Annotated in this window: 23 protein-coding genes (1 of these 23 running past the window's edge); 5 read left to right on the top strand and 18 right to left on the bottom strand. The window is 68.4% G+C overall.

Annotation, left to right across the window (positions count from 1 at the left end; translation table 11 throughout):
- The 8 genes from rpsC to rpsJ all read right to left on the bottom strand — a co-directional run.
- Positions 1-650, bottom strand: a 650-nt coding sequence (gene rpsC, locus NA4_RS14650) for a 30S ribosomal protein S3 (protein WP_067470151.1), incomplete at its 3' end; no start/stop codon positions are given.
- Positions 651-1,052: a 50S ribosomal protein L22 gene (rplV, locus tag NA4_RS14655; protein WP_040774082.1), complete on the bottom strand. Its 402-nt coding sequence runs from the start codon at positions 1,050-1,052 to the stop codon at positions 651-653.
- Positions 1,049-1,330 (bottom strand): 30S ribosomal protein S19, encoded by a 282-nt coding sequence (rpsS, locus tag NA4_RS14660; RefSeq protein WP_043719741.1) that lies wholly within the window; start codon positions 1,328-1,330, stop codon positions 1,049-1,051. Before rpsS ends, rplV begins: the two co-directional genes overlap by 4 nt.
- 15 nt (positions 1,331-1,345) lie before the next feature.
- Positions 1,346-2,182 (bottom strand): 50S ribosomal protein L2, encoded by an 837-nt coding sequence (rplB, locus tag NA4_RS14665; RefSeq protein WP_040864840.1) that lies wholly within the window; start codon positions 2,180-2,182, stop codon positions 1,346-1,348.
- Positions 2,183-2,215: 33 nt separating this feature from the next.
- Positions 2,216-2,521, bottom strand: a complete 306-nt coding sequence (gene rplW / locus NA4_RS14670; RefSeq protein WP_011207266.1) for a 50S ribosomal protein L23 — start codon at positions 2,519-2,521, stop codon at positions 2,216-2,218.
- A complete protein-coding gene (gene rplD, locus NA4_RS14675; protein WP_067470153.1) occupies positions 2,518-3,192 on the bottom strand; it encodes a 50S ribosomal protein L4 in 675 nt (224 codons plus the stop codon). The genes rplW and rplD overlap by 4 nt, the downstream gene beginning before the upstream one ends.
- Positions 3,189-3,854, bottom strand: a complete 666-nt coding sequence (gene rplC / locus NA4_RS14680; RefSeq protein WP_067470154.1) for a 50S ribosomal protein L3 — start codon at positions 3,852-3,854, stop codon at positions 3,189-3,191. The genes rplD and rplC overlap by 4 nt, the downstream gene beginning before the upstream one ends.
- 14 nt (positions 3,855-3,868) lie before the next feature.
- Positions 3,869-4,174 (bottom strand): 30S ribosomal protein S10, encoded by a 306-nt coding sequence (gene rpsJ / locus NA4_RS14685; RefSeq protein ID WP_003938093.1) that lies wholly within the window; start codon positions 4,172-4,174, stop codon positions 3,869-3,871.
- 452 nt (positions 4,175-4,626) lie between these two features.
- Here rpsJ and NA4_RS14690 point away from each other — a divergent pair, with 452 nt between their 5' ends.
- Complete coding sequence (locus NA4_RS14690; protein WP_067470156.1) at positions 4,627-5,103, top strand: hotdog fold domain-containing protein; 477 nt, start codon at positions 4,627-4,629, stop codon at positions 5,101-5,103.
- 9 nt (positions 5,104-5,112) lie between these two features.
- Here the strand turns inward: NA4_RS14690 and NA4_RS14695 are convergent, their stop codons facing one another.
- Both NA4_RS14695 and NA4_RS14700 read right to left on the bottom strand, forming a co-directional pair.
- On the bottom strand, positions 5,113-6,048 hold the full coding sequence (locus tag NA4_RS14695) for a lipase family alpha/beta hydrolase (protein ID WP_067470158.1): 936 nt from the start codon (positions 6,046-6,048) through the stop codon (positions 5,113-5,115).
- A 16-nt stretch (positions 6,049-6,064) separates the two neighbouring features.
- Entirely contained in the window at positions 6,065-7,069 is a 1,005-nt protein-coding gene (locus NA4_RS14700) for an alpha/beta hydrolase (RefSeq protein WP_067470160.1), read from the bottom strand.
- Between the two features lie 234 nt (positions 7,070-7,303).
- Between NA4_RS14700 and NA4_RS14705 the strand changes: the two genes are divergently transcribed.
- Complete coding sequence (locus NA4_RS14705) at positions 7,304-8,494, top strand: lycopene cyclase family protein (RefSeq protein WP_067470162.1); 1,191 nt, start codon at positions 7,304-7,306, stop codon at positions 8,492-8,494.
- On the opposite strand, the gene NA4_RS14710 is transcribed toward NA4_RS14705, so the two are convergent.
- From NA4_RS14710 to NA4_RS14720, 3 genes are read right to left on the bottom strand one after another with little or no spacing between them, the layout of a single operon-like run.
- Complete coding sequence (locus NA4_RS14710) at positions 8,464-9,330, bottom strand: ABC transporter permease (protein ID WP_067470163.1); 867 nt, start codon at positions 9,328-9,330, stop codon at positions 8,464-8,466. The two genes, NA4_RS14705 and NA4_RS14710, sit on opposite strands and share 31 nt — an antisense overlap.
- Positions 9,327-10,151 carry an ABC transporter permease gene (locus NA4_RS14715; RefSeq protein WP_067470164.1) on the bottom strand — a complete coding sequence of 275 codons (825 nt, stop codon included), beginning with the start codon at positions 10,149-10,151 and terminating at the stop codon, positions 9,327-9,329. Before NA4_RS14715 ends, NA4_RS14710 begins: the two co-directional genes overlap by 4 nt.
- Positions 10,148-11,131, bottom strand: a complete 984-nt coding sequence (locus tag NA4_RS14720; protein ID WP_067470183.1) for a daunorubicin/doxorubicin resistance ABC transporter ATP-binding protein DrrA — start codon at positions 11,129-11,131, stop codon at positions 10,148-10,150. Before NA4_RS14720 ends, NA4_RS14715 begins: the two co-directional genes overlap by 4 nt.
- Positions 11,132-11,627: 496 nt before the next feature.
- Here NA4_RS14720 and NA4_RS14725 point away from each other — a divergent pair, with 496 nt between their 5' ends.
- Positions 11,628-13,151 (top strand): aldehyde dehydrogenase family protein, encoded by a 1,524-nt coding sequence (locus tag NA4_RS14725; protein WP_084497099.1) that lies wholly within the window; start codon positions 11,628-11,630, stop codon positions 13,149-13,151.
- A gap of 9 nt (positions 13,152-13,160) precedes the next feature.
- On the opposite strand, the gene NA4_RS14730 is transcribed toward NA4_RS14725, so the two are convergent.
- Entirely contained in the window at positions 13,161-14,399 is a 1,239-nt protein-coding gene (locus NA4_RS14730; protein ID WP_067470166.1) for a TetR/AcrR family transcriptional regulator, read from the bottom strand.
- Positions 14,400-14,527: 128 nt separating this feature from the next.
- On the opposite strand from NA4_RS14730, the gene NA4_RS14735 reads away from it, so the two are divergent.
- On the top strand, positions 14,528-15,349 hold the full coding sequence (locus NA4_RS14735; protein WP_084497098.1) for an enoyl-CoA hydratase-related protein: 822 nt from the start codon (positions 14,528-14,530) through the stop codon (positions 15,347-15,349).
- 48 nt (positions 15,350-15,397) lie between these two features.
- Entirely contained in the window at positions 15,398-16,423 is a 1,026-nt protein-coding gene (locus tag NA4_RS14740; protein WP_067470169.1) for an SDR family oxidoreductase, read from the top strand.
- 88 nt (positions 16,424-16,511) lie between these two features.
- Here NA4_RS14740 and NA4_RS14745 read toward each other — a convergent pair whose 3' ends face one another.
- The 4 genes from NA4_RS14745 to NA4_RS14760 all read right to left on the bottom strand — a co-directional run.
- Positions 16,512-17,501 (bottom strand): alpha/beta hydrolase, encoded by a 990-nt coding sequence (locus NA4_RS14745; protein ID WP_067470171.1) that lies wholly within the window; start codon positions 17,499-17,501, stop codon positions 16,512-16,514.
- 237 nt (positions 17,502-17,738) lie between these two features.
- Complete coding sequence (locus tag NA4_RS14750; RefSeq protein ID WP_444980036.1) at positions 17,739-34,433, bottom strand: non-ribosomal peptide synthetase; 16,695 nt, start codon at positions 34,431-34,433, stop codon at positions 17,739-17,741.
- 346 nt (positions 34,434-34,779) lie between these two features.
- The gene (locus NA4_RS14755) at positions 34,780-54,687 is read right to left on the bottom strand and encodes a non-ribosomal peptide synthetase (RefSeq protein WP_067470176.1); all 19,908 of its coding nucleotides are present in this window, start codon (positions 54,685-54,687) and stop codon (positions 34,780-34,782) included.
- 239 nt (positions 54,688-54,926) lie between these two features.
- Positions 54,927-57,671: the end of a non-ribosomal peptide synthetase gene (locus NA4_RS14760; RefSeq protein WP_067470178.1), read on the bottom strand. Its footprint extends 4,698 nt past the window's final position; only the last 2,745 of its 7,443 coding nucleotides appear in the window; its start codon lies off the right edge, out of view — the gene reads right to left on this strand; the stop codon is at positions 54,927-54,929.

The raw sequence follows: 57,671 nt of genomic DNA on the forward strand, positions 1-57,671 counted from the left end.
GCGGCGGCCAGCTCACGCTTGCCACCGACGATGTCGCCCTTGTAGATCCAGACCTTCACGCCGATGCGACCGAAGGTGGTCCTGGCCTCATACAGGCCGTAGTCGATGTCGGCGCGCAGCGTGTGCAGCGGCACCCGACCCTCGCGGTAGAACTCCGAGCGCGACATTTCCGCGCCGCCGAGGCGGCCCGAGCACTGCACACGGATGCCCTTGACGTTCGGCGAACGCATGGCCGACTGAATGGCCTTGCGCATCGCGCGACGGAACGCCACACGGTTGGACAGCTGCTCCGCGACCGCCTGGGCGACCAGCTGCGCATCGGACTCGGGGTTCTTGACCTCGAGGATGTTCAGCTGCACCTGCTTGCCGGTGAGCTTCTCCAGCTCGGCGCGGATGCGGTCGGCCTCGGCGCCGCGGCGGCCGATCACGATGCCGGGACGCGCGGTGTGGATGTCCACCCGAACGCGGTCACGAGTGCGCTCGATCTCGACCTTGGAGATGCCCGCCCGCTCCATGCCGGTGGCCAGCAGCTTGCGGATCGCGACGTCTTCCTTCACGTAGTCCGCGTACTGCTTGTCCGCGTACCAACGCGACTTCCAGTCGGTGGTGATACCGAGGCGGAAGCCGTGGGGGTTGATCTTCTGTCCCATTTACTTTGCCCCTCCCTTCCGGCGGTTACGAGTGGATCCACCGGCGGTGGGGATGCTCTCGACCTCGATGGTGATGTGGCTGGTGCGCTTGCGAATGCGGAACGCACGGCCCTGGGCACGCGGCTGGAACCGCTTCATGGTGGCGCCCTCGTCGACGTAAGCCGTCGAGATGACCAGCGTGGCCGGGTTCAGGCCGAGGTTGTTCTCGGCGTTGGCCGCAGCACTGGCGACGACCTTGGCGACCGGCTCGCTCGCGGCCTGGGGCGCGAACTTCAGCAGGGCGAGGGCGTCCTCGACACGCTTGCCGCGGACCAGGTCCACGACACGGCGTGCCTTCATCGGGGTGACGCGAACGTACTTGGCGGTCGCGCGCGCAGTCGGGTTCTGAGTCTCAGTCGTCATCGCCGCTTGCTCTTCCGGTCTTCCTTGACGTGGCTCTTGAACGTCCTGGTCGGCGCGAACTCACCGAGCTTGTGCCCGACCATGTTGTCCGAGATGAACACCGGCACATGCTTGCGACCGTCGTGGACGGCGAAGGTGTGCCCGATGAAATCGGGGATGATGGTCGAACGACGCGACCAGGTCTTGATGACCTGCTTGGTGCCCTTCTCGTTCTGCACGTCCACCTTCTTGAGGAGGTGGTCGTCGACAAACGGGCCTTTCTTGAGGCTGCGTGGCATTTCTTACCTCCTCCTTCAGCGCTTCTTGCCGGTCTTGCGACGGCGGACGATGAGCTTGTCGCTCGGACGGTTGGGCTTGCGGGTGCGGCCTTCCGGCTGACCCCACGGCGAGACCGGGTGGCGACCACCGGAGGTCTTACCTTCACCACCACCATGCGGGTGGTCGACCGGGTTCATGACGACACCACGGACCGTGGGGCGGCGACCCTTCCAGCGCATGCGGCCGGCCTTGCCCCAGTTGATGTTCGACTGCTCGGCGTTGCCGACCTCGCCGACGGTGGCGCGGCAGCGCACGTCGACGCGGCGAATCTCACCGGAGGGCATACGCAGCGTGGCGTACGGACCTTCCTTACCCAGCAGCTGGATGCTCATCCCGGCGGAACGGGCCAGCTTGGCGCCGCCGCCCGGACGCAGCTCCACCGCGTGGATGGTGGTACCGGTGGGGATGTTGCGCAGCGGCAGGTTGTTGCCCGGCTTGATGTCGGCCGTCGGGCCGGACTCGATGCGGGTGCCCTGCGTCACGCCCTTGGGGGCGATGATGTAGCGCTTCTCGCCGTCCACGAAGTGCAGCAGCGCGATGTTCGCGGTCCGGTTCGGGTCGTACTCGATGTGCGCGACCTTGGCCGGGATGCCGTCCTTGTCCAGGCGACGGAAGTCGATCAGACGGTAGGCACGCTTGTGACCGCCACCGCGGTGGCGGGTGGTGATCCGGCCGTGGGCGTTGCGGCCGCCGGACTTGCTCAGCGGGCGCAGCAGCGACTTCTCCGGGGTCGACCGGGTGATCTCGGCGAAGTCCGAGACGCTGGCGCCACGACGGCCCGGCGTTGTCGGCTTGTACTTACGGATTGCCATGAGTTCTTCTCTGCTTTCTGGACTCCCAGGCGCTTACGCGACCGGGCCTCCGAAGATCTCGATGGGCTTGCTGTCGGCCGAGATGGTCACGAGCGCGCGCTTGGTGTTCTTGCGCTTGCCGTAACCGAAGCGGGTCCGCTTGCGCTTGCCCTGACGGTTGGCGGTGTTGACGCTGGTCACCTTCACACCGAAGACCTTCTCCACGGCGATCTTGATCTGCGTCTTGTTGGAGTCCGGGTGCACCAGGAAGGTGTAGGTGCCTTCCTCGATCAGTCCGTAGGACTTCTCGGAGATGACCGGCGCCAGCAGAATGTCGCGGGGGTCGGCGATGGTGGTCACTTGCTCTCCTCCTGTGCAGCCTCGGCCGGGCCGTGCACGAACGCGTTGAGCGCCTCGACGCTGAACACCACGTCGTCGCTGTTGAGCACGTCGTAGGTGTTGAGCTGGTCCGGAGCGATCGGGTGCACGTTCTGCAGGTTCGCCACGCTCTTCCACGCGGCGAGGTCCTCGCGGCCGACCACGACCAGGAACTTCTTGCGGTCCGACAGCTCGGCCAGGAAGGTCTTGGCGGTCTTGGTGGACGGGGTCTGGCCCGCCACCAATTCGGTGATCACGTGGATGCGCTCGTTGCGGGCCCGGTCGGACAGGGCGCCACGCAATGCGGCGGCCTTCATCTTCTTGGGCAGGCGCTGGCTGTAGTCGCGCGGCTGCGGGCCGTGCACGGTGCCACCGCCGACGAACTGCGGCGCGCGGGTCGAACCCTGACGGGCGCGACCGGTGCCCTTCTGCCGGTACGGCTTCTTGCCGCCACCGCGCACCTCGCCACGGGTCTTGGTCGCGTGGGTGCCCTGGCGGGCCGCGGCCTGCTGGGCCACGACGACCTGGTGCATCAGCGCGATGTTGGCGGTCGCGTCGAAGATCTCCGCGGGGAGCTCGACGGTGCCATTGGTCTTGCCGCCGATCTCCTTGACCGGCAGCGTCAGGTTGGCCTTCTTCTCGAGGCTGGTCATGCGTGCGCACCACCCTTCACGGCGCTCTTGACGATCACGACGCCGCCCTTGCGACCCGGGATCGCTCCCTTGATCAGCAGCAGGCCGTTCTCGGCATCCACCTTGTGCACCGACAGGTTCTGCGTGGTGACCCGGTCGTTACCCATCCGGCCCGACATGCGCATGCCCTTGAACACGCGGCCGGGGGTGGCGCAGCCACCGATCGAACCCGGGCGGCGGTGCACGGCCTGCGCACCGTGCGAGGCGCCCTGACCACGGAAGCCGTGGCGCTTCATGGTGCCCGCGAAGCCCTTGCCCTTGCTGGTGCCGGTCACGTCGACGTAGCTGCCCTCTTCGAACACCTCGGCGCTGATCTCCTGGCCGACCTCGAAGGTGGAGGCGTCCGCGACCCGGATCTCGGCGACGTGGCGGCGGGGCGTGACACCGGCCTTGGCGAACTGGCCGGAGACCGGCTTGTTCACCTTGCGCGGGTCGATCGCGCCGAACGCGACCTGGACGGCGCTGTAGCCGTCGCGCTCCACGGTGCGGATCTGGGTGACGACGTTCGGCCCGGCCTTGATGACGGTCACGGGAACGACGCGGTTGTTGTCGTCGAAGACCTGGGTCATGCCGAGCTTGGTGCCCAGGATGCCGGCGGCCGGCCTGCTCTTGTTGTCAGTCATGTCTCGAGTCCCCGTCACTGAATGTTGACGTCGACGCTGGCCGGCAGGTCGATGCGCATGAGCGCGTCCACCGTCTTCGGCGTCGGGTCGAGGATGTCGATAAGGCGCTTGTGCGTCCGCATCTCGAAGTGCTCGCGCGAGTCCTTGTACTTGTGCGGCGAACGGATGACGCAGTACACGTTCTTCTCGGTCGGCAACGGCACCGGGCCGACGACGCGTGCCCCGGTGCGGGTCACCGTCTCCACGATCTTGCGCGCCGATGCGTCGATCGCCTCGTGGTCATAGGCCTTGAGCCTGATGCGGATCTTTTGTCCCGCCACGCTAAGTGTCCTTTTCTCCGCTTTCCTTCGTGGTCCGGAAGCCGGCTAGCCAGCCATCTGGACCACCCTCATTTGCACAGCCCGAACACACGAAGACGTCCCAGCCCGAGTGGGTCGAGCCTCTCGAGACCACGACCGGGCATGCCCGATCCTCGCCGCTGTTCATCTGTCATGGTTCTCCGGTCCACGCGGTCGGGCGTGTCGCCCGTCCGCTCATTCCTCGGCTCCGGATCGCAAAGCATCTCAGGCCTGGAACACTGTCCCGGACGTACCCACGCCAGAAACCCGGCGAGGTACACAATGGGGTACTGCTCGCCCCGCCCAGCCATCCGTTTCCCGAGGGGTTACGGACACGGCCCGGTGCAGGGCAACCCGAACAGTATGCCCGAAGCCCCGGCGACACTTCAAATCAGGTGCATACCGAGAACTTACTTGCGAGTAAGATACCGCCCATGACGAACGAGACCGCGACCTATCGCGGCTGGAAGAAGCTGCCGGACAACCGGCTGGGGCACGCCCTGTTCTCGCTGGGAATGGTGGCTCGGGTGCCGTACTTCGGCACCGTGCTGCCGAACGTGGTCCGACTCGAACCGGGGCTGTGCGAGGTGACCTCACCGAAATGGTTCGGCATCCACAACCATCTGGGCACGTTTCATGCCATCGCGGCGTGCAACCTGGCCGAGGTCGCGATGGGCATGCTGAGCGAGGCGACCGTGCCCGCGACACACCGGTGGATTCCGAAGGCGATGAACGTGCAGTACCTGGCCAAGGCGGAGACCGGTCTGCGCGCCGTTGCGCAGCTGGCCGAGGTACCCGACTTCGCGACCCTCACCGAAGGCCGCGAACTGGTGGTGCCGGTGTCGATCTACGACAAGCACGGCCTGGAGGTCGTGCACGCCGACATCACCACCTGGGTCACGCCCAAGTAGGGCGACCACTCAACACGGCAGGGGGCGCGTGTCGCCGGCGAGTGCCGAGAGAACGGCCGCGGCGGTGCGCGGGTCGGACAGCAATCCGCTGTGGTTGGCGGCGTTGCCGGGGCAGCCGTCCTGGAGCCAGATGTTGCGGTCGCCCTCGGCGGGGGCGGCGAGCAGGGCGGTGTCCTGCGGGGTGATCACTTCGTCGGCGCGGGAGGCGATGGCCGTGTACCGGAGACCGGGCACGGTCTCGCCTCCCGCGTTCAGCCGGTTCAGCAGCGGTGACCCGACCACCTGCTGCTGTCCCGGAGTTCCGTAGACCTGGGCGGCGATCTGCGCGTTGCCCAGGCCGAGCGAGGCCAGGTCCGGATAGGTGCCGCGCAACCCGGCCCAGGTCGAACCGCGATAGGGCGTTCCCATGGTCACCACCTGCGACACCGCGTCCGCGCCGCGGGCTCGCAGGTACTGCCGGATCACCGTGCCGCCGGTGGAGTGCCCCACCAGCGCCACTCGGCTCGCCCCGGTCGCGTTCCGTACCGCTTCCACGACATCGGCGAGCTCCCCGGCCATCCGATCGATGTCGGCCACGCCGTAGACCACACGCCCCTGCAACGCGGCGCCGATCGGCCCCATGCCGGGCGAGCTGGAACCGGTCTGGCCGCTCACCGCATCGACAACCCCCGGCGCCGCACCGAGATTCGCGGCGAACACGCAGTGCCCCTCAGCCCGCAGCGCGGGTGCGAGCAAGAGGAAACTGCGGACGGCATCGGTGCCCGACCCGTGCAACAGCACCACCGGCTCAGCTCGCGCATGCGTGGGACGGCAGGACCGATCATTGGCACCGTCCAGCAATGGCAGCTGCGGCGCGGCAACCGCATTCGGCATGTGCAGCACCACCGTGCAGGCGGCGGCGAGCAGCAGGCCGGCGATACGCGCGGCGTACGAGCGAATAGTCATCCCGAAGTCCCGAGGATCAGATTCCCAGTGGGGCGGACAGCGTTGGCCACGAGTCCTTCAGCGCGTCTTCCCAATAGCCCCAGGTATGGGTGCCTTCCGGCCGGAAGTTGTATCGCGCGGCGATTCCCAGGCTGTCCAGCCGGGATTTCATATTCTGCGAGCAGTAATTGGTCGCTGCCTCGATGACCCCGCCGAGCACGATCTGATTCGAGAAACCCCACGCGCCGGGCAGCGAGTATTTTCCGCCGTACACGTCGTAGACACCGGGAAGCCCATTGCCGCTGGAGATGTAGATCGATTTTCCGCGCAGCCCCTCCGCTTGCACGTAGGGATCGTTGGCTCGCCACTGCGGGTCGTCCGCGGGACCCCACATGTTGTCCATCTCGGCCCATCCCCACTCCTCGACGGTGAGCCGGATGAACTCACGACCCACCGGGTCGCTGGTCTGCGCGCAACCGCTGTAGGCCGCGACGCTGGAGAACAGGTCACCGGTGGTCGCGGCGAGCGCGAGCGTCGTGGTGCCCGACATCGAGAAGCCGGCCACCGCGTTGCGTCCGCTGGTCCCGAGATGCGCGTTGATCAGTGGCGGCAGTTCGCTGCTCAGGAATGTCTTCCATTTCTGGCGCCCGAGCCTCGGGTCGTCCTTCTGCCAGTCCGCGTAGTAGCTGAACATCCCGCCGATCGGCGTGACCGCGTGCACGTTCTTGTCCGAGAGGAATTGCATCGCATCGGTTTTCGTTGCCCAGGTGGAGCCATCGCTGCCGCCCCCCGCGCCGAGCAGCAGATACAGCACCGGGCGCGGCACACTGGTGTCCGCGGCGCGCTGCACCTCGACCGGGATGTCGAGATCCATGGCGGCGGAATGCACCGTCAAGGTCAGAGTGCGAGCGCTGTGCTCCTGCACAGAAACGATAGAAGACTCCGCGGGTGCCGCGTCTGCCTGCGCCGGTACGACCGCCGATGCGGCCGCGCCGACGGTGGCGGCGACCAGCACGAGCCAGCGGAGTTGTCTTCCTCTCATGATGCCCCTTATCCAGAATCCCGGAACGCCTCGCATTCCGAACTCAGGCTATGGTGCGCCGCAAGGCATTTCATGACTGAAGTTGCTGGGCCACTGATTCTGGGGGCACACACGGAATGGAATTCGCGTCGAGAAGTGATCCGTTTTGTGACGAATATCGCGAGACCCGAATTCCTTGGGCTCGCGTGATCGGAATAGTTGCGCTTTCGTCCGCCCAGCGGATTGAATGCCTCTATGGGTCTCAGCGCGGTCCGGGAAGTCGATGTGTGCGTGGTCGGACTCGGCCCGGCCGGGCGGGCCCTCGCCCACCGCGCACTGCGGGCCGGGCTGTCGGTGACCGCGATCGATCCACGTCCCGACCGCTTGTGGCCGCCGACCTACTCCTGCTGGGCGGACGAGTTGCCGGATTGGCTGCCGCCGGGCGCCATCGCGACCACGATCCCGGAGCCGACGGTCTGGACGAAAACCGAGCATCGCATCGACCGGCCGTACTGTGTGCTGTCCAAACCCGGTCTGCGCGAAGTGCTCCCGCTCGACGACGCCACCGTCATCGCGGGCCGCGCCACCCGGGTGGACGCGCATGAGGTGGAGCTCGCCGACGGTGCCGTGCACACGGCGGCAGCGGTATTCGACACCCGCGGGCTGCCTACCCTCGGACGCCGCAGGGCGGCGAGCGCGCACGGGATCTTCGTCGCCGCCGAGACAGCCGCGCCGATGGTCTCCGATGGCGAGGGTCTGCTGCTGGACTGGCGGCCGGAGAACGGCGCGGGTCCCGGCGAGCCGCCGTCGTTCCTCTACGCGGTGCCGCTCGGCGACGGCACGGTGATCTTCGAAGAGACCAGCCTCGGCCTGCGCGGCGGCATGCCGCAGCACGAACTGCGCAAGCGCACGCTCAACCGCCTCGCCACGCACGGCATCCGGCTCACCGGCACCGAATCGAGCGAGGCGGCGCACTATCCGCTCGACCAGCCGCCGCCACGCAAAGGCGAGGCGAGGGCCATTCCGTTCGGTTCGCGCGGCGGCATGATGCACCCGTGCACCGGCTACAGCGTGGCCGACTCGCTCACGCTGGCCGACACCGCGATCGCCGCGCTGCGCCAGGGCCGCGACCCGATCGCCGAACTATGGCCGCTACGGGCACGACTCGTGTACTGGATGCGGATGCGCGGCCTCTACGGCCTGGGCAGACTCACCACCGAACAGTCCATCGCCATGTTCGACGCGTTCTTCAGCGCCTCCCCACGCGGCCAGCGCGCTCTGCTATCCGCGCACGACGACTACACCGCCTTGGGCGCCGTGCTGTTCAACACGGTCGCGCACACCTGGCCGTTCCGCTGGCGCTACGACCTGGTCGGCTGGACCAACCGGGATCGCTGGCTGGACTACGACTTCGATCAGGCGCCGGTCTCGGCCGCGCGCCGGTAGCCGCGGATCGCGGGATAGGCGAACACCACCGTCAGCCCGATCACCCAGGCGAGCGTCTTCAGCAGCGGTTCGGCCACCGGGCCGCCGTAGGACAGACCCTTCATCGCGTCGATGGCGCAGCTCATCGGCTGGTTGCCGACGACGCCTTGCAGCCACGTCGGGTAGACGAACGTCGGGACGAATCCGGAGTTGAAGAACATCAGCAGGGTGCTGATCAGGCCGATGGTGTTCACCAGCATCACACCCTCCGACATCGTCGCCACCGCGGTGACCAGCACCGCGAACGCCACACCGAACAGCACCGGAATGCCGATCAGCGCCAGCGCCGCCAGCGGTCCCTGATCGAATCGGAAGCCGATGGTGAAGCCGACCGCGATCACGAACAGCGTGGTGACCAGCACCCGGATCGCCTCGGCGAGCAGCCGCCCGGTCAAGCCGGCCGCGCGATGGACCGGCATGGTCCAGAACCGGCCGAGCAGCCCGGTGAGCTTCTCCATCTTGAAGCCGAGGGCGCTGACCACCGCACCGGACATGGCCGCGACCAGCGTGATCATCGGAACGGTTCCGTAGACGCTCGGCTGGCCGGTGGCCAGGCTGATCGAGTCGCCGAGCACGATGCGGAACATCAGCAGGGTGAGCGCCGGATAGAGCAGCGTCTGGATCGTCGTCGCCGGATCGCGCGCCCACACCCGCAGCAGCCGCCCGCACTGGATCAGGCTCTGGGTGGCCCAGTTGCGGACCGAACCCTCCGGGCGCGCCGCCACCTCGGGCAGCGCCGTCGGGCCGAGCCGTTCGGCGTCGCCCGCGGGCACCACGGTCGTCTGCACAGAACTCATGACCGCCTCACACTCGCCCAGATCGCCAACGGAACGAACGCCGCCGCCAGCCCGAGCACCCAGACCAGCGGCACCCACAACACCTGCCAGCTCACGCCGTCCGCCGCCATATCGCGCAGGGCGAAGGAGAACTGGGAGATCGGCTGGTTGCGCACGAAGGGACGGATCCACTCCGGGAAGCTGCGTTCGGGCACGAACCCGCAGGAGAGCATGCCGAAGATCAGCGTCGGCAGGGTGAGCGCCTGGCTCAGCGACTCCGGGCTCTTGGTCAGGCTGCCGAGCGCGTCGGCACCGATCGCCAGGACCGTGCCGATGGCGAGGGAGAAGACACAGAACAGCACCGCCTGGCCGAAACCGGCGACGAAGCGGAATCCGATGATGTGCCCGAAGAGCACCGCCGCGGCGAGCGAGGTGACCGACCGGACCAGCCCGGCGCTGATGCGCGCGGAGAACGGCACCAGCGTGCCGATCGGCATGGTCTGCAATCGGGTGCTCAGTCCGGTCATCGCCTCGAACGCGGCCACCTGGGCATTCGACATCATCGTGAAGGCCATGGTCTGCAGCACGATGATCGGCATGACGAACTGCGCGTAGTCGATGCCCTGGAACTTCATCACGTAGCGCAGCGGCAGGTAGAAGCCGACGGTGAAGACCAGCGGCGTGACCACCGCGGCGATCAGCTCGCCTTTGGTGGCCATGGTGCGGACGATGCGGCCGGTCAGCGCGCGCCACTGCGCGAAGGCCGACGGCCGCGCCACGGGTAGGCCGGCGAACAGCGTCGCCGCGGCCGGTGCGCTTTCCGGGGCGGTCGCAGCGGTCACGCGTGACCGCCCGAGTGGCCGGTGATGGACAGGAACACGTCATCGAGCGAGGGGCGGCGCAACGCGATGTCGGCCAGCTCCACGCCCGCGCTGTCGAGCCTGCGCAGCGCCTCGGTCAGCGTCGCCGCGCCCTCGGGCGCCGGGATGGACAGCCGATCGCCGCCGTTCAGGTCGGCCATGACCGCGGGCGGCACCAGGTCGCCGAGCGCGTACGCGGCGGTGCGCAGCTTGGTCGGGTCGAGCGGGACCACTTCGCAGTAGCTGCCGCCGGTCTTCTCCTTGAGCTCGTCGGCGGTGCCCTCGGCGATCACCGTGCCCTTGTCGATCACGATGATGTTGTCGCTGAGCACGTCGGCTTCCTCGAGGTACTGCGTGGTCAGCAGCACGGTGATGCCCTGCTCCTTCAGCGCGGTCACCAGATCCCAGACACCCTGGCGGCTGCGCGGGTCGAGGCCGGTGGTCGGCTCGTCGAGGAACACCACCTCGGGACGAACGACCAGGCCGCAGGCGATGTCGACGCGGCGGCGCATGCCACCCGAGTACTGGCGCACCGCACGGCGGCCCGCGCTCACCAGATCGAATTCCTCGAGCAAGGTGTCGGCGCGCTTGCGGGCCGCGGACTTGCCCAGGCCCATCAGCCTGCCGAACAGCTCCAGGTTCTCCCGCCCGGAGAGGTTCTCGTCCAGCGCGGCGTACTGCCCGGTCATCATGATCGATCGGCGCACGCCCGCCGGGTCCTTCAGCACGTCGTGCCCGGCGACCTCGGCGGTGCCGGAGTCGGGGCGCAACAGGGTGGCGAGAACCTTCACCGTGGTGGTCTTGCCCGCGCCGTTGGGGCCGAGGATGCCGAGGACGGAGGCGCGCTCGGCGACGAAGCTGATGCCCTGCAGTGCATGCACGTCGCCGAATGACTTGCGGACGTCCGCTACCCGGACCGCTGGCTCACCCGCATGCGAATCTGCTTGGTTGGAACTCGGCATCAACTCTCCACTATCGGCCGGTGCGGCGACGAGGTCGCCCGAGCGCATGCTGCGCTCGGATTGGTCATACGTCGCGCTCGGCGTGATGTTACCGGCCCGCTCGCCGCGGCTTTCGCGTCGCGCGGATACCTACAGGGCGCAGCCGGACGAATTCCATCCGCAGCCCGCCCCGGGCGGAGCAAAGGCAGAGGCAGTTGCCGAAACGACGCTGCCGGACGAAGTCCGTCCTCAGTCTGCGCGGAGCCGGGTGGAGGCGAGGCGGCCACCCTTTCGGCGCCGATCAATTGTGTCCTTACTCACATTTCCTGCCCTCGGTTCGTCGCGCAAGGGATCGACGCTGGTGAGGGCGATCCGGGGCGTCCGAGTGGTGGCGACCGAGCCTTGTCGGCCCGCCGCGCCTGCCCATACTCTGCTTTGGGGGGACCACACTCACTCGTCCGCGGCTGTGCCCCGCTGAGCGGTCCGCACGCTGGTTTCGACACTGCGAGAGGTGATCATGGCCGAGTCCGCGCAGCCATGGGTGGCGGCGCGTCCGGGAGGAACGGGCCGAACGAACGTGCTCACGTCCTACGATCCGCGCACCGGCGAGGTCGTCGGCAACTACGCGGTGATGGGCACCGGCGAACTGAACCGCGCCGTGCGCAACGCCCGCGCGACCGAAAAGTGGTGGGCCGACCTGGGTTTCAACACTCGCAGGCGCTGGCTGCTGGATTGGAAACGCGATATCGCCCGGCGCTCCGGCGAATTGGTCGCCTTGCTGTGCGAAGAGACCGGGAAGCCGGAGGTGGACGCCGCGATCGAGGTGATGCTCGCGGTGGAGAACCTGGATTGGGCCGCCCGCAACGCCGCCCGTGCGCTGGACCGGCGGCGCATCGGTTCCAGCTGGCTCAGCCGTAACCAGCGGGCGTCGGTCGGCTACCTGCCGCTGGGCGTGGTCGGGGTGCTCGGGCCGTGGAACAACCCGGTGTTCACCCCGATGGGTTCGATCGCCTATGCGATGGCGGCGGGCAACGCGGTGGTCTTCAAGCCGCACGAGCTCACCACCGGCGTCGGAGTGTGGCTGGCGGACAGCTGGGCTCGGCTGGCGCCGAATCAACCAGTGCTGCAGGTGGTTACCGGCGACAGCGCGACCGGCACGGCGCTGTGCCGGGCCAAGGTCGACAAGATCGCCTACGCCGGTCCGGAGGCAGGCGCCCGCGAGGTGATCGCGGCGTGCGCGCGGACCATGACGCCGGTCGTCGTCGAGCGCAGCGGCAAGGGCAGCATGGTCGTGCACGTGGACGCGAAGCTCGACGACGCCGCCGAGGCCGCGGTGTTCGGCGCCATGGCCAATGCCGGGCAGAACGCCACCGGTATCCAGCGGGCCTATGTCGCCCAGTCGGTCTACGATCGCTTTCTGGAACTGGTCGTGGACCAGGCCCGCAGGCTGCGGCCTGGCGCGGACCGGAAGGCGTCCTACGGTCCGATGATCATGGAGTCACAGGTCGACGTGGTGCGCAGGCAGGTGCGCGACGCGGTGGCCCGCGGCGGGCGCGCCGTGGTCGGCGGGCTGGACTCGATCCGCGAGCCCTACATCGAGCCGATCGTGCTGGCCGAGGTGCCGGAGGAGAGCAGCGCCATCACCGGCGAGGGCATCGGCCCGGTGCTCATCGTGAACAAGGTGGCGAGCATGGAGGACGCCGCCGAACGGATCAACGCGGTCGGCACCGACGTCGCGGTGTCGGTGTTCACCAGGGACGTGCACGAGATCGAGGCATTCGCCGAGCGGCTGCGGGTCGGCGTGGTGACGATCAACTCCTCCACCGCCTACGCCGGCATCCCCGCGTTGCCCTTCGGCGGTGTCGGCGAGTACGGGCAAGGCCACAGCCACGGCGACCAGGGCCTGCGCGAGTTCAGCAGGACGCTGGCCATCGCGCGGAAGCGGTACCAGGCGCCGGTGAACCTGTCCACGTTCGACCGGCACCCGCGCCACCTGCGGCTGGCCAGAACGATCTTCCGGATCCGGCACGCACGCACCTGAGCCGCTGGCTCAGCCGAGCAGCACCGCGTCCATCAGCGCCGTCACGCGCGCGAGTTGGGCTGGGCGGGAATCGAATCGGATCAGCCTGCCGACATCGATCACTTGACCGATGGCGGCGTGCACGCGGAAACGCGCCTCCACCGGATCTCCGTCGAGCAAGTTGGCCCACTCCAGCACGTTCTGCCGCTGGATGGCGCGCAGCTTGTGCTGTTCGGACTGCGGCAGGTTGCTGAATTCGGCGTAGTAGACCGGCATGATCTCCGGCATGGCGAAGCTGAGCTTGGCGTAGCGGTCGGCCAGCCGCCGAGCCGCGTCCTCCCGGCTGGTCGCCTCGGCCAGCGCCTCGGTGATCGCGATGGCCAGCCGGTCGCCGGTGCGGTAGAAAGCCGCGGCGAGTAGGTCGGACTTGCTCGCGAAGTACCGGTACACGCTGGAGGCGTTGATTCCGACGGCGGCGCCGATCTCCTCGATGCTCGCCTCGTGATAGCCCTGGCGGCCGAAGATCCGGATCGCCTCGGTGAGCAGCTGTTCGCGCTTCGAGGTCACCGGGATGCCGCGGACAGGCAAACCAGGATCGGGCTCCACGGGCGCGGCGGGCAGTTCGGTCCGCAGGACGGCCCAGGCCAGCTCGTGCAGCAGGGGAAGCAGTCTGGCACTCGACAGTGCGGTGCGGTGCGCCGCGATACTCGCGATCGCGCTGAGCACGCCCGCGGCCAGCATCGCCACGTCCGCGGGCGGCGCGGCGGGCCGCAGCAGCGCGATCGGCGCGGCGAGCGTGCTGTTCAGGTCGTCGTAGATCCGCTTGATCCGGACGCGGTCGTCGCGTTCGAGATAGCGCCGTTCCCAGCGGTAGAGCCCGGCTTCGCGGCGGATCTCGATGGTGTGCTCGCTGATCGCGCGGATCAGCGCGTCCAAGCGCTGCGCGGGGTCGCGCCGTGTGTCGTCGGCCGTCTGGGCGACAGTCAGCAGATGCCGGGCGCCCTCCTCGGCGGCCGCGACCAACAGCGCGTACTTGTTCGTGAAATGCCGATACAGCGCGGGACCGGAGATCCCGACCTCCGCGGCGATCTCGTCCACACCCACCGGGTAGTACCCGCGTTCGCTGAACGCTCGCGCGGCCGCCCGGATGATCTGGACCTTGCGGTCCTTGGGGCGGCGGCGGACCTGGGGTGCGCCCTGCGCACCGGCCCTGCTTCCCGGGTCGGGCCGCGCGGGAGCGAGACCGATCTCGCTGCGATCCGCGACCATGCACCTCTCCGTTTCTCCGGCGGCGCTGGTTGACAGCGCCCGACAATCGACCCTAAGTTAACCACAATTCGCAAAGTTAACCACTATTCATGGCTGGCGAGCTGCCGAATTCCAGCGTAGGAGCGAACATGAGCAACACCGATTCCGTGGATGCCGCCAACATGCCCGCGGCTGGCAGGGGGTTCACGGCGGTCACGGACGGCAAGGTGCTCCGAGTCACGATCACCAATCCGAAGCGCAAGAACGCCATCGATTACGACACGATGGTCGCGCTCGGGGACGTCTTCCTGGCCGCTGCCGAGGACCGCTCGGTACGCGTGATCGCCCTGACCGGTGCGGGCGGCGACTTCTGCACCGGGGCCGATCTGTCGGCGAGCGCGGACGAGGCGCGCCGCGGCATCACCTCGGACATGGTGATGGATGCGGCGAACCGGCTGGTGCGCGCGATCGTCGACGCGCCGGTGCCGGTGATCGCACGTATCCGGGGCGCCGCGGCGGGCGTCGGCGTCGGCATCGCGCTGGCCGCCGACCTGGTCTACGCCAGCGAGGATTCCTACCTGCTGTTGGCTTTCATCAACATCGGCTTGATGCCCGACGGCGGTGCGGCCGCGCTGGTCGCCGCGGCGGCAGGCCGTCCCCTTGCCGCGCGGATGGCGCTGCTCGGCGAGCGCCTGCCCGCCCCTGCCGCCAGGACCGCCGGATTGTTCACGGCGGTCGTTGCGGACAACGAACTCGACGACGCGGTCGCAGCGGCCGTCGCGAAGATCGCCGCGGGGCCGCGCCGAGCGCTGGAATTGACCAAGCAAGCGCTGAACCAGGCCACGCTGACCTCGCTGGACGCGGCGCTGGCCGCCGAAAAGGCCGGGCAGACCGAGTTGTTGCAGTCCCCGGATTTCGCCGAGGGCGCCACGGCGATGCTCACCAAGCGCAAACCCGTCTTCGCCGACTGATCGGCCCGCCGCGCGGAACCCGGCGACAGGCGACTATGTTCATCGGCTATGACTTACCTGGTTACCGGGGCAACTGGGTTCATCGGTCGGTTCCTCATCCCCGAGCTCCTGAAACGCGAGGGTGACATCCATGTACTGGTCCGGCCGGGTGACGCCGCGGCCGACCGGTTCGCCTGCTGTGCGCAGGAATGGGCGGGCGGCGACCGCGTCCGCTTGGTGTGCGGCGATCTCGGCGCACCCGGACTCGGCATCGACCCGGCCTGGCTGGCGCGCCATCGCGGCGGCATCCAGCACGTCTTCCACTTGGCGGCCGGCTACGAGCTGACCGAGCGCGGCGGCGGAACCAGGCATCTGGTCGAGGTCGCCGAGGAGCTGAATGCCGATCTGCTGCACCATGTCTCGACCGTGGCGGTGGCCGGGTCCAGCGAGGGCCTGTTCACCGAGGACATGTTCGACCACGGTCAGTCGCTGGCCACGCCGACGCAGCGGGCCGAATTCGAAGCCGAGCGGATCGTGCGGGACTCCTCCCTGCGCTGGCGCATCTATCGTCCGTCCATCGTGATCGGCCATTCCAGGACCGGCGAGATCGATAGCATCGGTGGGCCGTATTACTTCTTCCAGCTGCTGCGGATGGGCGCGCAACTGCCCAGGCTCCTGCCGGTGCTGGTGCCCAAGCTCGGCGAGACCAATATGGTCCCGGTCGATTTCGTCGCGCGTGCCCTGGACCACATCGCGCACCGGCCCGGCTCGGACAAGACCACCTACCACCTGGTCGACCCGCGCAGGCAGAGCGCGGTCGAGGCGCTGAACCTGTTCGCCGACGAGGCGGGCGCGCCGCATCTGGTAGAGGTGATGCCCAAACGCACCCTGGACATGATGTTGCGCATCCCCGGCGCCAACTGGCTGCTCCCCCGCGTCGGCGTCCCGCTGGACGTCCTGGAGCACAGCGAGTTCACCTGCTGGTTCGACTGCCGCCACGCCAGCGCGGCGCTCGCGGGCAGCGATATCAAGGTTCCGCCCCTGGGCGCCTACGCGCCGCGGATCTGGAAGTACTGGATCGAGAACTGGGTCTGATCCCCGAAAAGCCGACCGCCTGGTCGCCCAAGGTGGGCGACCAGGCGGTCGGAAGGCTGCGCCGGGTGATCCGGACCGGGTCAGCGGCTCAGATGCCGAGGCCGCTCGCGAGCACCGGCCACGAGCGCTGGAACTCGTCGCGCCAGTAACCCCACGAGTGGGTGCCGGAGTTGCGGAAGTTGTACGTGGCCGGGATACCCAGCTGGTCCAACTTGGTCTTCAGATTGTTCGTGCAGTAGTTGGTGCCCGCCTCGATCACGCCGCCGATGATGATCTGGTTGGCCAGACCGTAGGGGCCGGGGAGGGCGTACTGGCCGTTCAGCGTGTCGTGCTCGCCGGGCAGGCCGTTGCCGGTGGAGATGTAGAGCCCGAGCCCGCGCAGTCCCTCGGCGTGCACGTACGGGTCGTTGGCCACCCACTCCGGTCCGCCCTCGGGACCCCACATGTTCTCGGTGTTGCCGCCGCCCCAGGTCTCCACGGTCAGCTTCACGAACCGCGCGCCCACCGGGTCACTGGTCTGCGCGCAGCCGCTGTAGGCCGCGGCGGCCTTGTACAGGCCCGGCTTGTGGATCGGCAGCGCGAGCACCGTGGTGCCCGAGGTGGACAGGCCCGCGATGGCGTTCACGCCGTTGGTGCCGAGCGCGCCATCGATCAGCGGCGGAAGCTCCTCGGTGAAGAAGGTCTTCCACTTGTTGCGGCCAAGCACCGGATCGTCCTTGATCCAGTCGGTGTAGTAGCTCCACTTGCCGCCGATCGGCTGGATCACGTTGACGTTCTTGTCCGACAGGAACTCCAGCGCGTCGGTCCTCGCCTGCCACGAGGCGTCGTCCTCGCCGCCGCCCGCGCCGTTGAGCAGGTACAGCGTCGGGCGCGGCACGGATGCGTCGGCCGGGCGCTGGACGTCGATGATGATCTTCTCGTCCATCGCCGCCGAGTACACGTACAGCCGGATGCTGCGCGAGTCCTTGTACTCGGCCTTGGTGATACGCGAACCGTCCGGGGCGACCGGGTTGCCCAGCAGGGTTTTCGAATCGATGATCGGATCAGCTGTCGCACTGGACGCGCCGAGACCGGTCATCACTCCCGCGAGCACTGCCGTTGCCGCGATCGCTGCCGCGGCACGCAGGCCGCCGCGCCGGGTCTGTCGACGTATCAATTTCGCACCTTCGCTTCGTCTCGAGATTCGCTCTGCATGCCCCACGCGCCGGGTGGAGCCCTGGAACACCACGCCCGACCATACGGCCTATGTAGTCGTGACAACAGGGGACATTGTTACCGCACCGTTGCCCCATCATGCCGAACCGCTTCGATCCGATCACGACCGGCCCAGGTTCGGTGGATTTTCCCACCCTCGGGGATGGAGTAGTTCGGACAAACGGGGGCCGATCTGCGCCAAAGCCTCCGGAGCAGTCATCTGGTCGTGCGCGACGTCGACGGGATGATCGTCGACCGGGCCGTCGACGTACAGTTGCCAGCCGGACGCCGCCGTGTCGTGCCCGGCCGCGCTGAAGTAGTGCAGGCGACCACGGAAGACCTGCGGCCGGTGCTCGGCGATCAGCTCGGCCGAGCGCACCGCGCTGCGGTAGATCCGGCGCACCCGCTCGGGTGTGAGCACCGCCATATCCGGCGGGATCGTGGCGTGCAACGCGGCCAGCGCGTGCTCGCTCAGTTCGTGGATGTCGCCGTCGCCGTCGCCGGGCAGCAGGGCGTCCGCGCCGATGCCGAGCTCGGCCAGCGCCTCGCGGATCGCCGCCCGGAAGTCGGTGACATCGATGTCCGGGTGGCTGTCCAGCATGGTCAGCAGCCCGATCTCCTCGCCTGTGGCCTGCAGCTGAGTCGCCACGGCGTGCGCCAGCACACCGCCGAGCGACCAGCCCAGCAGCCGGTAGGGCCCGTGCGGCTGCACCGCGCGGATCTCGGCCACGTAGCGGCGCGCCATCTCGGTCAGCGACGCGGGCAGGTAGCCGTCTTCGGTCAGTGCGGGCGATTGCAGGCCGAAGATCGGCGTGCTCGCGGGCAAGTAGCGGGCCAGGCCCGCGTAACACCAGGACAAGCCGTACATCGGGTGCAGACAGAACAGCGGCTGGGCCGCAGCCACGTCGTGCGGCACCATCGTCCGGATCGGCAGCAGCACCTCGAGCGCGGCGTTCGAATCCAGGTCGTAGTCGTGGTCGTCGGCCAGCGCCGCGAGGATGCGGGCGGCCAGCGACGCCGGGGTGGAATCGGTGAAGAACCACTGCACCCGCACTTCGGCGCCGCTGAGCGCGCGCAGCCTGCTGACCGCGCGCGTCGCGACCAGCGAATTGCCGCCCAGCTCGAAGAAGTCGTCGTCCATGCCGACGCGGCGTCCGTCGCCGAGGTCGAGCACCTCGCCGAACACGTCGAGCACGGTGCGCTCCAGCGGGGTGCTCGGCGCGCGGTAGGGACGCGCCGCCGGCTGCGGCACGGGCAGCGCCTTGCGGTCGAGTTTGCCGCTGGCGTTCAGCGGGAGCTCATGGAGCGCGACCACCGCCGAGGGCACCATGTAGGACGGCAGCGCGCCGCGCATGTGCAGCAGCAGTCCCGCCTCGTCGATGGTCTCGCCCGGTACCGGGACCGCGTACGCGACCAGCCGGTCCCCGGTCGCGCCGCGCACCAGCGACACCGCCGCGTGCCGCACCAGCGGGTGGGCGACCAGCACGGTCTCGATCTCGCCAAGCTCCACCCGCTGGCCGCGCAACTTGACCTGGAAATCGCTGCGGCCCAGGTATTCCAGCACTCCCCCACGCCAGCGCACGATGTCACCGGTGCGGTAGAGCCGGGTGCCGCTGGTGTGGGCGACGAAACGCTCGGCGGTCAGGGCCGGGGTCCCGAGGTAACCGCGAGCCAGCTGTACACCCCCGACATACAGCTCGCCCGCCGCGCCCGGCGGTACGGGCCGCAACTGCCGGTCGAGCACATGCACGCGGGTGTTCGCCACCGGCAGACCGATCGGGATCGCCACCACGGCGGTGTCACGCACCGGATGGTCGGTGACCACGGTGGCTTCGGCGGGGCCGTACCAGTTGATCAGGGCCACACCGGGTGCGGCGGCGGCAAAGGCGGCCGCCGTCTCCCCGGACAGCGCCTCACCCGCGGCGAACACCCGCCGCAGCGACGGGTACTCCGTGGCCGGATTGGCCACCGGGTCGAGGAACGCCTCCAGCATCGAGGGCACGAAATGCACGGTGGTGACGGCGTTCTCGGTGATGACCCGGGCCAGGTAAGCCGGGTCGCGGTGACCGTCGGGCACGGCGATGACGATCGCGGCGCCGGTCTGCAAGGGCCAGAACAACTCCCAGGTGGAGATGTCGAAGGTGATCGGCGTCTTGTGCAGCACCACGTCGCCGCTGTCGTGCGGATAGGCCAGCTGGGCCCAGCGGAACTGGTTGACCATCTGCCGGTGCGAGATCATCACGCCCTTCGGGCGACCGGTGGAGCCCGAGGTGTAGATGACGTAGGCGATGGTGTCCGGGTGGACTTGGTCCTGCGACCAAGGGCCCTGGTAGGGAGGCAGATACAGGGTGTCGACGGCGACCACCGGAATGCCGGTCGCGGTGTCGAATCCGTCGGCGGTGGTGGTCAGCGCGCAAATCGGAGCGGCGCTGTCGAGGACGTACTCGCTGCGCTCGGCCGGATGGTCCGGATCGATCGGCACGTAGCCGCCACCGGCCCGCAGCACCGCGTAGATCGCGACGACCAGGTCGATACCGCGCCGCATGGCCACGGCGACCAGTGTCTCCGGACCGACGCCCCAGCGCATCAGCTCGATAGCCAACGACCGTGCGCGCAAGTCGAGTTCGGCGTAGCTGAGGATGACATCGCCGTAGCGCACCGCGGGTGCGTCCGGCGTACGGGCCACCTGTGCGTCGAACAGTGACAGCAGCGTCGCGTCGTCGAGCAGTTCCGGCACGTCGGTGGCGTTGCGCGCGGCCAGCTCCGCGCGCTCGTCGTCGAGCAGCACGTCGATCTCGCCGACCCGCGCCTGCGGCGTGGTCACGAAGCGGCCGATCAGCGCCGAAAGCCGCTGGGCCAGGGTCAGTGCCGCAGGTTCGTCGAACAGGTCGCGGAGGTACTTCACCGAGACGCGCAGCTGACTGTCCAGCACCACCATCACGGTGAGCGGGTAATGGGTGCCGTTGACCGCGCCGACGCCGCTGACGCTCATGCCGTCGATGTCGCTGGCTCGGTCCAGTCCCTCCCGGTCAACGGGGAAGGATTCGAACACCACGAGCGAGTCGAACAACCCTTCCACGCCGATCGCGTCCTGGATATCGCTGAGGCCCAAGTAGTGGTGGTCCAGCAGCGCGGCTTGCTCGGCCTGCAACTGACGCAGCAATCCGCCGAGGGTCACGGTCGCTCCCAGTCGCACCCGCACCGGGATCGCGTTGAGGAACAGACCGACCATCGCCTCGACGCCGACCAGCTGCGGCGGACGCCCGGACACGGTGGCGCCGAAGACCACGTCGTCCCGATCGACGCTGCGGCCGATCAGCAGACCCCACGCCGCCTGCACCACGGTATTGACCGTGACGCCGAGACCCGAAGCGAGCCGGGTCAGCGCGGTGGTATCGGCCTGGGACAGTTCGAAACCGACCTCGCCGACACCCGCGGAGATCTCACGTCCCGGGTCCACCGGCGCCAGCGGTGTCGGCTCGGTGATACCGGCCAAGGCGGTGCGCCACGCCGCGCGCGCCGCCTCCGCGTCCTGCGCCACCAGCCAGGCCAGGTAGTCACGATAGGACGGCACCGTCGGCAGGTGCCGCGAGTTGCCGCCCAGGGCGTACAGCGTCAGCAAATCCTTCATCAACAGCGGCATGGACCAGCCGTCGATCAGGATGTGGTGGCTGGTCACCAGCAGGTGGTAGGCGCCGGCGGCGGAACGGATCAGCGCGAACCGCAGCAGCGGCGCGGTCCGCATGTCGAAGTGGTCGGCCAGATCGGCCGCTATTACCCGTTCCAGCTCAGCTTTGGCCTCGGCCGGTTCCCACTGCCGAAGATCGATCAGCCGCCACGGCACCTCCAGCGAATCCTGCACGATCTGCACGGGATTGCCCTCGCTGTCGTCGGCGAAGGCGACGCGCAGGTTGTCGTGCCGGTCCAGCACCGCCTGCGCGGCGGCGTGCATCCGGCGGGCGTCCACCGCGCCGCTGAGCTCGAGCACGAACTGGGTGGTGTAGACGTCCACCGAGGACTCCGCGAGCAGGGCGTGGAACAGCATGCCCGATTGCAGCGGCGTGACCGGCCAGGCGTCCGACAGGTCCGGGTAGGCGCGGGTGAACCGGTCGATGTCGGGCTGCTTCAGCCGCACCAGCGGGAAGTCCGAAGGCGTGAATCCGCCCGCGTCGGGGCGCAATCCATGTTCGGCGAGGCCGCCTAGCGCGCGAATCCAATGCTCGGCGAAGACCTTGGCGTCCTCGCCGCGGAACGCCGCAGCGGCGAAATCGAACCGGGCCAGCAGGCCGTCGTCGGTGGCGTCGACGGTCAGCACGAGCAGCAGGTCGTCGGACGGCAGATCGGTGTGCACCCGGGCCGGGCGCAGATCCCGGTAACGCAGCGCGAACCGGCCGCGGCCGAGTCCGCGCAGCTCGGCGGCCGTGTCGGCGTTGAGGTAGCGCAGCAGGCCGTAGCCGACGCCACGCGAGGGCACCGACCGGCGGAGCTCCTTGATCTGCGCGATCGCGGTGCCCGCGGCGGGGCCGCCGATCAGGGCGTCTTCGATGTCGATCCTGGTCAGCCGCAATGGCAGCGGATACTCGGTGACGAAGCCGCCCACCATGCTCTCCGCGTCGTCGTGGGTGGCCGCGCGCCCGTCGGCGGGCAGGCGCACAACCGAACCGATCGCGCGCGTCACGCTCTCGCCCGCTGAGGTCCGCAGCGCCAGGGCCAGCGCGGTGAGCAGGATGTCCTCCACCCCGGTGTGATAGGCCCCGGCCGCGGCGGCGATGGCCTCCGCCCCCTCCGCGGTGATGGTGAGCGAAACCCGGCTGCGGGCGCTCAGATCCCGTCCATCGGTGCCCGCGGCTTCCGGAATGGCGCCCAGAGCCCGCCGCCACCAGTCCATTTCGGCGACCGTGGCCGGATCGTGCGCCGTGGCCGACAACCCGCGAATGAGCCTGCCGAGGCCGGATTCCGGCGCCGCCGGCGCCGCGTGGCGGGCCCGGTTCCAGCTCCCGGTGAGCTGATCGACGATGACGCGCCAGGAGACGTCGTCGACCACGAGGCTGCCTGCCACCACGATGAGCGTCGAGCGGGCCTCGGGACCGCCGGTGAGCACGCAGTGGATGTTGCGGCCCTGTTCCGGGTCCAGCGCCGCCGCGGCCGCCTGCACGACGTCGTCGATCGGCAGCGAGGTCTCGCCGTGCCGCGGGTCCAGAAGGCGGAACGCCTCGCCGGTGCGCTCGGCGACCGGGGGGATACGCAGCATCGGCACGCCGTCGTCGTACTCCACCCGCACCCACAGCATCGGGTGCTGGTCGAGCAAGGCGGCCACCGCGCCACGCACCGTCTCGGCCGAGCAGGTCTCCGGGACGTCGAGTGCGATGGCCCGCACCTCGATGCCCTCCTCCAGCATCCGCGCCGCCTCCGCGGTGAGCGGCAGGTCGCCCGCTTCGTCACCGGGGCCGCTCTCGACCGCGGCGGCGCGGGCCAGCGCGGCGACCGTCCTGCACTCGAAGACGTCGCGCGGCGTGAACGTGACGCCGCGGGTGCGGGAGCGGGAGACCACCTGGATGGACACGATGCTGTCGCCGCCGAGGGCGAAGAAGTCGTCGTCCAGACCGACCCGTTCGATGCCGAGCACATCGCCGATCACCTCGGCGATCACCACTTCGGCCGGGGTCAGCGGCGCGCGGTAGGCGCGGGTCTCCATGGCCGGTTGCGGCAGCGCCTTGCGGTCCAGCTTGCCGACCGGCGTCAGCGGGATGGCGTCGAGCACCATGATCGCCGCGGGCACCATGTAGTCCGGCAGCGTGCGCCCGATCCGCTCGCTCAGCGCGGCCGGGTCCACCGTCGCGCCCTTGGCCGGGAGCACGTAGGAGACCAGCATCGTCGCGCCGGAACCGGATTCGCGTCCGAGCGTGACCGCGAAGTCGACTTCGGGCCGGGCCGCCAGGGCGGCGTCGATCTCCCCGAGCTCGATGCGGAAGCCGCGCACCTTCACCTGGAAGTCGTTGCGGCCCACGTACTCCACGACCGGCACGCCCTCGGCTCGACGCCAGCGCACCAGATCGCCGGTACGGTACAGGCGCTCGCCGGGCGCGCCGTACGGGTCGGCGACGAACCGCGCGGCGGTGAGTCCCGCACGCGCGTGGTAACCGCGGGCGAGCTGGATGCCGCCCAGATACAGTTCGCCCGCAACGCCTTCCGGCACCGGGCGCAGCCTGCTGTCGAGCACCAGCGACCGCATACCGCGGATCGGGCCGCCGATGGTGACCGGGTCGCCGGGCCGCAGCGGGTCGCTGATATTGGTCATGATGGTGGTCTCGGTGGGCCCGTAGCCGTTGTGGAACGCGCGCTCCGCCGCCCCGGTCCACTTGGCCGCCAAGTCGGCGGGCACCGCTTCGCCGCCCGCCACGATCACCCGCATGCCCGCCAGCGCGTCCGGGTCGAGCGAGGCGAGCACGGACGGGGTGAGGAAGGCGTGCGTGACGCCCTCGGCACGAATCAACCCGGCCAGCTCCTCGCCGCCGAAGGTCAGCGACGGCGCCACCACGAGCGCGCCCGTGGAACCGAGCGCGAGCAGCAGTTCCAGCACCGAGGCGTCGAACGAGGGGGACGCGAACGCCAGTGCGCGCGTGGACCGGTCGAGCCGATAGCGCTGCACCTGCTCGGCGCTGAAGTTCGCCAGGCCCGCGTGGGTGACCACGACGCCCTTGGGCAGACCGGTGGAGCCGGAGGTGTAGATGACGTACGCGGCGTTCTCGGCGCGCAACGGTCCGCGCAGCTCAGCGGGCCGCAGCGGCTGCTCCGGCCGCGCCGCGACGTCGAAGGTGAAGCCGTGATCGTCCAGCGCGAGCCAGGCACCCCGGGCCAGGGCGGGCAGGTTGGCCAGCTCCGCGGTCAGCGTCACGCCCAGCGCGACACCGGAATCCGCGACCATGTGCGCGATGCGGTCGGCGGGATAGGTCGGATCGATCGGCACGAACGCCGCACCGGTCTTCGCGACCGCCCACAGTGAGAGCACGTATTCGCCCGAACGCCGGATCGCGAGGGCGACCGGAACGTCCGGTCCCGCGCCACGATCGATCAGCGCGCGCGCCAATTGCGCGGAGGCGGCGTCGAGTTCGGCATAGCTGAAGCTGCGGCCCCCCGCGACCACCGCGACGCCCGCCGGGTTCGCGGCAACGGCGGCGGCCATCAGCTCCGGCAGCGTGCTCGGCGGCACCGCGGGCCCGCCGGTGCGCGTGATCAGATCGACGCGCTCCGAGTCGTCCAGGATCTCCAGATCGCCGACGGCGGTGGCCGGGTGCCGCGCGACGGCGGCGAGCACGCGGCGGAACCGGCGGCCGAACTCGACGACCGTTCGCTCGTCGAAAAGATCACGGGCGTAGGTGAATTCGGCGGCGAGACCGGCCTCGGTGCCCGCCTCGGTGCGCTGCTCGCGCACGGTGAGCAGCAGATCGAACTTGGCGGTGCCCGCGACCGGGTCGAGCGCGGTGAAGCTGAGGCCGGGCAGTTCGAAGCTGGTGGCGGCGAGGTTCTCGAACGACAGCGCCACCTGGAACAGCGGATGGCGACCCGCCGAGCGCTCCGGGTCCAGCGCCTCGACCAACCGCTCGAACGGGATGTCGGCGTTGGCGAAGGCGCGCAGATCGGTTTCCCGGTTGGCGGCCAGCAACTCGGCAAAAGAGTCACCAGCGTTCACTTCGGTTCGCAGCACCAGGGTGTTGACGAACATGCCGATCAGATCGTCGAGTTCGGCTTCGCCGCGACCCGCGACGGGGGTGCCGATGACGATGTCGTCGGTGCACGACAAACGAGACAAGAAGATGGCGAACGCGGTGTGCACCACCATGAACAGCGTGGCGTTGTGCTGTCTGGCCAGCTCCGCCAGTGCGGCGTGCACGTCCGCGTCGACGACGAAATCGGTCTTGCCGCCCGCGAAGGACTGAGCGGGCGGACGGGGGCGGTCCGCAGGCAGGTTCAGCTCGTCGGGCAGATCGGCGAGTTCGGTTGTCCAATACGCCAATTGCGCGCCCGCGAGCGAGTCGGGGGCGTCGTCGGCGCCGAGCACCTCGCGCTGCCACAGCGCGTAGTCGGCGTACTGGATGGGCAGCGGCGCCCAGGACGGGGCCTCGCCGCCGCCGCGCGCCCCGTAGGCAACCATCAGGTCCCTGGTCAGCGGGCCCATCGACCAGCCGTCCGCGCTGATGTGATGCGCGACGAACACCAGCACATATTCGGTGCCGGCGAGCTGGAACAGCTTGGCGCGGAACGGAACCTCGCTGGTCACATCGAAACCGGCCGCGACGATCCGTTGCACTTCGTTAGCGACGTGCTCGTCGCCGATCTGCGCCGGGGCCAGATCCACCGGCACGTCGTGCGGCGCGAGCACCTGCTGCACCGGGCCGTCCGGCGTCTGCGGGTAGATCGTGCGCAGGATCTCGTGGCGCGCCACGAGATCCGCCACCGCCTGCTGCAACGCTACGACGTCGAGGTCACCGGACAGGCGGATCGCGGCCGGGATGTTGTAGACCGAGGCCGAGGTGTCGAACTGGTTGAGGAACCACATGCGCTGCTGCGCGAACGACAGCGGGATGCGCTCGGGACGTGCCCCGGCGACCAGCGGGATGCGTTTGCGCTCGCCGGCGGCCCGTTCCGCCTTGACCGCCAATCCGGCGACAGTGGACGCCTCGAACAGGACCCGCACCGGGACCCGGGCGTCCAGCGCCGCGCCGATCCGGGCGGCGACCTGCGTCGCGAGCAGCGAGTTACCGCCGAGGGCGAAGAAGTCGTCATCCGCGCCGACACGCTCGACACCGAGCACCTCGGCATACACCGACGCCACGATCTCCTCGATCGGCGTCGACGGCGCACGGAAAGCCTGGACCTCGAACTCCGGCTCCGGCAACGCTTTGCGGTCGAGCTTGCCATTGACGTTCAACGGCAACGCATCCAACACCACGAACGCCGACGGAACCATGTACGACGGCAAACCAGCAGACAGCGCGGACTTCACCTCAGCGACATCGACACCCGCAGCAGCGTCGGCCGCAACCAGATAGGCCACCAAGCGATCACCGGTCTTGGGATCGGACTTCGCGATCACCACTGCCTGCCCGACCTGCGGCAGCGCCAACAACGCGGCCTCGATCTCCCCCAGCTCGATACGGAAACCACGGATCTTCACCTGGAAGTCCGTACGACCCCGGTAGTCGAGTTCACCCGTGCTGGTCCAGGCGACCAGGTCACCCGTGCGGTACATCCGCGCACCCGGCTCGAACGGGTTGGCCACGAACCGTTCCGCGGTCAGATCCGCACGTCCGAAGTAGCCCCGCGCCAACTGCGCACCAGCCAGATACAGCTCACCGGACACACCCACCGGCACCGGCCGCAGGCGGGAATCGAGCACGTAGACCTGGCTGTTCCACTCCGGCGCACCGATCGGCACCGAGCCCTCATCGGCCGGTGTGACGCGATGACTGGTGATCGACACCGCTGCCTCGGTCGGGCCATACAGATTGAACAGTTCCGTGCGGGGATACTCGCGCAGGAAACGCTGCGCCACAGCACCCGGCAGAGCTTCACCGATCGCCAGCACCCGGCGCGGCGACCAGCCTGGCGCCGCGTCGCCTGCGGACGCCCGGTGCACCAGCAGCGCATCGAGCATCGACGGAACCACATGCAGCGTCGTGACGGACTCCCGCGCCATCAGCTCGTTCAGGTACGCCGGGTCCCGATGACCGTCCGGCGCCGCGATGACCAGCCGCCCACCGCACACGGCGGCCGACCAGAACTCCCACACCGACAAGTCGAACGTCGCCGCCGTCTTCAGCAGCACCGCGTCATCGGATGCAAGCTCGAAAGCGGCAACCTTCCATAGCATTTGGTTGACGGCGGCGGCGTTCGGCACGGCGACACCCTTCGGGCGGCCGGTCGAACCCGATGTAAAGATGACGTACGCGGTGTTCTCCGGCCGCAGCGGGCCGATCCGCTCGCTGTCGGTGATCGGCCCGCTCGCCACTTCGCTCAGCTCGAGCTCGTCCAGCCGCACCACGGGGGCGACGTCGGTGTCGAACTCGGCATCGGTCAGCACGCACACAGGCTGAGCAGTCCGCAGGACGTACTCGGTGCGGTCCGCGGCTTGGCCGGGGTCGACCGGCACGTACGCGCCACCGGCCTCCGACACCGCATACATCGCCACGACCAGGTCTATCGATCGGTGGAATGCCAGCGCGACCCGGGATTCGGGGCCGACGCCCACCGAGATCAGGTAGCGGGCGAGGCGGTTCACCCGCGTGCCCAGCTCGGCGTAGCTCAGCTCCGTGCGTTCGCCCCCGGGCCGGTCCGCGACCAGTGCGACCGCTCCGGGCGCCGCCGCGATCGAGCGCCGCAGCAGCGATCCCAGCGTCGCGGCAGGTTCCACCGGGTGTGTCGTGTCGTTCCATCCGGTGAGGCCGGTGCGCTCGGTGTCGGCGAGGATGTCGATATCCCCGACCGGCACTGTCGCGTCGGCGACCACGGCGGACAGAACTCGCGATAGTCGGTCGGCGAATCCCTGCACGGTTCTCGCGTCGAAAAGGTCTGTCGCGTAGGTGAGAAAACCACCGATACCGGCGGGCGCACCCGACTCGTCATACGCATCGCCGACGATCAAATGCAGATCGAACTGCGACACAGCCAAATCGGCGTCTACACCGGCCACCGTCAATCCGGGTAGCTCCAAGGCGGTACGCGCGACATTCTGGAACGACAATCCCACCTGGAACAGCGGATGACGCGCCGTGGACCGCGGCGGATTCAGCACCTCCACCAACCGCTCGAACGGCACATCGGCGTGTGCGAACGCCTCGAGATCGATATCCCGCTGCCGCGCGAGAAGGTCCGCGAACGAGTCGCCGCCGTCGATCCGGGAGCGGAACACCACCGTGTTGACGAACATACCGATCAGATCATCGAGCTCACGCTCACCACGCCCGGCAACCGGCGTACCGACCGCGATGTCGTCCGAGCCGGACAGCCGGGCCAGCAGCACCGCGAATGCCGTGTGTACCACCATGAACAACGTGGCGCCGTGCGCACGGGCGAGTTCGACCAGTCCGGCATGTGTCGCCGCGTCGATCCCGACATCCACCCGTGCACCTGCCAGCGAAGCCATAGCGGGCCTGGGCCGGTCGATAGGCAGCTCCAGCAAGTCGGGCAGATCGGCCAACTGGGCACGCCAGAACCCGATCTGCTGGGCGGCGATCGACTCCGGATCCGATTCCTCGCCCAACACCGCACGCTGCCACAACGCGTAGTCCGCGTACTGCACCCGCAGCGGCGACCACCCCGGCGCCGCACCCGAGGTTCGCGCCGCATATGCGGTCATCACATCCCGCACCAACGGACCCATCGACGACGCATCGGCGGCAATATGGTGCACGACCACAGTCAGCACGTATTCGTCCGGCGTATCGGTGATTTCCAACAGCCGCACACGCACCGGCACTTCGGCCGTCACATCGAAGGGTGTGGCCGCCAGCGCATAGACCTCGCTCGCGACTTCGGTGGCGGCGATCGGGTGCGCGGCCACGTCCAGCGTCACCTGTCCGGCGGCGAGCACCACCTGGACCGGACCATCCGTAGTCTCCGGATACACCGTCCGCAGCACCTCGTGCCGCGCGACCACGTCGTGCAGCGCCGCGCCCAGCGCCCGCACGTCCAGCTCACCGGTCAACCGCAACGCGAACGGCAAGTTGTATGCGGCCGAACCGATCCCGTCCCCCGCGTCCGCGGACTGATCGAAGCGATTCAGGAACCACATCCGCCGCTGCGCCAAGGACAACGGCAACCGCTCCGGCCGCGCGATACTGCCCAGCTCGACACCGCGCTCGCCATGTGTCCGCGACTCGATCGCCGCCGCCAGTGCCGCGACCGTCGGCGTCTCGAACAACGCCCGCACCGGCACCCTGGCACCCACCGCGGCACCCAATCGGGCAACCACTCGGGTGGCTACCAGCGAATTGCCACCGAGCGCGAAGAAGTCGTCATCGGCGCCTACTCGCCCCAACCCCAGCACCTCGCCGAACACGCCCGCCACGATCTCCTCGACGGGCGTGCCGGGCGCACGGAATTCGCGCGCGGTGAAAGCGGGTTCGGGCAGCGCCTTGCGGTCCAGCTTGCCGCTGGGATTCAGTGGGAACTCCGCCAACGCCACGATCGCGGCCGGAACCATATAGGTGGGCAGCATGTCAGCGATCGCCGCGAGCAATCCGGCCTGCTCGATCGATTCGCCGGGCGAAGGGACCGCGTAGGCCACCAACTGGTCGCCCAGCGACGAAGGCGCGACCACCGCGACCGCCTGGCTCACCGACGGCTGCGCCAGCAACGCCGTCTCGATCTCGCCCAACTCGATCCGCTGACCACGGAACTTGACCTGGAAATCGGTCCGGCCGAGGTAGTCCAGCCGCGGCGGTAGCTCCTCGGTCGCGGCGCGCCAGACGACCAGATCGCCGGTCCGGTACATCCGCTCGCCGAAGGCGAACGGGTTGGCCACGAAGCGGTCCGCGGTGAGATCGGGACGACGCACATAGCCGCGGGCCAGTTGATCACCGGCGAGGTAGAGCTCACCCGGAACACCCGTAGGCACCGGTTGCAGGCGCGAATCCAGCACGTATACCTGGGTGTTCCATTGCGGCACACCGATCGGAACGGACCGCTGGTCGCCGGCCATGGCGGGCCAGTAGGTGACCGAGACCGCCGCCTCGGTCGGGCCGTAGAGGTTGTGCACCGCCGCGTCCGACATCGCCCGCACCGCGGCAACGGTCTCCGGCGGCAGCGCCTCGCCGATCACGAAGATGTCCCGCAAGCTGGGGCAGGAACCGGGCGCGGTGTGCGCGGCGAACACCGTCAGCATGGAAGGCACGAAGTCGGTGACCGTCACGCCGTGTGCGGCAATGGTTTCCGCGACGTACACCGGATCGCGATGCCCATCGTGCGCTGCCACGACGAGCTTCGCCCCCACGCGCAACGGCATGAAGTAGCCCCACAACGACACGTCGAATGTGGTTGCCGTCTTTTGCAGGTACACATCATCGGGATCGAGCGGATAGGCCGCGAGCATCCAGCTGATCTGGTTCTGAATCGCGTGGTGGGAAACCGCAACGCCCTTGGGGCGGCCGGTCGAGCCCGACGTGAAGATCACGTATGCCGGATGGTGCGGCAACACCGGGCACACCAATTCCTCGTCGCGCACCGGCGAATCGTCGAATCGATCCGGATTCACGGCGTCCAAGAGCAAGACCGCGGTGCCTTCGGGGACGTCGACCGCGTCGGCGGAGGTGGTGAGCACGCAGATGGGCTGGGCCGTCTCGAGAATGTGCGCGATACGTTCGGCCGGATGGTCCGGATCCAACGGCACGTACGCCCCGCCCGCCGTCACGATCGCGTACATCCCTACCACGAGATCCAGCGACCGGCGAACCGCCAGACCCACCAGCGATTCCGGGCCGACGCCCTGCGAAATCAGCAACCTGGCCAGACGGTTCACCTGCGCGTCGAACTCACGATAAGTCAGCTCGGCGCCCTCGTAGGCCACCGCGACCTCGTCGGCGTACGCGTCCACGATGCGCCGATAGCCGTCCAGCAGCAGTTCCTCCGGCACCGGATGCCGGGTGTTGTTCCACTCGCGCAGCATGCGCTCGCGCTCGTCGGAGGTCAGCAGATCGATCGCACCGATCGGCTGATCCGGTTCCGCGGCGACGGCGGCGAGCAACCACTCCAGCCGCCAGGCGAACTCGGCGATCGTGGCCTCGTCGAACAGGTCGGTGGCGTAGGTGAACATCGCCGTGAAACCGGTGGCGTCGCCGGCACCGCTCGGCACCACCGTCAATTGCAGATCGAATTTCGCGACCGCTCCGCCGAATTCCACCGTCCGCGCGGACAAGCCGGGCAGATCGATCTCCGGCTTGCTCATGTTCTGGAAGAACAGCGCCACCTGGAACAGCGGATGATGCGCCTGCGACCGCACCGGGTCCAGTACCTCGACCAGCCGCTCGAACGGCAGCTCGGCATGCGAGAACGCGGCCAGATCCGATGCCTTCGCCTGCTCGACCAGTGTGCGGAAGGACGCGCCCAGGTCGATCCGGGTGCGCAGCACCAGCGTGTTGACGAACATGCCGATCAGCCCGTCGAGTTCCCGCTCGCCACGACCGGCGACGGGCGTGCCGATGGTGATGTCGTCGGTGCCGGTGAGCCGGGCAAGCAGCACCGCGAACGCGCTGTGCAGCACCATGAACTCCGAGGCGCCCGCGCTGTGCGCCAGTTCGGCGAGTCCGTGGTGCACCGAAGCGTCCACCGCGAAGGTGTACTCCGCGCCCTGCCCGGACGCGACGGGCGGGCGCGGGCGGTCCGAGGGCAGGTCGATCCGGTCGGGAATGCCCGCCAGGGCGCGACGCCAGTACGCGATTTGCGCGGCCGCGACCGAATCCGGGTCGTTCTCGTCACCGAGCACGGCGCGCTGCCAGAGCGTGTAGTCCGCGTACTGCACCGGCAGCGGAGCCCACGCCGGCTGCGCCCGGTTGCGCCGGGAAAGGAACGCGCTGAGCAGATCCCGCAGGAACGGCGCGACCGAGGCGCCGTCGGCGGCGATGTGGTGCACCACCACCACGATCACGTGGTCGCCCGGCCCGAGCTCGGCCAACGCGATGCGCAGCGGCACCTCGGCCGCAACATCGAAACCGGTCAGCGCCAGTCCGCGCAGCCAGTCGAGCAGTTCCTGCTCGGCGAGCGGTTTCGGCGCGAGATCGGGGACGGCGCGAGCCGCTGGCACCACCATTTGATAGCCCGTGCCGTCCACCGCCGGATACATCGTTCGCAACGTCTCATGACGCTCGATCACATCCGCGACCGCCGCCTGCAACGCCGCCACGTCCAACGCACCGGACAACCGCACCGCGAACGGAATATTGTTCGCCGCCGAATCAGTATCGAACTGATTCAAGAACCACATCCGCTGCTGCGCGGGCGACAACGGCACCCGCTCCGGACGCTCCACCGCCACCAGCGCACACCGGTCCCCGGCACCCTTCATCGGCTCCAGCCGCGCGGCGAGCCCGGCGACGGTGGGCGTCTCGAAGACCAGCCGGGCGGGTACCCGCGCTGCGATGGCGGCCCCGATCCGGGCCGCGACCTGCGTCGCGATCAGCGAATTGCCGCCGAGTTCGAAGAAGTCGTCGTCCGCGCCGACCGGTGCACCCGGGCCGAGCAGTTCGCCGAACACCTCGGCGACCAGCTCTTCCAGCGGGCCGACCGGCGCGCGGTACACCTTGGTCTGCAGGCGCGGCACCGGCAGCGCCGCGCGGTCCAGCTTGCCCACCGGCGTCAGCGGGATCTTCGCCAGCACCATGACCACCGTCGGCACCATGTGCGCGGGCAGGCTCTGCTCGGCGAAAGCGGCCAGTTCGGCCGCGTCGGCGACCATCCCGGGCGCGGCGTGCACGTAGGAGACGAGGATCGTGACGCCGCTGTCCAGGTCGTGCCCGACGGTGACGGCGAAGTCGACGCTCTCGTGCGCGGCCAGCACCGCGTCGATCTCACCCAGCTCGATGCGGAAACCGCGGATCTTCACCTGGAAGTCGTTGCGACCCAGATACTCCAACTCGCCGTTCGGCGTCCAGCGCACCAGGTCGCCGGTGCGATAGAGCCGCGACCCGTTCGGGTCGAACAGGTTGGCGACGAAACGGGACGCGGTCAGCCCGCGCCGTTCGTGGTAGCCGCGGGCCAGCTGGGCGCCGGTGATGTAAAGCTCGCCGACCACGCCGCTCGGGACGGGGACCAGGCGCTCGTCCAGCACATATTCGGTGACGGCCCGGATCGGCGCACCGATGGTCACCGGCTCTCCCGGCACCAGCGGCGCGCTGATATTGGTCATGATCGTGGTCTCGGTCGGCCCGTACCCGTTGCAGAACTCGCGGGTCCTGCCACCGGAGACCGGCAGCACCCATCGCCGTACCAGGTCGGGCGGGCACGCCTCGCCACCGGCGACCACCACGCGCAACTCGTCGAGCCCGGCCGGGTCCACCGAGGCGAGCACGGCGGGCGTGACGAAGGCGTGGGTGACCGCCTCCCTGCGCACCAGGCACGCGAACTCCTCGCCGCCGAAAACGGTGGGCGAAGCGACCACCATCGTGGCCGCACCACCCAGCGCGAGCAGCAGTTCCAGCACCGACGCGTCGAACGAGGGCGACGCGAAATGCAACGTCCGCGACGCGCTGGTCACCCGATACCGGTCGCGCTGCTCCGCGCAGAAACTCGCCAGCCCGGCCTGGGTGACGACCACGCCCTTCGGCGTGCCGGTGGACCCGGAGGTGTAGATGACATAGGCCGGATGTTCCGCCCGGAGCGGGCGCACTCGGTCGGTGTAGGTCACCGGGTCGGCCGGGAACTCCTCCAGCCGCCGCGCGCACTCGGCGGTGTCGATGGACAGCCACTCGAGCTGGTCCGGTAGGTCGGCGCGGACCCTGTCGACGGCCAGTCCGAAGACCGCGCCCGAGTCGACGATCATGTGCTCCACGCGATCGGCCGGGTAGTTCGGATCGACCGGGACGAATCCGGCGCCCGTCTTCGCGACCGCCCAGACCGCGACCACGGAGTCGGTCGAGCGCGGTATCCCGATCGCGACCAGGTCCTCGGGGCCGACGCCGCGATCGATCAGCAGCCGGGCCAAGCGGGTGGACCGCTCGTCCAGCTCGGCGTAGCTCAGCGTGGCCAGCGTCGCCGCGGCGTCGGCGTAGATCACGGCGGTGCCGCTCGGGTTGGCCTCCACCGCGGTGGCCATGAGCTGCGGCAGCGTGGTGACGCGGGAGCGGCGGGTCCGGGTCGGGCGTACACGGGCCGGGCGGGTCATGCGCGCACCGCTCCCGCAGTCTCGTCACACTGCTGCCGGACCGCCCGAACCATGGAGATGCCTCACCCTGTCTGTTGTTGCCACGCACCCCCCGCCCTGATGATCATCGAACGCGCGCATGCCGATCGTTACCGAGTCCGCCGCGGCACGGCCGAGCGCGACCATGAGTTGCCGGAGCGCGGGCGAGTGCTTGCGACGATTATTCCCTCCCGACGCGGGATTGGTGTCGCGAAGCCGCCAGGACCGGGCCAGGCAATGGCCCGGCCCGGTGACGGGTGCGCCGCCGTGGCTACTCCGGCGGATCGAGCAGACCGGCGAGCTGGGGACCGATCTCGGCGAGCGCCTCGGGAGAAGCCATTTGCTGATGATTCGCATTGATCGGTCTATCGACGATTTCCCCAGCTACATAGGGCTGCCATTGGGTCGCCGCCGCCCGCAGATCGGCTTCGGTCTGATCCGGGCCTCCGATGCCGGCACTGAAGTATTCGAGCGTGCCGCGGTACACCGCGGGGCGGTGTTCGGCGATCAGCTCGACCGAGCGCACCGCGCTGCGGTAGATCCGCCGCAGCCGCTCTTTGGTCAGCACGGCCAGCTCGGGCGGAATCGACGCGTGCAACGAGTCCAGCGCCTCCTCGCTGAGCTCGTGGATGTCACCCTCCGCGGAGATCACGTCCTCGCCGATGCCGATCTCGGCCAAACCTTGACGGATCGTGCCGCGGAAATCGGAGACATCCACATCCGGGTAGCTGTCCAGCATGGCCAGCAGCGCCACCTGTTCGCCCGCCGCCTGCAGTTCGGTCGCCACCGCGTGGGCCACGACCCCGCCCAACGACCAGCCGAGCAGCCGGTACGGTCCCTCGGGCTGCACGGCCCGGATCTCGGCGGCGTAGCGGCGAGCCATCTCGGTGACGGAGCCGGGCAGGTACCCGTCTTCGGACAGGGCAGGTGACTGGATGCCGAGAACGGGCTGTTCGGTGGGCAGGAACCGGGCCAGGCCCACATAACTCCACGACAATCCGTACATCGGGTGCAGGCAGAACAGCGGATCCGCCGTCCCCTCGGCCCGGATCGGCAGCAGCACCCCGAGCCCGTCGTCCGGATCGGGGCCGAACTCGTAGCCCTGGGCGATCGCCGTCTCGATCCGGCCGCTGAGCCCCGCGACGGTGGCGTCGGTGAAGAACCACTGCACCCGGACCTCGGCGCCGGTCACGCGCCGCAACCGGCTCACCGCCTGCGTCGCGACCAGGGAATTGCCGCCGAGACCGAAGAAGTCGTCATCGAGACCGACCTCCTCGACGTCGAGGACCTCGCCGAACACCCGGGCCACCGCCTGTTCCAGCGGAGTGACCGGAGCACGGAACCGCGCCTGCTCGAGCACCGGTTTCGGCAGCGCCGCCCGGTCGAGTTTGCCGTTCGCGTTCAACGGAAGCGCGGTCAGTTCGATGACCGTGGACGGCACCATGTACGACGGCAGATCCGCCGCGAGAGCCGCGCCGAGCCGCTGGGTGTCGATGGCACCGCCTGCGCCGACGACATAGGCGACGAGACGATCTCCCGCGCTCGAATCCGTATGGGCGACGACCGCGGCGGCCGCGACCGCGTCCTGACGCAGCAGCGCGGCCTCGATCTCACCCAATTCGATCCGGAAACCACGAATCTTCACCTGGAAGTCCGTACGGCCTCGGTACTCGAGCTCACCATCGCTGTTCCACGCGACCAGATCACCCGTGCGGTACATGCGGGCCCCCGGCTCGAACGGATTCGCCACGAAACGATCCGCCGTCAAATCCGCACGACCGAAGTAACCACGCGCCAACTGCGCACCAGCCAGGTACAGCTCACCGGATACACCCATGGGGACCGGCCGTAGTCGGCTGTCGAGCACATAGACCCGGCTGTTCCACTCCGGCACGCCGATGGGCACCGAAGTCGTATCGGCGTCGGTCACCCGGTGCCGCGTGATCGATACCGCCGCCTCGGTCGGTCCGTACAGGTTGTACAGCGCCACCTCGGGATTCGCCGACCGGAAACGCTGCGCGGTCGCGGCGGGCAATGCCTCACCGATGGCGAGTACCCGCCGCAGTGCCGCGGGCAAGCGCGCCTCCGATTCGGTGAGCAGCGCGTCGAGCATGGACGGCACCACGTGCAACGTGGTCACCGCGGCGCCACCGATCAGGTTGTTCAGGTACGACGGATCACGATGCCCCTCGGGCGAAGCGATCACCAAACGGCCACCACACACCGCCGCCGACCAGAACTCCCACACCGAAAGGTCGAACGTCGCCGCGGTCTTCAACAGCATCACGTCGTCGGATCCCAACCCGAACTCGGCTTGCTTCCACAGCAACTGGTTGACGATCGCACCGTGCGAGACGGCGACACCCTTGGGTCGACCCGTCGAGCCCGATGTGAAGATCACGTATGCCGTGTCGGCCGCCGTGAGATCGCCGCGACGTTCCTCGGGAGCGATCGGCCCGTCCGCGTAGGCCGACAGGTCGAGCTCGTCGATACGCGCCACAGCAGCGGCAAGTTCAGCGCGTGCGTTCTCGATGACGGTCGCGTCCACCCGGTCGCGGCTCGTCGTCAGCACGAGCGCCGGGGCGGCGGTCGCGAGGATGTACTCGATCCGCTCGGCCGGATGGTCCGGATCGATCGGCACATACACCGCACCGGCTTTGGCGACCGCGTACATGGCGACCACCAGATCGACCGAGCGGCCGATGGCCAGCGCCACCCGCGATTCCACGCCGATACCTCGCGCGATCAGGTACCTGGCAAGGCGGTTGACGCGACGGTCGAGCTCGTCGTAGGTCAGTGTCCGAGCAGCAGCGCCGTCGATTTCCGCATCGGCGACGAGAGCGATGGCGTCGGGTGTGGCGGCGACCGATGCCTCGAACAACGACACCAGTGTCGCGGATTCGTCGACCTGGTGCGCCGTATCGTTGCGGCCCGACACCAGCTCGGTCAGTTCGGTCTCGTCCAGCCACGGCAGATCGCCGACCGGCAGCGTGGGCTCCGCCACCGCGGCGTGGATGATCCGCAACAGCCGGTCGACGAGATCCTGCACCGTGTCCCGATCGAACAGGTCCGTGGCGTAGGTGATGAAGCCACCGATGCCCGCCGGGTTTCCGCCTTCGTCGTAGCCGTCGGCGACGATCAGATGCAGATCGAATTGCGAGAGCTGCGTGTCGATGGCGACGGTCTCGACCGAGAGACCGGGCAGTTCCAGCGTGGCCCTGGCCAGGTTCTGGAACGACAGACCCACCTGGAACAGCGGATGCCGCGCCGTCGAGCGCACCGGATTCAGTACCTCGACGAGTCGTTCGAACGGCACATCCGCGTTGGCGAAGGCCTGGACGTCTGTTTCGCGCTGGCGGACCAGCAGATCCGCGAACGACTCCGCCGTGTCGACTCGGCTCCGCAGCACCAGCGTGTTGACGAACATGCCTATTACGTCATCGAGTTCGGCTTCGCCTCGGCCGGCTATCGGCGTGCCGATCGCGATGTCCTCGGCGTCGGCCAAACGCGACAAGAGGACGGCGAACGCGGTGTGCACGACCATGAACAGGGTCGCGCCCTCGGCTCGGGCCAGCTCGATCAACGCCCGGTGGGTCTGCGCGCCGATCTGCACGTCGACCTTGCCACCGGCGAACGACTGCATGGGCGGGCGCGGTCGATCCGACGGCAGATCCAACTGGTCCGGCAGACCTGCCAACGCGGTCCGCCAGTACGAGATCTGCTCCACCGCGAGCGAATCCGCGTCATCCTCGCTGCCGAGCAATTCACGCTGCCAGACGCTGAAATCGGCGTACTGCACCGGCAGCGGCGCCCAACTGGGTGCCGCGCCGTGCGAACGCGCCGTGTAGGCCATCATCACATCGCGGGTCAGCGGGCCGACCGACCAGCCGTCGGCGCTGATATGGTGCACGGCCATGGCCAGCACATAGGCGCGCTCCGCTCCGGCATCGTCGATCTCGAAGAGTTCGACCCGCAGCGGCACGTCGCTGGTGACGTCGAAGATGGTCGATACCACCTCCAGCACCGCGGATTCGATGTCCGCCGCGCCGATCCTCCGCACGGGCAGCTCCGGAATGGCTTGCGCCGGGGGCAGAATCACCTGTGCCGGGCCGAAGTCCGTCTGCGGATAGATGGTGCGCAGGATCTCGTGCTTGCCGACCACGTCCCCGATGGCAGCCCGCAGCGCGGGCACATCGAGGTCACCGGCCAGCCGCACCGCGACCGGCACGTTGTAGGCCGCCGACTCGGTGTCGAACTGGTTGAGGAACCACATGCGCTGCTGCGCGAGCGACAGCGGGATCCGCTCCGGGCGCGGACCGGCCACCAGCGCAGGGCGTCCGCCCGCACCGGCCTCCTGTTCGACCTTCCGCGCCAGCCCGGCCACCGTGGCGGCTTCGAACAACAGCCGCACCGGTACCCGCGCGTCGAGCGCCGCACCCAACCGGGCCGCGACCTGGGTGGCCAGCAGCGAGTTCCCGCCGAGCGCGAAGAAATCGTCGTCGCGGCCGAGGTAGCTGGACCCGTCGCCGAGCCCGAGCACGTCGGCGAAGGTGTCCGCGACGATCTGTTCGATCGGCGTGGTCGGCGCGCGGAAGACCGCCTTCTCGAAAGTCGGCTCCGGCAATGCCTTTCGATCGAGTTTGCCCACCGGAGTCAGCGGGATCTCGTCCAGCACCACGATCGCGGCGGGCACCATGTGCGGCGGCAGTGTTCGCGCGGCGTAGTCGGTGAGCTCGGCGGAATCGATGGAGCGGCCCTCGACGGCCAGCACGTAGGACACCAGTGTCTTGCCACCGGCCGTGTCGCGGCCGAGCGTGACCGCGAACTCGACGTCATCGTGACTGCTGAGCACCGCGTCGATCTCGCCGAGTTCGATGCGGAAGCCGCGGATCTTGACCTGGAAGTCGGAGCGACCGACGTAGTCCAGTTCCCACTCCGAGGCAGGCACCCGATCGCCGGTTCGCTCGGCCGGATCGGCGTACCACCGCACCAGGTCACCGGTCCGGTACATCCGAGTCCCCGGCTCACCCCACGGGTTCGCGACGAACCGCTCCGCGGTCAGCCGCATGCGGTTGTGGTAGCCACGGGCCAGGGCGCCACCGGCCAGGTACAGCTCTCCTACGACACCGGGCGGCACCGGGTTGAGCCGCTCGTCCAGCACCAGCGCCGACATACCGGGCACCGGCTTGCCGATGGTGATGTGCCGCCCCGGGGTCAAGGTGGCGAACGACGCGGTGATCGTCGCCTCGGTCGGGCCGTACCCGTTGATATACCGACGTCCCGGCTGCCATTTGGCCAGCAGCTCCGGCGTGGTGACATCGCCGCCGACCTCGACGACCTCGAAGTCGTCCAGCCCGTCCGGGGCGACCGTGCCGAGCATCGCCGGCGTGGTCATGGCGTGCGTCACCGCTTCGCCCTGCAACAGCTCAGCCAGATCCGATCCGCCGAGGACAGTCGGCGGCACGATTACCAACGTGGCCCCGTTATAGAACGCGCACAACCATTCCTGAACCGACACGTCGAAGCTCGGCGAGCAGACATGCAGGAACCGGTGGTGTGATTCGACGCCGTACAGCTCGGTCGAGTACTCGGTCAAACTGGCAAGCCCGGCGTGGGTGACCGTGACGCCCTTCGGCAAACCGGTCGATCCCGACGTGTAGATCACATACGCCGGATGACGCGTCGTCAGCGGCGTGTGCCGGTCGGCATCGGTGACCGGCGTCGCGAGCTGGTGGGCCAGCAACTCGACGGTGGCCGGATCGTCCAGCACCAGCCATGCGACATCGTCGGGCAATCGGTCGACGTACTCGGCGCCGGTGAGCCCGATGACCGCCTGCGAATCGGTCACCATGTGCCGCACCCGATCCGCCGGATAGGCCGGATCGACCGGCACATACGCGCCACCGGCCTTGGCCACCGCCCATACCGCGGCGACCATCTCGTACGACCTCGGGAAGGACAACGCGACCAGCTTCTCGGGGCCGACGCCGCGATCGATCAGCACCCGCGCCAGCCGGGACGAGTACTCGTCGAGCTTGCGATAGGTGATCGACCGGCCCCGGTCGCGGACCGCGATCCGCCCCGGGCCGGACTGCGCACCGCGGGTCAACAGATCCGGTAGCAGCCCGGGCGTCAGCACGTGCTCGCCGTGTACCTGGGTCAACGACTCGCGCTCGGCGTCGTCCAGCAGCGGCAGATCACCGACCGCACGGTGCGGCGCAACAGTGATCCCCTCGAGCAGCCGGGTGAACCGCTCGGCGAGCACTCGCACCGTGGCGTCGTCGAAAAGATCTCGGGCGAAGGAGAACTCCGCATACATGCCCGCGCCGTCGCCGTTGTCGCCTGCCTCCCGAATCGTGAGAGACAGATCGAATTTCGCGGTCTCGACATCGAAATCGACAGCCGAGACACGTAATCCGGGCAGTTCGAAGCCGGAACCCGGCAGGTTCTCGAACGACAGCAGCACCTGGAACAGCGGATGCCGCGCGGTCGAGCGCTCTGGGTTGAGGATTTCCACCACCCGCTCGAACGGGATGTCCGCGTGCGCGAATGCCTCCAGGTCGGCTTCCTTGGCCCGCGCGAGCAGGTCGCCGAAGGCGTCCTCACCGCGCACCTGTGTGCGCAGCACCAGGGTATTGACGAACATGCCGATCACGTCGTCGAGTTCGGCCTCGCCGCGACCGGCGATCGGCGTGCCGATGGCGATGTCACCGGTGCCGGATACGCGGGACAGGAACAGCGCCAGCGCGGCGTGCACGACCATGAACATGGTCGCGTTGTGCTCGCGAGCCAAGCGGTCCAGCCCCGCGCGTACCTGGGCGTCGACCGTGAAACCGATCTTGCCGCCTGCGAACGACTGCGCGAGCGGGCGAGGCCGGTCCGACGGCAGGTTGAGCTCGTCGGGCAGACCGGCCAGCGCGGTGCGCCAGTAGTCCGCTTGCTGCGAGATCAGGCTCTCCGGGTCGGTTTCCGAGCCGAGGACCTCGCGCTGCCAGAGACTGAAATCCGCGTACTGCACCGGCAACGGGGCCCAGCCGGGTGCCGCACCGCCGCTGCGGGCGGCGTAGGCCAGCATCAGATCACGGACCAGCGGCCCCATCGACCAGCCGTCCGCGCTGATGTGGTGGGCGACGAAGACCAGGATGTATTCGGTTTCGCTGAGCTGGAACAACTCGGTGCGGAACGGAAGTTCCACCGTGACGTCGAAACCGGCGACGACAGCCCGCTGCACTTCCTCGGCAACGCGGTCCTGGCCGAGCGGCACCGGCGTGAGATCGACCGGGACCTCGCGCGGTTCCAGGATCCGTTGCACCGGTCCGTCGGAGGTCTGCGGGTAGATGGTGCGCAAGATCTCGTGTCGCCCGACCATATCCGTGATCGCCGATTGCAGCGCTGCGACGTCCAGGTCGCCGGTCAGGCGGATCGCCACGGGGATGTTGTTGACGGCCGAGGCGGTGTCGAACTGGTTGAGGAACCACATCCGCTGCTGCGCCAGCGACAACGGAATCCGCTCCGGACGCGGACCAGCCACCAAAGCACGACGCCCACCAGCACCCGCATGCTGCTCCACCTTCGCAGCCAAACCAGCCACCGTCGAGGCCTCGAACAACACACGCACCGGCACCCGCGCATCCAACGCCGCACCAATCCGCGCCGCGACCTGCGTCGCGAGCAGCGAATTACCACCCAGAGCGAAGAAATCGTCATCCGCACCGACACGCTCGACACCGAGCACCTCGGCATACACCGACGCCACGATCTCCTCGATCGGCGTCGACGGCGCACGGAACGCCTGAACCTCGAACTCCGGCTCCGGCAACGCCTTCCGATCCAGCTTGCCATTGACGTTCAACGGCAAAGCATCCAAGACCACGAACGCCGACGGAACCATGTACGACGGCAAACCAGCAGACAGCGCCGACTTCACCCCAGCGACATCGACACCCGCCTCGACATCCGCCGCGACCAGGTAAGCGACCAAGCGGTCACCAGTCTTCGGATCCGACTTCGCGATCACCGCCGCCTGCGCGACCGGCGGCAGCGCCAGCAGGGCGGCTTCGATCTCACCGAGTTCGATGCGGAAACCACGGATCTTCACCTGGAAGTCGGTACGACCCCGGTACTCGAGTTCACCCGTTACGTTCCACGCGACCAGGTCACCCGTGCGGTACATGCGTGCACCCGGCTGGAACGGATTCGCCACGAACCGATCCGCCGTCAAATCCGCGCGACCGAAGTAACCCCGCGCCAACTGCGCACCCGCCAGATACAGCTCACCGGAAACACCGTCCGGCACCGGCCGCAGCCGCGAGTCGAGCACGTAGACCTGGCTGTTCCACTCCGGGCCACCGATCGACACCGATGTCTCATCGGCGAGGGTGACCCGATGGCTGGTGATCGACACCGCCGCCTCGGTCGGACCATACAAGTTGAACAACTCGCTGCGCGGATACTCACGCAGGAACCGCTGTGCGACCGCACCAGGCAGAGCTTCACCGATCGCCAACACCCGCCACAACGAATTCGGCATCCCCGCCGTCATCAACGCATCCAGCATCGACGGCACCACATGCAACGTGGTGACCCACTCCCGCGCCATGAGCTCGTTGAGGTAGGCCGGATCGCGATGACCATCGGACGAGGCGATCACCAGACGGCCACCACACACCGCAGCTGACCAGAACTCCCACACCGACAAGTCGAAAGTTGCCGCGGTCTTCAACAGGACCGCGTCGGCGGCGTCGAGACCGAACTCGACTGCCTTCCACTGCAACTGATTCGCGATCGCACCGTGCGAAACCGCCACACCCTTCGGGCGACCGGTGGAACCCGAAGTGAAGATCACATATGCCGTGTTCTCCGGACGCAACGGCAACACCCGATCGGCATCGGTCACCGGCGAAGCGTTCAGTGCTGACAGGTCTAGGTCATCGATCCGAACAACCGGTGCAACATCGGTGACGAACTCCGCGTCGGCATTGGTCAACACACATACCGGTGCCGCGGTCTCCAGAATGTAGTCGGTCCGATCAGCCGGATGATCCGGATCGAGGGGAACATACGCCGCACCAGTTTTCGCGACCGCGTACATGGCGATCACGAGATCCACCGACCTGCGCAGAGCCAGCGCGACCCGATCCTCGGCACCGATTCCCCGCCCGAGCAGGTAGCGCGCCAGCCGGTTGACCCGAGCATCCACCTCGGCGTAGGTCAACTCTATTCGCCCGGCACCTGCCGGACCGTCACCGACCAATGCGACGGCCTTCGGATCGGCCGCGACGGTGGCATCCAACAACGAAACCAACGTCGCGGTCGAATCCAGCGCCGAGGCGGTCGCATTACGGCCGACCACCAGCTCCGTCCGTTCGGCCGCGTCGAGCAGTTCGAGGTCACCCACCGGAGTACGCGGCGCGGCGATGATCTCACCGAGCAAACGCGCGAACCGATCCACAAAGCCCTGCACCGTATCCCGGTCGAACAGGTCCGTCGCGTAGGTGAATACCCCGGTGACACCCAGCGGCTCACCTGCATCGCTGTAGTGGTCGGCTGCGATCAGGTGCAGGTCGAACTGCGACAGCTCGGTGTCGATATCCAATCCGGACACACTCAGACCGGGCAGCTCCAACGCAGCCTGGGCCAGGTTCTGGAACGACAAGCCGACCTGGAACAGCGGATGCCGCGCGGTCGAACGAACCGGGTTGAGCACCTCCACCAGACGCTCGAACGGAACATCCGCGTTGGCGAACGCTTGGATGTCGATCTCACGCTGACGGCCCAGCAAATCGGTGAACGCCTCACCCGCATCCACCCGGGTACGGAACACCAGAGTGTTGACGAACATACCGATCAGGTCGTCCAGTGCGGCTTCGCCGCGACCCGCCATCGGCGTACCGATCGCAATGTCATCGGTCCCGGACAACCGCGACAACAACACAGCCAGCGCGGTATGCACGACCATGAACAGCGTCGCGCCCTCCGCACGCGCCAACTCGATCAACGCCTGATGAGTCCGGGTATCCACCCGCAACTCGACCTTGCCACCCGCGAACGACTGCACCGCAGGACGCGGCCGATCCGACGGCAGATCCAACTGATCCGGCAGACCAGCCAACGCCGACTGCCAATACCCCACCTGCTTGGACGCCAACGACTCCGGATCGTCCTCGCTACCCAACAGCTCACGCTGCCAGATGCTGTAATCCGCATACTGCACCGCGAGCGGCGCGAAATTCGGGACGTTCCCCGTCGAACGAGCCACGTATGCCGCCATCAGGTCTCGCGTCAACGGACCCACCGATGAACCGTCACAGGAAATGTGATGCACCACCATGGCCAGCACATATTCCACCGGCTCGGATTCAGCGGAAGCCGCTGTATCGCCGGCGATCTGGAACAAGGCGACCCGCACCGGCACCTCGGTGGTGACGTCGAAGATCGTCGACGTCAACGCGATCACCGCGGATTCGATGTCCTGCGGCGCCATCACTCGGACGTCCAAGCGCGGAACGGCCTGTCCCGGCGGCAGGATGACCTGCACCGGGCCGTCCTCGGTCTGTGGGTAGATGGTGCGCAGAATTTCGTGCCGCACGACGACATCCGACACCGCCTGCTGCAATGCGGCGATATCGAGCGCCCCGGTCAGCCGCACCGCAACCGGCACGTTGTACGCGGCGGACTCGGTGTCGAACTGGTTCAGGAACCACATCCGCTGCTGCGCCAGCGACAACGGAATCCGGTCCGGTCGTGGACCGGCCACCAGATCCCGGCGACCGCCTGCTCCCGCGTGCCGCTCGGCCCGTACCGCCAGTCCCGCGACCGTAGACGCCTCGAACAGCCACCGCACCGGCACCCGGGTGTCCAACGCCTTGCCGATACGGGCGGCGACCTGCGTCGCCAACAACGAGTTACCGCCCAGGGCGAAGAAGTCGTCATCCGCGCCGACCCGCTCGACACCGAGCACCTCGGCGAACACCGACGCCACGATCTCCTCGATCGGCGTCGACGGCGCACGGAACGCCTGGACCTCGAACTCCGGCTCCGGCAACGCCTTACGATCCAACTTGCCGTTCACATTCAACGGCAACGCATCCAGCACCACGAACGCCGACGGCACCATGTACGACGGCAGCCCCGCGGACAGCAAGGACTTCACCGCGGCCACATCGATACCGGCGTCGATATCACTCGGGACCAGGTAGGCGACGAGCTGTTCACCAGTCCTCGGACCCGACTTCGCGATCACCGCCGCCTGCGCGACCTGCCGCAAGGCCAACAATGCGGCCTCGATCTCCCCCAGCTCGATCCGGAAACCACGAATCTTCACCTGGAAATCCGTACGACCCCGATACTCCAGCTCACCATCGGCATTCCAGGCCACCAGATCACCCGTGCGATACATCCGAGCACCCGACTCGAACGGATTCGCCACGAAACGATCCGCCGTCAAATCGACACGACCGAAGTAACCACGCGCCAACTGCGCACCAGCCAAATACAACTCACCGGAAACACCCACCGGCACCGGACGCAAACGCCCATCCAGCACATAAACCCGGCTGTTCCACTCCGGTGCACCAATCGGCACCGACACCTCATCAGCCACGGTCACCCGATGGCTGGTGATCGACACCGCCGCCTCGGTCGGGCCGTACAGATTGAACAGTTCCGCTTTCGGATTCACGATCTGGAAGCGCTTCGCCGTCTCGGCGGGCAACGCTTCGCCGATGGCCAGCACGCGTCGCAGTGTGGGGAGCGGAGTGTCGGTGTCCGCGTTGGCGAGCAATGCGTCGAGCATGGACGGCACCACGTGCAATGTGGTCACCGCTTGGTGGGTCATCAGCTCGTTCAGGTACGCGGGATCGCGATGGCCATCAGGCGAAGCGAGCACCAACCGGCCCCGGCATACCGCCGCAGACCAGAACTCCCACACCGACAGGTCGAACGTCGCCGCCGTCTTCAGCAAGATCGCGTCATCGTCGACGAGATCGAACTCGAACGACTTCCACAGCAACTGATTCACGATCGCGCCGTGCGACACCGCGACGCCCTTGGGGCGACCAGTCGAACCCGACGTGAAGATCACATACGCGGTGTTCTCCCGACGCAACGGCGTCACGCGCTCGGCATCGGTGACCGGCGCGGCTGACAGCTCGGAGAGGTCGAGTTCGTCCAGTCGGACTACGGGCGCGGCATCGGAGGCGAAGGCAGCCGAAGCATCGGTCAGCACGCACACCGGTGCCGCCGTCTCCAGGATGTAGCCGGTCCGTTCGGCGGGCTGATCGGGGTCCACCGGCACATACGCACCACCGGCCCGCACCACCGCGTACATCGCCACAACCAGGTCCACCGACCGGCGCAAGGCCAGCGCCACCCGCGACTCCGGGCCGACGCCTTCCGCAATGAGATGGCGGGCCAAACGGTTGACCCTCACGTCCAACTCCGCGTACGTCAGCTCCTGCCGTCCTTCGTCCGAGTCCTGGACGTCGGCGACCAGCGCGACGGCATCCGGCGCCGCCGCGACGGCGGAATCCAACAGGGCCGCGAGCGTGGTCGCGGCCGACGCGGAGCTGCCGAGTAGCACCGCCGGATCGATCGCGTGGTCGGTGGCGTTCCACACCGACAGCACTTCGATCCGTTCGGCCGTATCGAGAATCTCGATATCCCCGACCGGTGTCGTCGCGTCCGCCACCACGGCCGCCAGAATGCGCGACAAACGCTTGGCGAAGCCCCGCACCGTTTCGGCCTCGAAAAGGTCCGCGGCGTAGGTGAAGTAGCCACCCATCCCCGCCGCGTCACCGGCCTCGTCGTAGGTGTCACTGACGATCAGATGCAGATCGAACTGCGACACATTCAGATCCGCTTCCACCCCGGCGATCGTCAAGCCGGGCAATTCCAGCGCGGTCCGTGCCACGTTCTGGAACGACAGACCCACCTGGAACAGCGGGTGATGCGCCGTCGAGCGACGCGGGTTGAGCACTTCCACCAAGCGTTCGAACGGAATATCGGCATTCGCGAACGCCTGCAGATCGGTTTCCCGTTGCCGCGCCAATACTTCGCTGAACGAGTCAGCACCGGACAGGCGCGTCCGGAACACCACGGTATTGACGAACATACCGATGAGATCATCGAGTTCACGTTCACCGCGACCCGCTACCGGAGTGCCGATCGCGATATCGCCGGAACCCGATAGTCGCGCGAGCAGTACCGCGAGCGCGGTGTGCACAACCATGAAGAGGGTGGCGCCGTTGGCGCGTGCCAGTCGCACAAGGCCGGCGTGGGTGGCGGCATCCACCGACACCTCGACCCGTCCACCGGCCAGCGATGCCACCGCGGGCCTCGGCCGGTCGGTGGGCAGTTCCAGCAGGTCGGGAAGGTCGGCGAGGTGCTCGCGCCAGTACGCGATCTGCTGCGCCGCAATGGACTCGGGCTCGGATTCGTCGCCGAGCACGGCCCGCTGCCAGAGTGCGTAGTCGGCGTACTGCACCGGCAGTGGTGTCCACGCCGGGGCGGCAGCCGCGGTGCGCGCGGCATAGGCCACCATCACATCGCGCACCAGCGGCCCCATCGACGAGGCGTCGGCGGCGATGTGGTGCACCACGACAGCGAGCACGTACTCACGTGGCGACCCGGGCGCGCGTCCATCGATCTCCAGCAGCCGCACCCGTACCGGCACTTCGGAGGTCACGTCGAACGGCGTCGACGCGAGCTCGTACACAGCCGTCGCGATCTCGGATTCGCTTACCCGCTCCGGTGTGACGTCCAACGTCACCTGTCCGGCGGGCAGGACGACCTGCACGGGACCTTCCGCGGTTTCGGGGTACACCGTGCGCAGTACTTCATGCCGGGCCACCACGTCATCGAGCGCCGCGGCCAGCGCCGCCACGTCGAGCAACCCGGTGAGCCGCAGCGCGAACGGCAGGTTGTAGGCCGCCGAACCCGTTGCCGCCGCCGGATCGTCATCGACCTGATCGAACCGGTTCAGGAACCACATCCGCCGCTGCGCCAACGACAACGGCAACCGCTCCGGCCGGACGAGGCTGCCCAGCTCCACACGGCGGTTGGCGTGCGTGTGCGACTCGATCGCCGTCGCCAAGTCCGTCACGGTCGAGGTCTCGAACAGCGTCCGCACCGGAATGCGGGCGCCCACCGCGGCACCCAACCGTGCGACCACCTGCGTGGCGACCAGGGAGTTGCCGCCGAGTGCGAAGAAATCGTCGTCGGCGCCGACCCGGCTCAGACCGAGGACCTCACCGAAGACACCGGCGACGATCTCTTCCACGGGCGTTGCCGGGGCGCGGAATTCGCGTGTGCCGAAAGTCGGCTCCGGCAGCGCCTTACGATCCAACTTGCCGCTCGGGTTCAACGGGAAAGCGTCCAACACGACGACCGCGGCCGGGACCATGTACGCCGGAAGCGTTTCACCGATCCTGACCGGCAGTTCCGACGGCTCCACCGACCGCCCCGGTGCGGCAACCACATACGCGACCAGCTGATCGCCCAGCGCCGACGGCGCCACCAGCGCCACCGCCTGACTCACCGAAGGCTGAGCCAGCAACGCGGTCTCGATCTCACCCAGCTCGATCCGCTGGCCACGGAACTTCACCTGGAAATCGGTGCGACCGAGGTAATCGAGCCGCTGCGGCATATCCCCGGCAGGCGCACGCCACACCACCAGGTCACCGGTCCGGTACATCCGCGCACCGGTGCCGAACGGATTGGCGACGAACCGGTCCGCGGTCAGATCCGGACGGCGCACATACCCGCGAGCGAGCTGGTCACCGGCGAGATACAGCTCCCCCGCCACGCCCGCAGGGACCGGACGCAACCGCGCATCCAGCACATACACCTGCGTGTTCCACTGCGGAAGCCCGATCGGCACCGAACGCTCGTCCGCACCGCGGGCGGGCCAGTAGGTCACCGACACCGCGGCCTCGGTCGGCCCGTACAGGTTGTGCACCCTGGCATCGGACACGGCGTTGACCGCGGCCACCGTCTCCGGCGGCAATGCCTCACCGATCACGAGGATATGCGCCAGACTCGGGCACGCACCCGGCGCGGTGTGCGCGGCGAATACCGTCAGCATCGACGGCACGAAGTCGGTGACCGTCACGCCATGCGCGGCGATCATTTCCGCGACGTAGGCCGGGTCCCGGTGCCCATCGGGCGTGGCCACGACCAGTTTCGCCCCGGCACGCAACGGCATGAAGAAGCCCCACAGCGACACGTCGAAAGTCGTCGCGGTCTTCTGCAGATACACGTCATCCGGACCCAGCGGATACTCGGCCAGCATCCACTCGATCTGGTTGTTGATCGCCGCATGCGAAACGGCGACTCCCTTTGGCTTGCCCGTCGAACCCGAAGTGAAGATGACATACGCAGGGTGCTGCGGCAGGACCGGTCGCAGCAGCTCCTCGGCGCGCACCGGAGCGCTGTCGAGGTGATCCAGCTCCAAGGCGTCGACATGGAGCAGCACGGTGCCTGGCGGGACGGGCACCGCATCCGCGGTCCTCGTCACCACGCACGCGGGCTGTGCCGTATCGAGAATGTGCGCGATCCGGTCCGCGGGATGGTCGGGATCCAGCGGCACATAGGCGCCACCAGCTGTCACGATCGCATAGATGCCGACCACCAGATCCACCGAGCGCCGAATCGCCAGGCCTACCAGCGATTCCGCACCCACGCCCTGCGAGATCAGCAGCCGGGCGAGCCGGTTGACGCGCTCGTCGAACTCCCTATAGGTCAGCGTCGCGTAGCGACTCGTTGAGGGGTGGTGGTCGGGCGACGGGTGGGCCAGCGTCGCGTAGCGACTCGTTGAGGGGTGGTGGTCGGGCGACGGGTGGGCAAGCGAGACACCTTCGTACGCCAGCGCGACGGCATCCGGGTGAGCGGCCACTGCCCGGCGGTAACCATCCAGCAGCAGCTCGGCGTCGACCGGATGGCCGGTGTCGTTCCAGTCGAGCAGAATCTGTTCCCGCTCGGCCGAGTCCAGCAGCTCGAGGTCGCCGATGACCTGCGCCGGGTCCGCCGCCACGGCGGCCAGCAGCCGCCGCAACCGCACCGCGAATTCCGCGATCGTGGATTCGTCGAACAGATCGGTGGCATAGGTGAACATCGCCGACAGCCCCGCCGCGGCGTCGCCGTCCTGGCGCGGCACCATGGTCAGCTGCAGATCGAATTTGGCTTGGGCGCCACCGAGTTCGACGGCAGACGCGGTCAGGCCGGGCAATTCCAGCCGCGGCGCCTGGATGTTCTGGAAGAACAGCGCGACCTGGAACAGCGGGTGATGCGCTTGCGACCGAACCGGATCGAGCACCTCCACCAGTCGCTCGAACGGCAACTCGGCGTGCGAGAGCGCCGCCAGGTCGGTCTCCTTGGTGGCCGCGAGCAGCTCGGTGAACGAGATGCCCGGCTCGACCTTGGTGCGCAGTACCAACGTGTTGACGAACATGCCGATCAGCTCATCGAGTTCACGCTCACCGCGCCCGGCGACCGGCGTGCCGATGGTGACGTCGTCGCTACCCGACAACCGGCCCAGCAGCACCGCGAAAGCGGCGTGTACCACCATGAACAGCGAGGCGCCCGTGCGGTGCGCCAGCTCGGTCAGCTCGGCGTGGATCTCGGCCGGGATCTCGAAGGAGAATTCCGCACCGCGACCGGACGCGACGGTCGGCCGAGGCCGGTCCGCGGGCAGATCCAGCCGGTCCGGGATGCCCTGCAACGCTGAACGCCAGTAGTCGATTTGGGTGGCGGCCACCGATTCGGGATCGGACTCCTCACCCAGGACCGCGCGCTGCCACACCGTGTAGTCCGCGTACTGCACCGGCAGTGGTAGCCAGCTCGGCGCGGCACCGTCGACCCGGGCCAGATACGCGGTCATCAGATCCCGGACCATCGGCGCGATGGACGCGCCGTCGGCGGCGATGTGGTGCACCACGACAGCGAGGACGTGCTCGGCCGAGCGCTCCGTGGAATCCGCGCCCGGCACCAGTTCGGCGAGGGCGATGCGCAACGGGACCTGCGCGGTCACGTCGAACCCGGCCGACGCGACCTCGAGCAGCCAGTCCGCGAGTTCGGCCTCCGCCATCGCCTGCGGCACAAGGTTCACAACCGCCTGCTCGGCAGGCAGTATCTGCTGATAGCCGGTGCCGTCCAGCGCCGGATACACGGTGCGCAACGTCTCGTGGCGATCGACCAGATCGGCGACCGCCGCCTGCAAGGCAGGCACGTCCAACGCTCCGGTCAGCCGGACGGCGAACGGGATATTGTTCGCCGCCGACGCCGGATCGAACTGGTTGAGGAACCACATCCGCTGTTGTGCCAGCGACAGCGGGATCGGTTGTGCCGTCTCGCCTTCGCGGGGCACCGGAACCAACGCGCGACGCCCGCCCGTGCCCTGGAGCGAAGCCAGTAGCGCCGCGAGCGCGGCGACCGTGGATGCCTCGAAGATCACCCGAGCGGGCATACGCGTGTCGAGTGCCGCGCCGAGCCGGGCGATCATCTGGGTGGCCAACAGCGAGTTGCCGCCCAGGTCGAAGAAGTCGTCGTCGGCGCCAACCGGACGGTCCGCATGCACACCCAGCACTTCGGCGAAGGTCGTCGCGACGAGCTGCTCGATGGGTGTGGACGGCGCGCGGAATTCGCGTTCCCGGACCACCGGTTCGGGCAGCGCGCGGCGATCCAGTTTGCCGTTCGGGCTCAGCGGCAGCGCCTCCAGCACCACGATCGCCGTTGGCACCATGTACGCGGGCAGCCGCGCGGCCAGATGGTTCCGCAACTCGTCCAGGTAGGACTGCTCGTCACCGATGTCAGCAGGCTGCGGTGCGGGCACGACGTAGGCGACCAGCTGATCGCCCAGCCGCTCGTCCGACCGGACGATCGCGACGGCCTGTGCTACCGAATCGTGGGCCCGCAACGCTGATTCGATCTCGCCCAGCTCGATCCGCAGACCACGCAGCTTGACCTGGAAATCGGTGCGGCCGATAAAGGCGAGCGAACCGGTCGAGTCGGCGCTGACCAGGTCGCCGGTGCGGTACATCCGGCTGCCCGGCGCACCGAACGGGTTGGCCACGAACCGATCCGCGGTGAGGTCGGAACGGCCGAAATAGCCGCGCGCCAATTGCGCACCGGCCAGGTACAACTCGCCCGCGACACCCGACGGCACCGGATGCAGCCGCGAATCGAGCACGTATGCCTGGGTATTCGACACGGGCAGGCCGATCGGAACCGCACCGGCCACGTCGTCGGCGACCGGGGCGTGGGTGGCGTGGACGGTGAATTCCGTCGGACCGTACAGGTTGTACAGCGCCGCCGAACTCACCCGCCGGATCGCCTCCACTGCGTCGGACGTGAACGCCTCGCCCGCGATGAATAGCGCACGCAGCGAGCCGAGATCGGCGCTGCCCGCCGCGGCGGCGCTGCCCGCGAAGACGGTCAGCATCGATGGCACGAACGACGTCATGGTGATGCGCTCCGCCGCGATCACCTCGGCCAGATATGCCGGATCGCGGTGCCCGTCCGAGCTCGCCACAACCATCCGGCCACCGGTGCTCAGCGGACCGAACAACTCCCAGACCGAGACGTCGAACGTCGCGGGCGTCTTGAACAGCACCACATCGCCCGCACCGATCCCGTACTCGCTGGTGATCCAGCGAATCTGGTTGACCGCCGCGGCATGCGGAACCGCGACACCCTTCGGGCGGCCGGTCGAGCCGGAGGTGAAGATCACGTAAGCCGGATGCGCTGGACGCAGCGGCGCGATCCGTTCCGCATCGACCACCGGCTCACTCGAATAACCGGACAAGTCCAATGCGTCCACCGACAGGGCAGGCACTGCGGCGCCGTCGAAATCATCGCGGGACGTGGTCAGCACGCACACCGGCGCCGCCGACTCGAGCACGTACCGGATTCGCTCGATCGGTTGATCGAGGTCGAGCGGGACGTACCCCGCACCCGCCTCCTGCACGGCGTACATGGCGACGACCAAGTCCACCGAGCGTCGCATCCCCAGTGCGACAAGCGTTTCCGGACCGACACCGGCATCGATCAGCCGCCGCGCCAACCGATGCACCCGGGCGGCGAACTCGGCGTAGGTCAGGGATTTCCCACTGGGAACGGACCCGTCGACAATCGCGACCTGCCCGGGGGACGCCGATACCTGAGCCTGGAACAGGTCGACGAGGGTAGCCGCCGAGTCAACGGTCTCGGCCTGCTCCCGGCCGTTGAAGAACAGACGAACGGCACCGCCCGCGATCGGTCGGACCCAGTGCCGCACCAGATCCGGCGGGCTCGGTCGGCCGGTGGCCACGACTACGCGCAGTTCGTCCAATCCGACCGGGTCCAGGGCGGCGAGTGTCGCAGGACCACCGAATAGGTGCGTCACCTGTTCCCGCCGCAGCAGCTCCGCGAGCCCCGCACCATCGAATCCGGGAGCCACGACGATCGTCGCCGCGCTGCTCACAGCAAGCAGCAGCTCGAGCGCGAACTGGTCGGACGACGGCGCGGCGAAGTGCAGGGTGCGCGCCTGCGGCGTCAGCCGGTAGCGCTCCCGCTGCTCATCGCAGAAAGCGGACAATTCGGCCTGCGTGACAACCGTCCGGTCCGCCTGCCCGCTCGAATTACGCTGGTAGATCACGTACGCCGGATGCTCGCCCTGCAACGGACGCACCCGATCGATATGGGTCACGGCATCCGCCGGGTAATTCCGCAGCGCGCGCTCGAACTCCGGGTCGTCGACGGCCAGCCACGTCACCTGCCCGGGCAGCCGGTCACGCACGGCTTCGACTGTGAGCCCCGACACCACGCCGGGATCGGACACCACACGCTCGAGCAGGTCCGGCGAATCGTCCGGATCCACCGGCACGAAGCCGGCTCCGGTCTTCGCCACCGCCCACAGTGCCACCACGGACTGGATCGAGTGCGGAATGCTCACGGCGACAAAGTCTTCGGGACCGACGCCACGTTCGAGCAACAACCGAGCGAGCCGCGTCGAGCGGTAATCCAACTCGGCGTAACTCATTCGCGCCGCCGACGCGACATCGGTGCGGCCGCCGACCGAGCCAGCGGCCTGTACGACAGCGATGCCGTCCGGGTTCGTTTCCACCGCCATGGCCAGCAACTGCGGCAATGTGGTCACCCGCGGCCGCCGGGTCCGGTTGGGCCGCACACGCGCCGGGCGGGTCATTCGGATACCCCTACGCCAGCGGAAGTGCACGGTGTGTCGGCTACCCGAAACAATGAAGTATCCCTCACTACTATCTGGTCTAGCTGTCTTTCCGCCCAGCGTGGCAGCACTACGCCACCTCGCACCGTCGATCCGGCGCGCCCGCCGTTATCGGGGCATCGCCGTCGCGGCGCTATTCGGCCCCGTCCGACACGATACCCACCGCGATGGTTGCTCAACCGTGCCTGGGAAGGCAGGAGTCACCCGGCATCGCCGGATACCGCGCTTCCGAGGAGATCCGGGAGTGCGACCACATGCATCGCACTCTCGGATATCGGTGTCGGCACCGAATAGGCCTCGTCGAGCACCACGGCCTGCAGGTCTTCCAACTCGGCCGGGTCGATCGCGGCGAGATCGGTGGCGTCGGTGAACACGTGCGTCACCCACTCCTCCGCGAGCAACGCCTGCGGCGCTTCCGCCGATTCCAGGTCCGCGACCACGACCGAAGCGCCCGCGCTGCCCGCGGCCACCACCTCGAGCACGGCGGCCACCGACTCCTGGCCGCCGAACCGGAAGGTGCGCGATTCGAAGGTCAGACCGGTACGAGCGGACAATCGAGCCGCCGCGGCCGCCAGCGCGTCATAGGACAGTGCGAAGCCATGCCCCTCGGTGCGCGGCATCCCCGTCGGCACGACGGCCGGATCGTCTCCGCGCAGCGTGCGTATCCGATTCGCGTACGTGACCGGTCTCGGCGATTGGGCGTCGATCTCGGCGACCACCGCGGGGTCGTCGAACGCCAGCCAGTCGACACTGCCGGTGGCCGATGCGGCACCCGCCTGACGCACGACATCGGCCGCGGCGACCAGCCCGACCTTGACCTCCAGTGCACCGGGCAGCGCCGTGTCGACCGAGGACACCGGCACCAGCGCGGCGCCGGTCTCGAGCACCGCCCAGATGGCCACCACCGCGTCGACGCCGCGATCCAGGCGGATCGCCACCCCGTTTCCGGGCCCGCAGCCGCGTGCGATCAGCGCCCGCGCCAGCCGCGAAGTCCGGGCGTGGATGTCCTGGTACGACAACGCCTCCTCGCCCGACACGACGGCGGGCCCCTCCGGATCGTCCTCGACCGCGACGGCGAACAGCCGGGTCAGCGTGGTGCCCGCGGTCGGTGCCGCGGTCTCCGCCTCGGCCACGTTCGTCGTCTGCGGTGTGGCGAAGACACGATTCCGCTCCTCGGCATCGAGGATGTCGATATCGCCGACACATACCTCCGGGTCGGCGACCACCGAAGTGAGGATGCGCTCCAACCTGCGTCCGAATGCCTGCGCGGTCGACTCGTCGAGCACGTCGGTCGCATAGGTGATCACGGTGACCAGATCGCCGAACGCGCCGTCCATGTGATGCCGTGGTTCGACGGTCACCTGCAGATCGAATTTCGCCGCGGCCGCGCCTGCGTCCAAAGCCGCCACCGTCAGTCCGGGTAGCTCCAGGGTCGGCTGCTCGGCGTTCTGGAACGACAGCATCACCTGGAACAGCGGGTTGTGCGAGGTGGTGCGTCCCGGGACGACCTTCTCCACCACGCGCTCGAACGGGATGTCCGCGTTGGCGAACGCGGCCAGATCGATCCGGCGGGCCTGATCGATCAGCTCGGCGAAGCTACCCCCGGAATCGACGGCGGTGCGCAGCGTCAGGGTGTTGACGAACATGCCGACCAGATCGTCGAGCACGCGTTCGCCGCGGCCCGCGATCGGCGTGCCGATGGCCACGTCGGAGTCGCCGGACAACCGGGCAAGCAGCACCGCCAGCGCCGCGTGCACCACCATGAACAACGTCGAATTGCGCTCGCGCGCCAGCTGGGCCAGCTGCTCGTGCAGCTCGGGCGCGATGGCGAATCCGGTGTTGGCTCCGCGCATCGTCGGGACAGCGGGCCGCGGACGGTCCAGCGGCAGGTGCAATTCGCCGGACAGCCCGGCGAGCTGGTCGCGCCAGTACGCCAACTGCCGTGCGGCCACCGAGTTCTCGTCGTCGTCGGTGCCGATGACGGCCCGCTGCCAGATCGCGAAGTCCGCGTACTGCACCTCCAGCGGCGACCAGCGCGGCGAGTTGCCGCGGACCCTGGCCAGGTAGGCGGTCATCAGGTCGCGGGCAAGTGGGGCCATCGAGGCGCCGTCGGCGGCGATGTGGTGCGCGACCATGGCAAGCAGGTGCTCGTCCGGCCCGGACTCCAGCAGCAGGGCGCGCACCGGGACCTCTTCGGTCACATCGAATCCGGTGTGCATCAGCTCGGTGATCCGGCCGATCGGGTCGTCGGTGGCGGCCACATCGAGGCCACCGGAGGTTGCTTCGGCTACGGACAGGATCTCCTGGTACGGCAGCCCGCCCGGCCCGCTCGCCGGGTAACGCGTGCGCAGCGATTCGTGCCGCTCCAGCACATCCGCCAAGGCGTAGCGCAACGCGGACACATCCAGCACACCGGTCAGCCGGATCGCCAGCGGAATGTTGTAGGCGGGCGAAGCGGGATCGAACTGGTTGAGCACCCACATCCGCTGCTGCGCCAGCGACAGCGGCACCTGCTCCACTCGCTCGGCGCGGACCAGCGGCGGACGCTGCGCGCCACCGGCGCCGGGCACCACACGGGCGGCCAGCGCGGCGACCGTCGGCGCCTCGAACAGTTCGCGCACCGCGACATTCGCATCCAGCGCCTCGTTGATCCGCGCCACCACCCTGGTGGCCAGCAGCGAGTTGCCGCCGAGTGCGAAGAAGTCGTCGTCCAGACCGACCTCGGCCGCGCCGAGCAGGCCCGCGAACACCTCCGCTACCGCCTGCTCGACCGGCGAACTCGGCGCACGGAAGGCCGCCGCGCCGATGAATTCCGGTGCGGGCAGGGCCCTGCGGTCCAGTTTGCCGTTCGGCGTGAGCGGCAGGACATCCAGCGCCACGACGGCGTCGGGAACCATGTAGCCGGTCAGGAACTCCGACACCTGGGCGCGCAGCACGCTCGAGTC

Source organism: Nocardia amamiensis NBRC 102102 (genome assembly GCF_001612745.1).
Lineage (GTDB): Bacteria > Actinomycetota > Actinomycetes > Mycobacteriales > Mycobacteriaceae > Nocardia > Nocardia amamiensis.

What these genes read in the sequence shown, in the direction of transcription:
- rplV (WP_040774082.1), bottom strand. Translation starts at nt 1,052, where the DNA reads ATGACGACTGAGACTCAGAACCCGACTGCGCGCGCGACCGCCAAGTAC.
- rpsS (WP_043719741.1), bottom strand. Translation starts at nt 1,330, where the DNA reads ATGCCACGCAGCCTCAAGAAAGGCCCGTTTGTCGACGACCACCTCCTC.
- rplB (WP_040864840.1), bottom strand. Translation starts at nt 2,182, where the DNA reads ATGGCAATCCGTAAGTACAAGCCGACAACGCCGGGCCGTCGTGGCGCC.
- rplD (WP_067470153.1), bottom strand. Translation starts at nt 3,192, where the DNA reads ATGACCAGCCTCGAGAAGAAGGCCAACCTGACGCTGCCGGTCAAGGAG.
- rplC (WP_067470154.1), bottom strand. Translation starts at nt 3,854, where the DNA reads ATGACTGACAACAAGAGCAGGCCGGCCGCCGGCATCCTGGGCACCAAG.
- NA4_RS14690 (WP_067470156.1), top strand. Translation starts at nt 4,627, where the DNA reads ATGACGAACGAGACCGCGACCTATCGCGGCTGGAAGAAGCTGCCGGAC.
- NA4_RS14695 (WP_067470158.1), bottom strand. Translation starts at nt 6,048, where the DNA reads ATGACTATTCGCTCGTACGCCGCGCGTATCGCCGGCCTGCTGCTCGCC.
- NA4_RS14700 (WP_067470160.1), bottom strand. Translation starts at nt 7,069, where the DNA reads ATGAGAGGAAGACAACTCCGCTGGCTCGTGCTGGTCGCCGCCACCGTC.
- NA4_RS14705 (WP_067470162.1), top strand. Translation starts at nt 7,304, where the DNA reads ATGGGTCTCAGCGCGGTCCGGGAAGTCGATGTGTGCGTGGTCGGACTC.
- NA4_RS14710 (WP_067470163.1), bottom strand. Translation starts at nt 9,330, where the DNA reads ATGAGTTCTGTGCAGACGACCGTGGTGCCCGCGGGCGACGCCGAACGG.
- NA4_RS14720 (WP_067470183.1), bottom strand. Translation starts at nt 11,131, where the DNA reads ATGCCGAGTTCCAACCAAGCAGATTCGCATGCGGGTGAGCCAGCGGTC.
- NA4_RS14725 (WP_084497099.1), top strand. Translation starts at nt 11,628, where the DNA reads ATGGCCGAGTCCGCGCAGCCATGGGTGGCGGCGCGTCCGGGAGGAACG.
- NA4_RS14730 (WP_067470166.1), bottom strand. Translation starts at nt 14,399, where the DNA reads ATGGTCGCGGATCGCAGCGAGATCGGTCTCGCTCCCGCGCGGCCCGAC.
- NA4_RS14735 (WP_084497098.1), top strand. Translation starts at nt 14,528, where the DNA reads ATGAGCAACACCGATTCCGTGGATGCCGCCAACATGCCCGCGGCTGGC.
- NA4_RS14740 (WP_067470169.1), top strand. Translation starts at nt 15,398, where the DNA reads ATGACTTACCTGGTTACCGGGGCAACTGGGTTCATCGGTCGGTTCCTC.
- NA4_RS14745 (WP_067470171.1), bottom strand. Translation starts at nt 17,501, where the DNA reads ATGACCGGTCTCGGCGCGTCCAGTGCGACAGCTGATCCGATCATCGAT.
- NA4_RS14755 (WP_067470176.1), bottom strand. Translation starts at nt 54,687, where the DNA reads ATGACCCGCCCGGCGCGTGTGCGGCCCAACCGGACCCGGCGGCCGCGG.